This window comes from Streptomyces sp. NPDC002499, assembly GCF_053595415.1.
This window is the reverse complement of sequence record NZ_JBSFXO010000013.1, coordinates 344,742-402,412: the sequence shown is the minus strand read 5'-3', so window position 1 is coordinate 402,412 and position 57,671 is coordinate 344,742. Positions and strand designations below refer to the sequence as shown.

General features: G+C 70.5%; 46 protein-coding genes and 2 pseudogenes (1 of these 48 only partly in view). 13 read left to right on the top strand and 35 right to left on the bottom strand.

Going from position 1 to position 57,671, the window contains the following annotated elements:
• Positions 1–544 precede the first annotated feature (544 nt).
• The 4 genes and pseudogenes from ACWD5F_RS35095 to ACWD5F_RS35080 form a co-directional block, all read right to left on the bottom strand.
• Positions 545–2,230 (bottom strand): ribonuclease J, encoded by a 1,686-nt coding sequence (locus ACWD5F_RS35095; protein WP_451260345.1) that lies wholly within the window; start codon positions 2,228–2,230, stop codon positions 545–547.
• Positions 2,231–2,358: 128 nt separating this feature from the next.
• Positions 2,359–3,258 (bottom strand): 4-hydroxy-tetrahydrodipicolinate synthase, encoded by a 900-nt coding sequence (gene dapA, locus ACWD5F_RS35090; RefSeq protein ID WP_401723087.1) that lies wholly within the window; start codon positions 3,256–3,258, stop codon positions 2,359–2,361.
• A 193-nt stretch (positions 3,259–3,451) separates the two neighbouring features.
• Complete coding sequence (gene thyX, locus ACWD5F_RS35085; RefSeq protein WP_451260357.1) at positions 3,452–4,651, bottom strand: FAD-dependent thymidylate synthase; 1,200 nt, start codon at positions 4,649–4,651, stop codon at positions 3,452–3,454.
• Between the two features lie 159 nt (positions 4,652–4,810).
• A pseudogene (locus tag ACWD5F_RS35080) lies at positions 4,811–5,101 on the bottom strand (FAD-dependent thymidylate synthase); the annotation flags it as partial.
• 198 nt (positions 5,102–5,299) lie between these two features.
• Here ACWD5F_RS35080 and ACWD5F_RS35075 point away from each other — a divergent pair.
• The gene (locus ACWD5F_RS35075; RefSeq protein WP_451260344.1) at positions 5,300–5,536 is read left to right on the top strand and encodes a hypothetical protein; all 237 of its coding nucleotides are present in this window, start codon (positions 5,300–5,302) and stop codon (positions 5,534–5,536) included.
• Between the two features lie 90 nt (positions 5,537–5,626).
• Positions 5,627–6,181: a PH domain-containing protein gene (locus ACWD5F_RS35070; protein WP_451260343.1), complete on the top strand. Its 555-nt coding sequence runs from the start codon at positions 5,627–5,629 to the stop codon at positions 6,179–6,181.
• Between the two features lie 112 nt (positions 6,182–6,293).
• Here the strand turns inward: ACWD5F_RS35070 and ACWD5F_RS35065 are convergent, their stop codons facing one another.
• The 5 genes from ACWD5F_RS35065 to rpsO all read right to left on the bottom strand — a co-directional run bounded on the left by ACWD5F_RS35065 (position 6,294) and on the right by rpsO (position 11,727).
• A complete protein-coding gene (locus ACWD5F_RS35065; RefSeq protein WP_401723076.1) occupies positions 6,294–6,746 on the bottom strand; it encodes a tetratricopeptide repeat protein in 453 nt (150 codons plus the stop codon).
• Between the two features lie 8 nt (positions 6,747–6,754).
• The gene (gene dapB, locus ACWD5F_RS35060; RefSeq protein ID WP_123997344.1) at positions 6,755–7,507 is read right to left on the bottom strand and encodes a 4-hydroxy-tetrahydrodipicolinate reductase; all 753 of its coding nucleotides are present in this window, start codon (positions 7,505–7,507) and stop codon (positions 6,755–6,757) included.
• A 26-nt stretch (positions 7,508–7,533) separates the two neighbouring features.
• On the bottom strand, positions 7,534–8,913 hold the full coding sequence (locus ACWD5F_RS35055; RefSeq protein WP_401723071.1) for a M16 family metallopeptidase: 1,380 nt from the start codon (positions 8,911–8,913) through the stop codon (positions 7,534–7,536).
• A complete protein-coding gene (locus ACWD5F_RS35050) occupies positions 8,910–11,126 on the bottom strand; it encodes a polyribonucleotide nucleotidyltransferase (RefSeq protein ID WP_401723069.1) in 2,217 nt (738 codons plus the stop codon). Before ACWD5F_RS35050 ends, ACWD5F_RS35055 begins: the two co-directional genes overlap by 4 nt.
• Positions 11,127–11,439: 313 nt before the next feature.
• A complete protein-coding gene (rpsO, locus tag ACWD5F_RS35045; RefSeq protein WP_073494901.1) occupies positions 11,440–11,727 on the bottom strand; it encodes a 30S ribosomal protein S15 in 288 nt (95 codons plus the stop codon).
• A gap of 218 nt (positions 11,728–11,945) precedes the next feature.
• Between rpsO and ACWD5F_RS35040 the strand changes: the two genes are divergently transcribed.
• A complete protein-coding gene (locus ACWD5F_RS35040) occupies positions 11,946–12,239 on the top strand; it encodes a DUF397 domain-containing protein (RefSeq protein ID WP_401723067.1) in 294 nt (97 codons plus the stop codon).
• A gap of 81 nt (positions 12,240–12,320) precedes the next feature.
• Here ACWD5F_RS35040 and ACWD5F_RS35035 read toward each other — a convergent pair whose 3' ends face one another.
• Positions 12,321–13,817: an outer membrane protein assembly factor BamB family protein gene (locus ACWD5F_RS35035; RefSeq protein ID WP_451260342.1), complete on the bottom strand. Its 1,497-nt coding sequence runs from the start codon at positions 13,815–13,817 to the stop codon at positions 12,321–12,323.
• A 459-nt stretch (positions 13,818–14,276) separates the two neighbouring features.
• Here ACWD5F_RS35035 and ACWD5F_RS35030 point away from each other — a divergent pair.
• A pseudogene (locus ACWD5F_RS35030) lies at positions 14,277–14,357 on the top strand (hypothetical protein); the annotation flags it as partial.
• 804 nt (positions 14,358–15,161) lie between these two features.
• Positions 15,162–18,206, top strand: a complete 3,045-nt coding sequence (locus tag ACWD5F_RS35025; RefSeq protein WP_451260356.1) for a nucleotide-binding protein — start codon at positions 15,162–15,164, stop codon at positions 18,204–18,206.
• A gap of 85 nt (positions 18,207–18,291) precedes the next feature.
• On the opposite strand, the gene ACWD5F_RS35020 is transcribed toward ACWD5F_RS35025, so the two are convergent.
• From ACWD5F_RS35020 to rimP, 9 genes are all read right to left on the bottom strand, one after another.
• On the bottom strand, positions 18,292–19,239 hold the full coding sequence (locus tag ACWD5F_RS35020) for a bifunctional riboflavin kinase/FAD synthetase (protein ID WP_451260341.1): 948 nt from the start codon (positions 19,237–19,239) through the stop codon (positions 18,292–18,294).
• A 139-nt stretch (positions 19,240–19,378) separates the two neighbouring features.
• Positions 19,379–23,008 (bottom strand): trypsin-like peptidase domain-containing protein, encoded by a 3,630-nt coding sequence (locus ACWD5F_RS35015; protein ID WP_451260340.1) that lies wholly within the window; start codon positions 23,006–23,008, stop codon positions 19,379–19,381.
• 272 nt (positions 23,009–23,280) lie between these two features.
• Positions 23,281–24,186 carry a tRNA pseudouridine(55) synthase TruB gene (truB, locus tag ACWD5F_RS35010; protein WP_451260339.1) on the bottom strand — a complete coding sequence of 302 codons (906 nt, stop codon included), beginning with the start codon at positions 24,184–24,186 and terminating at the stop codon, positions 23,281–23,283.
• Positions 24,183–24,632 (bottom strand): 30S ribosome-binding factor RbfA, encoded by a 450-nt coding sequence (gene rbfA / locus ACWD5F_RS35005; protein ID WP_123997352.1) that lies wholly within the window; start codon positions 24,630–24,632, stop codon positions 24,183–24,185. The genes truB and rbfA overlap by 4 nt, the downstream gene beginning before the upstream one ends.
• Positions 24,633–24,670: 38 nt before the next feature.
• Positions 24,671–24,964, bottom strand: coding sequence for a DUF503 domain-containing protein (locus ACWD5F_RS35000; protein WP_019074817.1), 294 nt, complete (start codon positions 24,962–24,964; stop codon positions 24,671–24,673).
• Between the two features lie 137 nt (positions 24,965–25,101).
• Positions 25,102–28,263, bottom strand: coding sequence for a translation initiation factor IF-2 (gene infB, locus ACWD5F_RS34995; RefSeq protein WP_451260338.1), 3,162 nt, complete (start codon positions 28,261–28,263; stop codon positions 25,102–25,104).
• Between the two features lie 146 nt (positions 28,264–28,409).
• Positions 28,410–28,688: a YlxR family protein gene (locus ACWD5F_RS34990; protein WP_123997354.1), complete on the bottom strand. Its 279-nt coding sequence runs from the start codon at positions 28,686–28,688 to the stop codon at positions 28,410–28,412.
• 90 nt (positions 28,689–28,778) lie between these two features.
• A complete protein-coding gene (gene nusA / locus ACWD5F_RS34985; protein ID WP_451260337.1) occupies positions 28,779–29,765 on the bottom strand; it encodes a transcription termination factor NusA in 987 nt (328 codons plus the stop codon).
• Between the two features lie 2 nt (positions 29,766–29,767).
• The gene (gene rimP / locus ACWD5F_RS34980) at positions 29,768–30,304 is read right to left on the bottom strand and encodes a ribosome maturation factor RimP (RefSeq protein ID WP_451260336.1); all 537 of its coding nucleotides are present in this window, start codon (positions 30,302–30,304) and stop codon (positions 29,768–29,770) included.
• A 224-nt stretch (positions 30,305–30,528) separates the two neighbouring features.
• Between rimP and ACWD5F_RS34975 the strand changes: the two genes are divergently transcribed.
• The 3 genes from ACWD5F_RS34975 to ACWD5F_RS34965 are packed head-to-tail and all read left to right on the top strand — an operon-like array spanning position 30,529 to position 32,510.
• On the top strand, positions 30,529–31,104 hold the full coding sequence (locus ACWD5F_RS34975) for a hypothetical protein (RefSeq protein WP_451260335.1): 576 nt from the start codon (positions 30,529–30,531) through the stop codon (positions 31,102–31,104).
• The gene (locus ACWD5F_RS34970) at positions 31,101–31,589 is read left to right on the top strand and encodes a ferritin-like domain-containing protein (protein WP_451260334.1); all 489 of its coding nucleotides are present in this window, start codon (positions 31,101–31,103) and stop codon (positions 31,587–31,589) included. The genes ACWD5F_RS34975 and ACWD5F_RS34970 overlap by 4 nt, the downstream gene beginning before the upstream one ends.
• A gap of 27 nt (positions 31,590–31,616) precedes the next feature.
• Complete coding sequence (locus ACWD5F_RS34965) at positions 31,617–32,510, top strand: aminoglycoside phosphotransferase family protein (RefSeq protein WP_451260333.1); 894 nt, start codon at positions 31,617–31,619, stop codon at positions 32,508–32,510.
• A gap of 64 nt (positions 32,511–32,574) precedes the next feature.
• Here ACWD5F_RS34965 and ACWD5F_RS34960 read toward each other — a convergent pair whose 3' ends face one another.
• The 4 genes from ACWD5F_RS34960 to ACWD5F_RS34945 are packed head-to-tail and all read right to left on the bottom strand — an operon-like array spanning position 32,575 to position 35,558.
• A complete protein-coding gene (locus ACWD5F_RS34960; protein ID WP_451260332.1) occupies positions 32,575–32,775 on the bottom strand; it encodes a ferredoxin in 201 nt (66 codons plus the stop codon).
• A gap of 1 nt (position 32,776) precedes the next feature.
• On the bottom strand, positions 32,777–33,994 hold the full coding sequence (locus ACWD5F_RS34955) for an NADH-ubiquinone oxidoreductase-F iron-sulfur binding region domain-containing protein (protein WP_451260331.1): 1,218 nt from the start codon (positions 33,992–33,994) through the stop codon (positions 32,777–32,779).
• Complete coding sequence (locus tag ACWD5F_RS34950; RefSeq protein ID WP_451260330.1) at positions 33,991–34,572, bottom strand: ferric reductase-like transmembrane domain-containing protein; 582 nt, start codon at positions 34,570–34,572, stop codon at positions 33,991–33,993. The genes ACWD5F_RS34955 and ACWD5F_RS34950 overlap by 4 nt, the downstream gene beginning before the upstream one ends.
• Positions 34,569–35,558 (bottom strand): FAD:protein FMN transferase, encoded by a 990-nt coding sequence (locus ACWD5F_RS34945; protein WP_451260329.1) that lies wholly within the window; start codon positions 35,556–35,558, stop codon positions 34,569–34,571. Before ACWD5F_RS34945 ends, ACWD5F_RS34950 begins: the two co-directional genes overlap by 4 nt.
• A 15-nt stretch (positions 35,559–35,573) precedes the next feature.
• Between ACWD5F_RS34945 and ACWD5F_RS34940 the strand changes: the two genes are divergently transcribed.
• Positions 35,574–35,984 (top strand): hypothetical protein, encoded by a 411-nt coding sequence (locus tag ACWD5F_RS34940; protein WP_451260328.1) that lies wholly within the window; start codon positions 35,574–35,576, stop codon positions 35,982–35,984.
• Between the two features lie 52 nt (positions 35,985–36,036).
• Here the strand turns inward: ACWD5F_RS34940 and ACWD5F_RS34935 are convergent, their stop codons facing one another.
• From ACWD5F_RS34935 to ACWD5F_RS34920, 4 genes are all read right to left on the bottom strand, one after another.
• Entirely contained in the window at positions 36,037–37,740 is a 1,704-nt protein-coding gene (locus ACWD5F_RS34935) for a proline--tRNA ligase (protein ID WP_451260327.1), read from the bottom strand.
• A gap of 73 nt (positions 37,741–37,813) precedes the next feature.
• Entirely contained in the window at positions 37,814–38,344 is a 531-nt protein-coding gene (locus tag ACWD5F_RS34930) for a GNAT family N-acetyltransferase (protein WP_401723025.1), read from the bottom strand.
• Positions 38,345–38,408: 64 nt separating this feature from the next.
• Complete coding sequence (locus ACWD5F_RS34925) at positions 38,409–39,257, bottom strand: GNAT family N-acetyltransferase (protein ID WP_401723023.1); 849 nt, start codon at positions 39,255–39,257, stop codon at positions 38,409–38,411.
• 225 nt (positions 39,258–39,482) lie between these two features.
• A complete protein-coding gene (locus tag ACWD5F_RS34920) occupies positions 39,483–41,441 on the bottom strand; it encodes a tail fiber domain-containing protein (RefSeq protein WP_451260326.1) in 1,959 nt (652 codons plus the stop codon).
• Between the two features lie 324 nt (positions 41,442–41,765).
• Here ACWD5F_RS34920 and ACWD5F_RS34915 point away from each other — a divergent pair, with 324 nt between their 5' ends.
• Complete coding sequence (locus ACWD5F_RS34915) at positions 41,766–42,008, top strand: hypothetical protein (RefSeq protein WP_451260325.1); 243 nt, start codon at positions 41,766–41,768, stop codon at positions 42,006–42,008.
• A 46-nt stretch (positions 42,009–42,054) separates the two neighbouring features.
• Here ACWD5F_RS34915 and ispG read toward each other — a convergent pair whose 3' ends face one another.
• The 3 genes from ispG to dxr form a co-directional block, all read right to left on the bottom strand.
• On the bottom strand, positions 42,055–43,212 hold the full coding sequence (gene ispG / locus ACWD5F_RS34910) for a flavodoxin-dependent (E)-4-hydroxy-3-methylbut-2-enyl-diphosphate synthase (protein WP_123997368.1): 1,158 nt from the start codon (positions 43,210–43,212) through the stop codon (positions 42,055–42,057).
• Positions 43,213–43,380: 168 nt separating this feature from the next.
• The gene (locus ACWD5F_RS34905; RefSeq protein ID WP_451260355.1) at positions 43,381–44,673 is read right to left on the bottom strand and encodes a M50 family metallopeptidase; all 1,293 of its coding nucleotides are present in this window, start codon (positions 44,671–44,673) and stop codon (positions 43,381–43,383) included.
• Between the two features lie 8 nt (positions 44,674–44,681).
• Positions 44,682–45,944 carry a 1-deoxy-D-xylulose-5-phosphate reductoisomerase gene (gene dxr / locus ACWD5F_RS34900; RefSeq protein ID WP_401723020.1) on the bottom strand — a complete coding sequence of 421 codons (1,263 nt, stop codon included), beginning with the start codon at positions 45,942–45,944 and terminating at the stop codon, positions 44,682–44,684.
• A 196-nt stretch (positions 45,945–46,140) separates the two neighbouring features.
• Here dxr and ACWD5F_RS34895 point away from each other — a divergent pair, with 196 nt between their 5' ends.
• The gene (locus ACWD5F_RS34895; protein WP_451260324.1) at positions 46,141–46,590 is read left to right on the top strand and encodes a lamin tail domain-containing protein; all 450 of its coding nucleotides are present in this window, start codon (positions 46,141–46,143) and stop codon (positions 46,588–46,590) included.
• 5 nt (positions 46,591–46,595) lie between these two features.
• Here the strand turns inward: ACWD5F_RS34895 and ACWD5F_RS34890 are convergent, their stop codons facing one another.
• Entirely contained in the window at positions 46,596–48,539 is a 1,944-nt protein-coding gene (locus ACWD5F_RS34890; RefSeq protein ID WP_451260323.1) for an acyl-CoA dehydrogenase family protein, read from the bottom strand.
• Between the two features lie 379 nt (positions 48,540–48,918).
• Here ACWD5F_RS34890 and ACWD5F_RS34885 point away from each other — a divergent pair, with 379 nt between their 5' ends.
• Positions 48,919–49,932 (top strand): LacI family DNA-binding transcriptional regulator, encoded by a 1,014-nt coding sequence (locus ACWD5F_RS34885; protein WP_451260322.1) that lies wholly within the window; start codon positions 48,919–48,921, stop codon positions 49,930–49,932.
• Positions 49,933–50,030: 98 nt separating this feature from the next.
• Positions 50,031–52,088, top strand: a complete 2,058-nt coding sequence (locus tag ACWD5F_RS34880; protein WP_451260321.1) for a glycoside hydrolase family 31 protein — start codon at positions 50,031–50,033, stop codon at positions 52,086–52,088.
• A 61-nt stretch (positions 52,089–52,149) separates the two neighbouring features.
• Here ACWD5F_RS34880 and ACWD5F_RS34875 read toward each other — a convergent pair whose 3' ends face one another.
• The 4 genes in view from ACWD5F_RS34875 to ACWD5F_RS34860 are tightly spaced (at most 35 nt apart) and all read right to left on the bottom strand, a layout consistent with a single transcriptional unit that may run on beyond the window.
• A complete protein-coding gene (locus ACWD5F_RS34875; RefSeq protein WP_451260320.1) occupies positions 52,150–52,863 on the bottom strand; it encodes a glycoside hydrolase family 12 protein in 714 nt (237 codons plus the stop codon).
• A 35-nt stretch (positions 52,864–52,898) separates the two neighbouring features.
• Positions 52,899–55,208, bottom strand: a complete 2,310-nt coding sequence (locus ACWD5F_RS34870; protein WP_451260319.1) for a glycosyl hydrolase family 95 catalytic domain-containing protein — start codon at positions 55,206–55,208, stop codon at positions 52,899–52,901.
• The gene (locus ACWD5F_RS34865; protein WP_451260318.1) at positions 55,205–57,172 is read right to left on the bottom strand and encodes a beta-galactosidase; all 1,968 of its coding nucleotides are present in this window, start codon (positions 57,170–57,172) and stop codon (positions 55,205–55,207) included. The genes ACWD5F_RS34870 and ACWD5F_RS34865 overlap by 4 nt, the downstream gene beginning before the upstream one ends.
• Positions 57,172–57,671 carry the 3' end of a 1,4-beta-glucanase gene (locus tag ACWD5F_RS34860; RefSeq protein WP_451260317.1) on the bottom strand. 1,693 nt of this gene lie beyond the right edge of the window, so 500 of the gene's 2,193 nt are visible here — the last part of the coding sequence; its start codon lies off the right edge, out of view — the gene reads right to left on this strand; its stop codon occupies positions 57,172–57,174. Before ACWD5F_RS34860 ends, ACWD5F_RS34865 begins: the two co-directional genes overlap by 1 nt.

The window sequence follows — 57,671 nt, the reverse complement described above, 5'->3', positions numbered from 1 at the left end:
AGCGTTCGTCCTGAGCCAGGATCAAACTCTCCGTGAATGTTCTCCCGTAATCGGGATGACACCACGAGAGCGGAACAGTCAGGCGGAATAAGCCCGACCGTTCACAGCGTCCTCGCTGTGTTTTGTTCTTCAAAGGAACCACGCCCCAACCGTAATGACTGGAGACGGGGTATCAACATATCTGGCGTTGACTTTTGGCACGCTGTTGAGTTCTCAAGAAACGGCCGCTTCCTTTGTACTCACCCTCTCGGGCTTTCCTCCGGGCGCTTCCCTTCGGTCTTGCGTTTCCGACTCTATCAGATCGTTTTCCGATCCGATTTCCTCGGTGCTTTCCAGGTTCTCGCTTTCGCGTTTCCCTTTCCGGCGACTCCGACTTTATCAGAGACTCTGAGTCGGAATTCCCACCCGCTTCGGAGACCGGTTCGGACACACGAAGCGTCCGGGTTCCCGTTCAGGCGGAGACGTAAACGTACTGGAGCGGGCCGCCTCGATGCAAATCGAGGCGGCCCGCTCCAAGGTCACGCGTACGAGGGGTCGTACGTGATCAGACCTCCACCACCACCGGGAGGATCATCGGCCTGCGCCGATAGGTGTCGGAGACCCACTTGCCGAGGGTGCGGCGGATGAGTTGCTGCATCTGGTGCGGCTCCACCACGCCGTCCTGGGCCGACCGCTCCAGCACCTCTGTGATCTTCGGAGTGACCGCACCGAAGACGGAGTCGTCGATGCCCGAACCGCGGGCCTGGATGTGCGGGCCCGCCGTGATCTTGCCGGTCGAGGAGTCGATGACCACGAAGACCGAGATGATGCCCTCGTCGCCGAGGATCTTTCGGTCCTTCAGGGCCGGCTCGCCGACATCGCCGACGGACAGGCCGTCGACGTAGACGTAACCCGCCTGGACCTTGCCCGAGATCTTCGCCTTGCCTTCGATGAGGTCGACGACCACGCCGTCCTCGGCGATGACGATCCGGTCGTGCGGGACGCCGGTGAGGGCGCCCAGCTCGGCGTTGGCCCGTAGGTGGCGCCATTCGCCGTGGACCGGCATCAGGTTCTTCGGCCGGCAGATGTTGTAGAAGTACAGGAGCTCGCCGGCGGACGCGTGGCCCGAGACGTGCACCTTGGCGTTGCCCTTGTGGATGACGTTGGCGCCCCAGCGGGTGAGGCCGTTGATCACGCGGTAGACCGCGTTCTCGTTGCCGGGGATCAGGGAGGACGCCAGGATCACGGTGTCGCCCTCGACGATCCGGATCTGGTGGTCCCGGTTGGCCATGCGGGACAGGGCCGCCATCGGTTCGCCCTGGGAGCCTGTGCAGACCAGGACCACCTGGCTGTCCGGGAGGTCGTCGAGCGTCTTGACGTCGACGACCAGGCCCGGTGGGACCTTGAGGTAGCCCAGGTCACGGGCGATGCCCATGTTGCGGACCATCGAGCGGCCGACGAAGGCGACCCTGCGGCCGTGCTCGTGGGCCGCGTCCAGGATCTGCTGGATGCGGTGGACGTGGCTGGCGAAGCTCGCCACGATGATCCGCTTGCGGGCGCTGCCGAAGACCTGGCGCAGCACGTTCGAGATCTCGCGCTCGGGCGGGACGAAGCCCGGGACCTCGGCGTTCGTCGAGTCGGCGAGGAGCAGGTCGATGCCCTCCTCGCTGAGCCGTGCGAACGCGTGCAGGTCCGTGAGGCGGTTGTCCAGCGGGAGCTGGTCCATCTTGAAGTCGCCCGTGTGGACGACCATGCCGGCCGGCGTGCGGATGGCGACCGCCAGGGCGTCCGGGATGGAGTGGTTGACCGCGACGAACTCGCAGTCGAAGGGGCCCACACGTTCGCGGTTCCCCTCCGCCACCTCAAGGGTGTACGGGCGGATGCGGTGCTCCTGGAGCTTCGCCTCAATGAGGGCGAGGGTCAGCTTGGAGCCGATCAGCGGGATGTCCGGCTTCTCCCGCAGGAGGAAGGGGACACCGCCGATGTGGTCTTCGTGTCCATGGGTCAGGACGATGCCCTCGATGTCGTCGAGGCGGTCCCGGATGGACGTGAAGTCCGGCAGGATCAGGTCGATTCCGGGCTGCTCCTCCTCAGGGAAGAGCACGCCGCAGTCGACGATCAGCAGGCGGCCTCCGTACTCGAAGACCGTCATGTTTCGGCCGATCTCGCCGAGGCCGCCCAGTGGGGTGACCCGTAGGCCGCCTTCGGGGAGCGGCGGGGGCGGGCCGAGTTCAGGATGCGGATGACTCAAAAGACTCTCCTCACCACACACGCCACGTACCGATGGGCACGTGGCGTGCGTGACGTTCGTGCGTGTAGCAGTTGTCATTGTGGATTGCAGGCATCGGTGGCCCGCTTATTCAGTTGTGAAGTCTGGTGTCAGAGCTGTACCCCGCCGGCGGCAAGATCGATCTTGAGCTGCTCGATCTCTTCGGAAGTGCACTCGACCATCGGTGCGCGCAGCGGTCCGGCGGGCAGTCCCTGGAGGGTGAGCGCGGCCTTCGTGGTCATGACGCCCTGGGTGCGGAACATGCCCGTGTAGATGGGGAGCAGCTTCTGGTGGATCTCGGTGGCCTTCTGTACGTCGCCCGAGACGAAGGCGTCGACGAGGGCGCGCAGGTCGGGTGTGACGACATGGCCGACGACCGAGACGAAGCCGACCGCGCCCACGGAGAGCAGCGGCAGGTTGAGCATGTCATCGCCGGAGTACCAGGCGAGGTCCGCGCGGGAGATGGCCCAGCTCGCGCGGCCGAGGTCGCCCTTGGCGTCCTTGTTGGCGACGATCCTGGGGTGCTCGGCCAGTCGGACCAGGGTCTCGGTGGCGATGGGGACGCCACTGCGGCCGGGGATGTCGTAGAGCATGACCGGCAGCTCGGCGGCGTCGGCGACGGCCGTGAAGTGTCGGTACAGGCCCTCCTGCGGGGGCTTGTTGTAGTACGGGGTGACGACGAGGAGGCCGTGCGCGCCGGTCTTCTCGGCGGTGCGGGCCAGCTCGATGCTGTGGTGGGTGTTGTTGGTGCCGACGCCGGCCACCACGTGGGCCCGGTCGCCGACCGCCTCCAGTACGGCTCGTACGAGATCCGCTTTCTCCGCGTCGCTGGTGGTCGGGGACTCACCGGTGGTGCCGTTGATGATCAGGCCGTCGTTGCCTGCGTCCACCAGGTGGGTGGCGAGCCGCTGTGCGCCGTCGAGGTCGAGCGCGCCGTCCGCCGTGAAGGGCGTGACCATGGCGGTGAGGACCCTCCCGAAGGGGGTCTGCGGAGTGGAGGTCGGAGCCATGGGTAACACGCTACTCGCTGCTCAATGCGGGGTCTGCCCTTGGGGTGCGGGATAAGTCCGGACAAAGGAGGAGCCCGGTACTGCCTGCTCGGGGGTTCAAGCAGTACCGGGTCCGTTTGATCAGGCTAGATGAACTTCTCTAAATGCCGCAATACGGACACTTCGCTCGGCTGATCCGTACATGTGTGCCGGGTTACGGGGCGACACGGCCGTTGGTGTTGAAGGCGGCATGGGTGAGCGGCATGAGCTTGGCCCACTCCTCCTCCATCTTCTCGCCGACCATCTCGATCTCCCGCTGCGGGAAGGACGGCACCTTGGCCAGCTCGTGCTGGGTGCGCAGGCCGAGGAAGTGCATCAGCGAGCGGGCGTTGCAGGTGGCGTACATCGAGGAGAAGAGCCCGACGGGGAGGACGGCCCGGGCGACCTCTCGTGCGACTCCGGCGGCGAGCATCTCCTGGTAGCGCTCGTACGCCTGGACGTACGAGTCCTGCATCGAGCGCTCCACGATCGCCTGCTGCTCCTCGGAGCCCGCCACGAACTCGTACTTGCCCGGACGGCCCTGCTGGACGAGCTTGCGGTCTTCTCCGGGGACGTAGAAGACGGGCTGGAGCTCCCGGTAGCGGCCGGACTCCTCGTTGTAGGAGTTGTGGACGACGATGTCGTTCGCGAGGAAGTTGTGCCACGGCCCTTCCACGGTCAGGTCGTACGTCATCTCCTCGCCGTCGTCCTCGATCGAGACGATCGGATCCGGAAGGGCCACGGCGATCTTTCCGCCGCGTCGGGCGAGGTTCTGTTCCGATGCGCTCTTGGCCGCATGGCAGGGCTCACAGGCGGGCGCCAGGTTCCGCTCGTCGAGCGCACGGGTCAGGTCCGCGGCGACGGGAACGACATGATCGAGCGCGAGCTGCTCGCGCGGAAAGGACTCCTCGCAGAGATGACAGCGGTCGGTGTCGCCGATCAGCCGGTCGCGCTGCATCGAGGTCCAGACCCCGACACCACGACGGAGGCTCGGCGGGACGAGCCGCTCCGAAGGCCGAGGTGCCGTGCCGGCGGCCATGACCGCGTCTCCGACCTCGAGTTCACCGGCCTTCCGCCATCCGTCCGGGGTGAGCACCGCGTGATCGACCGTGGAACGCAGGACTCTGCCGCCTGCGGTGGTGATCTTGATCAGCGGCTTGATACCCGACTGGATGACGTCGACGATCGGAGCCCGTTGCGCGGTCAGGGTCTCTTCGTCGTAGCAGCGGACGTGGTTGCGCCGCACCGATTCGAGCGTGCGCAGACGGGTGGACGGGTGCTGCTCGCGGAATTCCGCGACGGCGGAGTCCGCCGCGTCACGGTTGTCGTACAGCCCGAGGTAGTGGTTGGTCTCGCCTCGACGGACCTGCGCCATCCACTTCTGCGCGCGGGCGTGCCAGGTGACACCCCCCGCCGAATGCGGCAGCCGGTCCTCCACCCCGAGGTGCCACAGCTTGTAGAGCTCCTCGATCGAGCGACGCCGCAGATTTCCTGCCTCGCTCACCAGCGTGATCTCCGTGTCGCCGGCGACACACCACCCCACCCGGTGCCTCATGAACTCGCGGAAGACGAAGATCGGGGCGCTCACGAAGAAGGTCATCGAGTTGTGTTCGAAGGGGCTGCCGTGGCGGTCTCGCATCAGGTAGTTGATCAGGCCCTTGGAGCGCTCCGGGTCCTTGCCCATCTCGTCCAGGGACTGCTCGCCGATGGTCGAGACGCGGGCGGCGAACAGGACGTCGGCGTCGGACGCGGTGTGCTTGACCAACTCGACGGTGACGTCGCTGCGGAAGCTGGGCTTGTGGTCGTCGGTGGGGGTGTCGGTCACGGCTCGCGGGGTCCTTCCGTCTCTGCTCTCGGGCGGCGCCCACTCTACGGGCCGGGACCGACAACGGGCGTTCGGTGGCGGGTCGCGACATACTGCGGCGAAATTCTGTGAATTCGGCGAAACCGGGCACCTCTTGGGGCATTCGCTCGTCTGACCTGATGAGAGTGATTCGTTCGACCCGAAGGGAGAAGCACCCCGATGTTCAGTCGGCGCGAACCCGTCCCGTTCGCCTTCCTCGCCGAAGCCGACAGGTTCCGCAGCAATGTCGCTCCGCCGCCCCGGGAGCGGGCGTCCTTCGGCCAGACGGCCGGGCGTTGGCTGCTGGGGCTCACCATCGTCGCCGGGATAGCGGGTTCGCTGATCCTCGGCATGCCGGCGCTGTCCACCCCGACGTCCACACCGGCCCAGCAATCACAGGCATCCCAGGGGCGTTGACTCCATCCGGACCCCACAGGTGGTGAGCACGGACACAGCCGGATAACCTCACCGGGCACAGCCCATGCATGGATTGAGTGAGGACCAGCCGTGCCCCTGCCCTTCCTGACGGCCGACCGAACCTTCGAGACGGCGGACGACATCGCGCTGCCGTTCGACGACCGCGACCGCTGGCGGCGGCCCTACCGTCCCGGCCCCTGGCGCGTCGGCATGGCGGCCCTTTGGCTGCTGCTCGCCTCGTTCGTGCTGTTCTCCGCGGTCATCCTGGCGCTCACCACCTCGGCGTCCGAAGCCGGCGTGATCCTCGCGATCGCGTTCGCCGTCATCCTCTGCTCGCTGCGCCTGCTGCGCGTGGGCGTGTGGGTCAGCGCGCACGGGCTGCGCCGGGTGAGCTTCTTCGGCACGCGGACCACGCCCTGGGACCGGGTCGTCGCCGTGCGGACGGTCCAACAGCCGGTGCGCTGGCTGGGGTTGCCCCGGACCGTGCAGGGACAGGCGCTGGTCCTCGTACGCAACGACCGCAGCCCGGAGGACGCGCCGGTGCTGTTGACGACGCACAACGCCGACTTCCTTGCGCGCACGGGGTCGTTCGACCGTGCGGCGGACACCATCGAGGCCTGGGCCGCGGAGAATCGGCGGAGCTGACGCCGACGGTCGTACGCAAGTCGCCTGTACTCAAGTCGAAGGGGCCGGCCCGCAGTTGGTGCGGGGCGGCCCCTTCGGCGTATTGCGGCGCGGGCATCCTTCGAGGATGCGGTCAGGCCTCGATGGTCCGGCCGTCGTGCAGGGCGATCGCCCGTTGCATCGCCTTGCGGGCGCGCGGGGTGTCGCGGGCGTCGTGGTAGGCGACGGCCAGCCGGAACCAGCTGCGCCAGTCGTCGGGGGCAGCCTCCGTCTCGGCCCTGCGCTTGGCGAAGACCTCGTCGGCCGAGTCGCGGTCGATACGGCCGCCGGGCGTGCGCGCCAGTTCGTCGACGGGCAGGCCGCCCTCGGCGTCGAGTTCGGCGGCCAGCGCGTTGGCCCTGCGGACGAACTGGGTGTTCTTCCACAGGAACCACAGGCCGATCACCGGCAGGATCAGCACCGCCACGCCGAAGGTGACGGTCAGGAGCGTGCCGGACTGGATCAGCATGACGCCGCGGCTGCCGACCAGGACGAAGTAGAAGACCAGGACGGCGGCCGTGACGGCGTAGGTGAGCTTGGCTCGCATGGCAGGTGTCAGCCCAGGTCCAGGAAGTGTTCCAGGCCGAAGGTGAGGCCCGGTGTGGTCACCACGCGGCGCGCGCCGAGCAGGATGCCCGGCATGAAGCTGCTGTGGTGCAGGGAGTCGTGGCGGATCGTCAGCGTCTCGCCCTCGCCGCCGAGCAGGACCTCCTGGTGGGCGAGGAGGCCGCGCAGGCGGATCGAGTGCACCGGGACGCCGTCCACGCTGGCGCCGCGCGCGCCGTCCAGGGCCGTCACCGTGGCGTCCGGCGCGGGCGCCGAGCCCGCCGTCGCCCGGGCCTCGGCGATGAGCTGGGCGGTCCGGGCGGCGGTGCCGCTGGGCGCGTCGACCTTGTTCGGGTGGTGGAGTTCGATGACCTCCACCGACTCGAAGTAGGGCGCGGCGATCTGCGCGAACTTCATGGTGAGGACGGCGCCGATGGAGAAGTTCGGCGCGATGAGCACGCCGGTCTCCGGGGACTGGGCGAGCAGGTCCTTGAGGTGCGCGAGGCGGTCGTCGGTCCAGCCGGTGGTGCCGACGACCGCGTGGATGCCGTGCCGGACGCAGAAGTCGAGGTTGCCCATCACCGAGGCGGGGGTGGTCAGTTCGACCGCGACCTGGGCGCCGGTGTCCGCCAGCGTCTCCAGCTTGTCGCCCCGGCCGAGGGCGGCGACCAGCTCCATGTCCTCGGCGGCCTCGACGGCCCGTACCGCCTCCGCACCGATCCGGCCCTTGGCACCGAGGACGGCCACGCGCAGCTTGCTCATGTTCTTGCTTCCTTACCGGAGGGGTGTCAGGCGACGGCTTCCTGGAGACGGGACGCCTGTTTGTCCTTCAGCGGCCCGATGACCGACAGCGAGGGCCGCTGTCCCAGGATGTCGCGGGCGACCGCGCGGACGTCGTCCGGGGTGACCGACGCTATCCGGGCCAGCATGTCGTCGACGGACATCTGCTCGCCCCAGCACAGCTCGCTCTTGCCGATGCGGTTCATCAGCGCGCCCGTGTCCTCGAGACCCAGGACCGTGGAACCCCGGAGCTGGCCGATCGCGCGGTCGATCTCGTCGTCGGACAGACCGTGCTCGGCGACCTGGTCGAGCTCGTCACGGCAGATCTTCAGTACGTCGTGGACCTGCGAGGGCCGGCAGCCGGCGTAGACGCCGAAGAGACCGCAGTCGGCGAAGCCGGACGTGTACGAGTACACGCTGTAGGCCAGGCCGCGCTTCTCCCGGACCTCCTGGAACAGGCGGGAGGACATGCCGCCGCCCAGGGCCGTGTTGAGGACCCCGAGCGCCCAGCGGCGGTCGTCCGTGCGGGCCAGGCCGGGCATGCCGAGGACGACGTGCGCCTGTTCGGTCTTGCGGCCGATCAGTTCGACGCGGCCCGCGGTGCGCAGGGCGCGGCGCCCGTCGCGCGGGGCGATGGGCGCGGCGTCGGCGCTCTTGAAGGCGCCCGACTTCTCGAAGGCGGCGCGGACCTGGCGTACGACCCTGTTGTGGTCGATGTTGCCGGCAGCCGCCACCACCAGGTGGGTCGGGTCGTAGTGCTTCTTGTAGAAGCGGCGGATGCGGTCGGCGGTGAGGGCGTTGACCGTGTCGACCGTGCCGAGGACCGGGCGGCCGAGGGGGTTGTCGCCGAACATCGTGTGCGCGAACAGGTCGTGCACGCAGTCGCCCGGGTCGTCCTCGGTCATGGCGATCTCTTCGAGGATCGCGCCGCGCTCGACGTTCACGTCGTCCTCGCGGATCAGCGAGCCCGTGAGCATGTCGCAGACGACGTCGATGGCGAGGGGGAGGTCGGTGTCGAGCACGCGCGCGTAGTAGCACGTGTACTCCTTGGCGGTGAACGCGTTCATCTCGCCGCCGACCGCGTCGATGGCGGAGGAGATGTCCAGCGCGCTGCGCTTGGAGGTGCCCTTGAAGAGCAGGTGCTCCAGGTAGTGCGTGGCGCCGTTCAGGGACGGCGTCTCGTCACGGGAGCCGACGTGCGCCCAGATGCCGAACGTGGCGGAGCGCACCGAGGGCAGCGTCTCGGTGACGATGCGCAGGCCGCCCGGGAGGGTGGTCTTGCGGACCGTGCCGATGCCGTTGGTGCCCTCGATGACGGTTTGGGTACGGGCGACGGCCCGCGCCTCCGAAGAGGTGCGGGCCGTCGCCGTGGAGCCGCTCGACGTCACTGGTCGGTGTCGTCCTTCTTCTCGTCGTCGCTCTCGCCCTCGATCACGGGGATCAGGGAGAGCTTGCCGCGGGAGTCGATCTCGGCGATCTCGACCTGGACCTTGGCGCCCACGCCCAGCACGTCCTCGACGTTCTCCACGCGCTTGCCGCCGGCGAGCTTGCGGATCTGCGAGATGTGCAGCAGACCGTCCTTGCCCGGGAGCAGCGACACGAACGCACCGAAGGTGGTGGTCTTGACGACCGTACCCAGGTAGCGCTCGCCGACCTCCGGCATGGTCGGGTTGGCGATGCCGTTGATCGTGGCGCGGGCGGCCTCGGCCTGCGAGCCGACCTGGGCACCGATGTAGATGGTGCCGTCGTCCTCGATCGTGATCTCGGCGCCGGTGTCCTCCTGGATCTGGTTGATCATCTTGCCCTTCGGGCCGATGACCTCGCCGATCTTGTCCACGGGGATCTTGACGGTGATGATCCGCGGGGCGTTGGGGGACATCTCGTCCGGCGTGTCGATCGCTTCCATCATCACGTCGAGGATGTGGAGGCGGGCGTCACGGGCCTGCTTGAGGGCCGCGGCCAGGACGGAGGCCGGGATGCCGTCCAGCTTGGTGTCCAGCTGGAGGGCGGTCACGAACTCCTTGGTGCCGGCGACCTTGAAGTCCATGTCACCGAAGGCGTCCTCCGCACCGAGGATGTCGGTGAGGGCGACGTAGTGCGTCTCGCCCTTGATCTCCTGGGAGATCAGGCCCATGGCGATACCGGCGACCGGGGCCTTCAGGGGCACACCGGCGTTCAGCAGCGACATGGTGGAGGCGCAGACCGAGCCCATGGACGTCGAACCGTTGGAGCCGAGGGCCTCGGACACCTGACGGATCGCGTAGGGGAACTCCTCGCGGGTCGGCAGGACCGGGACCAGGGCGCGCTCGGCGAGCGCTCCGTGGCCGATCTCGCGACGCTTCGGGGAGCCGACGCGGCCGGTCTCGCCGACGGAGTACGGCGGGAAGTTGTAGTTGTGCATGTAGCGCTTGCGGGTCACCGGGGAGAGGGTGTCCAGCTGCTGCTCCATCCGGAGCATGTTCAGGGTGGTGACGCCCAGGATCTGGGTCTCGCCACGCTCGAACAGCGCCGAGCCGTGCACGCGCGGGATGGCCTCGACCTCGGCGGCGAGCGTACGGATGTCCGTGACGCCGCGGCCGTCGATGCGGACCTTGTCCTTGATGACGCGCTCACGGACCAGGGACTTGGTCAGCGAGCGGTACGCGGCGGAGATCTCCTTCTCGCGGCCCTCGAACTGCGGGAGCAGCTTCTCGGCGGCGAGACCCTTGACGCGGTCCAGCTCGGCCTCGCGGTCCTGCTTGCCCGCGATGGTGAGCGCCTGGGACAGCTCGTCCTTGACGGCGGCGGTGAGCGCCTCCAGGACGTCGTCCTGGTAGTCGAGGAAGACCGGGAACTCGCCGGTGGGCTTGGCGGCCTTGGCGGCGAGGTCGGCCTGGGCCTTGCAGAGCACCTTGATGAAGGGCTTCGCGGCGTCCAGACCGGAGGCGACGACCTCCTCGGTGGGCGCCTCGGCGCCGCCCGCGACCAGCTGGATGGTCTTCTCGGTGGCCTCGGCCTCGACCATCATGATGGCGACGTCGCCGTCCTCCAGGACGCGACCGGCGACGACCATGTCGAAGACGGCGTCCTCGAGCTCGGTGTGCGTCGGGAAGGCGACCCACTGGCCGTTGATCAGCGCGACACGGACGCCGCCGATCGGGCCGGAGAAGGGCAGACCGGCCAGCTGCGTGGACGCGGAGGCCGCGTTGATCGCGACGACGTCGTACAGGTGGTCGGGGTTGAGCGCCATGATCGTGGCGACGACCTGGATCTCGTTGCGAAGGCCCTTCTTGAAGGACGGGCGCAGCGGGCGGTCGATCAGGCGACAGGTGAGGATGGCGTCCTCGGAGGGACGGCCCTCGCGGCGGAAGAAGCTGCCGGGGATCTTGCCGGCGGCGTACATCCGCTCCTCGACGTCCACCGTGAGGGGGAAGAAGTCGAGCTGGTCCTTGGGGTTCTTGGAGGCGGTGGTGGCCGACAGCACCATGGTGTCGTCGTCCAGGTACGCCACGGCGGAGCCGGCGGCCTGCTTGGCCAGGCGGCCCGTCTCGAAGCGGATGGTGCGGGTACCGAAGGTGCCATTGTCGATGACGGCCTCGGCGTAGTGGGTCTCGTTCTCCACTAGCGTGTTCTCCGTTACTTTTCGTCTGCTTTTCGTCTTTTGTCCCGATCCGCCCGTATGGCGGGGGGACATGAGCGGAGAAGCGCTCCACCTGTTGCGGGCCGGTCTTCGATCGAAGCACCCGGGTTCGCATTGCCCGGGAGCCACTACCGAGGACCGGCGGCGGCGAGGTGCACTTCTCCTCGTGCTGTTGCGTTGTGCTACCACACTACAAAGCGGGTGTGACACTCCGCACGTTTCCGCACGTACGGCGGCACAAACGGCGAAGGGAGCGGCCCCCGATCGCTTCGGGAACCGCCCCCTTCACGGCGTACTACTTGGCGCCCGCCGCACCGCGACGGATGCCCAGGCGGTCGACCAGCGCACGGAAGCGCTGGATGTCCTTCTTGGCCAGGTACTGGAGCAGCCGGCGGCGCTGACCGACCAGGATCAGCAGACCACGACGGGAGTGGTGGTCGTGCTTGTGGGTCTTGAGGTGCTCGGTCAGGTCCGAGATGCGGCGCGAGAGCATGGCGACCTGGACCTCGGGGGAGCCGGTGTCGCCCTCCTTCTGGCCGAACTCGCCGATGATCTGCTTCTTCGTGGCGGCGTCGAGCGACACGCGTACTCCTCATGGTCTGTGTGCCTTCGAGTGCCCCCGGTCTAATTCTCGGGGGAGCTTCGGTGACTCGTCAGGCGGAAAGCCGTAACACAAACGGCCGTCACTCAGGGTACCAGGAGCCGGTGGGCGCCCTTACCAGCTCCGCGAACCCCGGAAGGCGGGCGTACCAGGTCACTAAGGTTGGCACACGGATCACGTCGGGAAGGGGTCGCTGCGGCATGGCGGAGACGGAAGAGCAGATCAAGGCGCGCAAGGAGCGCGAGCGCGACGAGCTGTACGCGCTCGACATCTCCGGCGTCGAGTGGCGCAGCGCGCCCGGTACCGAGGAGCACGAGGAGCGGGTCGAGATCGCCGACCTTCCCGACGGGGCGGTCGCCATGCGGTCCTCGCTCGACCCGGACACCGTGCTGCGCTACACCGAGGCGGAGTGGCGGGCCTTCGTGCTCGGCGCGCGGGACGGCGAGTTCGACCTGGAGCCGACGACGCGCAACGGGGGCCTGTCGGCGGAGTGAGCACGCGCGCGTAGGCGATCGCGAGAAGGAGTAAGGGGCGGCACGTATACGTGCCGCCCCTTACTCCTTCTCCTACGGCCCTCAGTGCTTCAGCCCCGCGGTGCCGTAGCCGACGGTCACCAGGACCGGGTCCTTCGGGGACTTGTCGTCGCGGGACAGTTCGCGCTTGGCGAAGAAGACGCGGCCCTGTTCGTAGACCATGTCCGACTGCTCCGGGTCGCCGAGTTCGGAGTCGTCATCCTCCGGCAGGCTGAACAGCAGCAGCGGGGTCTCCCGGTCCGTACGGGCGTTCCAGCTCACCACGGCCGCCGACTGGAAGCCGGTGCGGCCCTGGCGGAAGATCAGCAGCTCGTCGCCGTTCATCCGGAGTGGGAAGACCTGCTGGAACGGGCGTCCGTCGAACTTCCCCTGCCCCCGCCCGGTCTTGAGGTCGAACGCCACGATCCAGTCCGCGGCCTGGGCGGGGTCGGTGGACTCCTTGCTGGTGACGTACGCCCGGGTCGGGCCCACGACCACGCCGTCGCAGTTCTCGACGGTGCCGAAGTACGAGCTGCCGAAGTACCGGTCGTCGCACTTCGCGTCGTAGCCGCCCAGCGAGATGGTGGCCAGGTGCTTGCCGTCGCCGTCCAGCGTGATCAGGTCGGTGACCAGGCTGTCGCCGGCCGCCACCGCGAGGACGGGCGGGTCGGACGAGGGCAGGTACACGTCCTGCACACCGCTCGCGAGTCGGTACGTCCACTGCGCCTTGCCTGTGCGCGGGTCGAGCCGCTGCACCTCGTACCGCGTGTCGGGCAGCGCGCCGCAGGCTTCCAGCGCGAGGAGTTCGCGCCCGCCGGCGAAGCCCTTGTCCTCGCACTCGGAGGTGGAGGTGCCGTTCCAGAGCTGCTTGCCGCTCTTCATGTCGTACGCGACCGAGCCGTGCCCCCAGCCCACCGCGACGACGCCCTTGGCCAGGGTGATGTTCGTGTTGGTCACGAACGCGGCGCGAGCCGACGGCATCGTCTTCTGCCAGAGCTTCTTGCCGGTGTCCAGGTCGACGAGGACGACCTGGTCGCACACGCCCTCCGACTTCGCGCCCTCCGGCTGCGGGGGCTGGACGACGACCGCGGTACGGCCGTCGGCGGTGACGTGGTCCGTGACCGCGCAGAGGTGGCCGCCCAGGTCGAGGGTCCAGGCCTTGTCGCCGCTCTCGTCGCCGATGCGGTAGCCGTCGACACGGGTGGCGATGCCCTTGGCGAGGATCGTGCCGGTGGCCCAAGTGCCGGGCGCGTAGCGGGGGTCGGTGTCGGGGCGAGCGGCGAGACCCTCCTCGCTGAACTCCAGCACGTTCTGCCCCTCGGGCGATACGGGTCGCTTCTCGACCGTTTCCCTGACGTCGTCCGGGGCCTGAGCGACCACGGCCGTCTTCTGGTCTCCGGGCTCGTCGTCGCCCGACATCAGGAGCCAGCCGCCGACACCTCCGACGGCGACTACGGCGGCCGTCACGGCGCCCAGCAGACGGAAACGGCGACGCCTGCGGGACCGGTCGGCCGCCAGTGTGGACTGGGTGTAGATCGAGGGAGGTGGGCCGAAGCTCACGCGAAGAAGTCCTTTTCGGTCAGATTCCGTCGGGGGGTGGTCGGAGCGGCCCCCACTATGCCCGCCGCCTGGTGGAACGCATGGCGTGGGGTGGGACGCCGTTTCCCCAACACCCTTGCAGGGAACGCCTCTTCGGGTGTAAGCGCAGGCACCGCGGTGTCGATTCCTGTCCGGCACGTTCACGGATCGTGCCCGGTTTGTTCACCGATGGGGCAGCTGACTACGGCACTTCTGGGCTGGTTGTGACGCACCGGGAAGGCGCTCAGGGGTGGACGGGCCTGCCGAGGTGGGGCCCCTGGTGATTAGGCTGGGAGGGGGCGCGTCGCCAGAACCCGTGGACCGGGCGGTGGTGTCCCAGGGGGAGAGCCGGTGGATCGGACTACCTCGGACAACGTAAGGACGACAAGCGATGGTCGCCCCGACACGGCATGAGGGTTCTCGACCACACCAGGAGGAATTGTGAGCAGCGATCGGGACGGGAACCGCGGGGGCTGGGCCACACCCGGCGATGACCAGCCCGACGCGGAGGCCTCCGTCGAGACGACCGGCGAGTTCACCATCGATTACGCGCCGCCCGCCTGGTACACGCAGAACGCGTCCGGGGGGTCGGGTTCGGGATCGGGTTCGGGATCAGGGCCGGGTTCGCAAGAGGCGCAGGGGGCTGCTCCGGGTCAGGGGCAAGGTCCTGGCCAGTCGCAGGATTCCGGTCATGGGCCGGGGCAGGTGCCTGGGCAAGTACCCGGACATGGGGTGAACTCCGGTGCGCCGGCAGTTGGGCTCTCTCCTGCGGACTTCTCCGCGCTTCCTGGGCTGACTCCGCCTGCTCATTCGCTTCCGCAGCCGCCCAGGCCGGGTGCCTCCGGCGGTCCTGCCTCCATTCCTGCTCCAGCTCCGGCTCCCGGGGCGCCTTTCACTCCGCCCGCGCCGCCCGCGCCTGCGCCCGGGGCTCCGTTCACGCCGCCGGCGCCTCCCGCGCCCGCGCCTGGGGGTGCCTTCACTCCCCCAGCTGCTCCCCCTGCGCCGCCCGCGCCTGTGCCGGGGGCGCCTTTCGCACCGCCTGTCACGCCGGGTGCGCCGGTGGTTGGCGGGCCGGGGGCGGTACCCAGTCTTCCGACGGGGAGTGGATTCGAGCCGCAGGGGGCGCAGCCGACGCCGCCCGCGCCTGCCCCAACTCCCGCGACAGCTCCGGCGGCTCCGACTCCGGCTCCGGTCGCGGACGTCTCTTCTCCGACCGCCGTGCCGAACGTTCCCGTCGTCGGGGTCCAGCCGCTCGTGGGTCCTTCCGACGCCGCATCGGATTCCGGGGACGAGTCCGGGAACGGTGATCTGGAGAGCGGCGCGACCATGCGCATCTCTCCCGTCGCCCTGAAGCGGGACTTCGCGGAGCGCACGGCTGCCGCTGCTGCTGCCGCCGCCGAGGAGGCGGAGGGCGCCGGCGAGGTCGTTGCGACCGACGGCCAGGACGAGCACGAGGCCACGGAGCCTTCGGCGGTCGAGCCGGAGGAAGCCGAGGAACCGGAGGAAGCGGAAGCGGTTGACGCCGGGGGCCAGCCCGAGACTGAGGCCGCCGCCGAGCCCGACGCGAACGGGGAGGCAACTCCGGACGCCGAGGCCGAGGTCGAGGTCGAGGTCGAGCCCGAAGTCGCGCCGGAGACCGAGACTGAGGCCGCTGCGGAGACCGAGGCCGAGCCGGAAGACGCCGAAGCTCAGGACTCCGCGCCTGCCGACCCCGAGCTTGCGGGCTCGGTGACTGGCGATGCGGAGACCGAGGACGCGGTGGCCGAGGACGCCGTTGCCGAAGACTCGGTGGCCGAGGACGCCGTAAACGAAGACGTCGTGCACGAAGACCTCGTAGACGAGAACGTCGTAACCGAGAACGCCGTAGCCGAAGAAGCCGCACCCGCAGACGCCGTGCCCCAACACAACGAGCCGCAGGACAACGCCCCGGACGAGGAGCCGCAAAGCGACGCTCCCCAGGCCGCCGCCGAGCCGCAGGACGCTCCGCCGGTCGGGCCGCCCGTCTGGACTCCCCCGCCGGCGCCGCAGAGCGGGTTGCCGCCGTTGCCGCCGTCGTACCAACTCGCCGCGCCCGCAGCGGCGGCCGAGTGGCCCGCGCAGCCTCAGCCGCAGCATGCGGAGCCGGTCGCGCCCGCGCAGCCGGAACCGGCAGCCGCTCAGGCCCAGCCGCCCGTGCCGCCGTTCCAGCCGCAGGCCCCGCAGCCCGCCCCCGCGGCCTGGCACCAGCCGCCGCAGCAGCCCCCGACCCCACAGCCGGTCGGCCAGGGCCACCCGCAGCCGGCCCCGCCCGCCCCCAACACCCCCGGCGCCTACGGCTTCCCGCACCCCGGGGCACCCACGGCACCGCAGGCGCCGACCGACGCCCCGCCGCCGAACGGCTACGGCTTCCCTCAACCGCCGGCGCCCAACACCCCCAACGCACCGAGCGGTTACGGCTTCCCGCAGCCCCCGGTCGCCCCCAACACCCCACCCGCCCCCGCGACTCCGCAGGCACAGACCGACGCGCCCCCGCCGAACGGGTACGGCTTCCCGCACCCCGGAGCGCCCGCGCAGACGCCCGCAGCACCGCAAGCCCCCGCCGACGTACCCCCGAGCGGCTACGGCTTCCCCCAACCGCCAGTTCCCAACACGGCGGCCACCCCGCCCGCACCCGCCCCGACCCCCGCAGCGCCGCAGGCCCCCGCCGACGCACCCCCGAGCGGCTACGGATTCCCGCAGTCCCCGGCGCCCAACACCCCCGACGCGCCCGGCGGTTACGGCTTCCCGCAGCAGCCCGCGCCTCAGGCGCAGCCCCACCCGGGCGTCCCCCCGCAGCCCCAGCCGCAGGCTCACCCGCAGCCCAACCCCCAAGCCGCGCAAGCCCCTCAGCCTCCGCAGAACCCCCAGTTCCCGCAGGCCCCTCACGCGCCTGCACCCGCGCCCGCACCACAGCACCCGCAGGATCCCCAACACCCGCAAGCCGCCCAGCCCGCTCCCCAGGACCCGCACGCGCCGCATCCCCAGCAGCCCCCCGTCGACCCCCGCACCGGTACCTCCTGGCCGCAGCCCATGCAGCACGATCAGCGGCAGATGACCAACCCCGGGGCCGCGCCGCTGGGTTACACCGCCGCCGTGGAGCTGTCGTCCGATCGGCTGCTCAACAACAAGAAGCAGAAGGCGAAGAGCGGTCGGCCAGGAGCCGCGCCCTCGCGGTTCAAGATCGGCGGGAAGAAGGAAGAGGCCGAGCGGCAGCGGAAGTTGGAGCTGATCCGGACGCCCGTGCTGTCCTGCTACCGGATCGCCGTCATCAGCCTCAAGGGCGGGGTCGGCAAGACCACGACCACCACGGCGCTCGGTTCGACGCTCGCCACCGAGCGGCAGGACAAGATCCTCGCGATCGACGCCAACCCGGACGCCGGTACGCTCGGCCGCCGGGTGCGGCGGGAGACCGGGGCCACCATCCGTGACCTCGTCCAGGCGATCCCGTACCTCAACTCCTACATGGACATCCGGCGGTTCACGTCCCAGGCCTCGTCCGGTCTGGAGATCATCGCCAACGACGTCGACCCGGCCGTGTCGACCACGTTCAACGACGAGGACTACCGGCGCGCGATCGACGTGCTGGGCAGGCAGTACCCGGTCATCCTCACCGACTCGGGCACGGGTCTGCTCTACAGCGCCATGCGCGGTGTGCTCGACCTCGCCGACCAGCTCATCATCATCTCGACGCCGTCGGTGGACGGGGCGAGCAGCGCCAGTACGACGCTGGACTGGCTGTCCGCGCACGGGTACGCGGACCTTGTCTCGCGCTCCCTCACCGTCATCTCCGGTGTGCGCGAGACCGGCAAGATGATCAATGTCGACGACATCGTCCGGCACTTCGAGACGCGCTGCCGCGGTGTCGTGGTCGTGCCCTTCGACGAGCATCTCGCCGCCGGTGCCGAGGTCGACCTCGACATGATGCGGCCGAAGGTGCGCGAGTCGTACTTCAACCTCGCGGCGATGGTCGCCGAGGACTTCGTACGCCACCAGCAGGCGCACGGCCTGTGGACGAGCGACGGGAACCCGCCGCCGGTCGCGGCCCCGCCGCTGCCGGGACAGCAGTACCAACAGGTTCCGGGGCAGCCGTACCCGCAGCAAGGCCAGCCGTATCCGCAACAGGGCCAGCCGCCCTACCCGGGGCAGCAGCAGCAGCCTCCCGCGCAGCCGGGCCCGTACCCGCCGCAGCAGCCCCAGCCGCCTCAGCCCGGTCAGCCCCAGCCGGGTCAGCCGTACGCACAGCCGGGGCAGCCCCATCCGCCGCAGCCCGGACAGCCGTATCCGCCGGCCGGTTACGGCTACCCGCAGCAGCCGGACGGGCAGGGTCCGCCCCCGCCGCCCCAGCAGCAGTAGGCAGCCGCAGACAGACGAAGGGCGGCCGGTGTCTCGATGACACCGGCCGCCCTTCGGCGTTCGTTCCGTTCCGCTGCGCGGACTGTTACTCCGCCGCCGAGATCAGCTCCCGGCACCGCTTCACGTCCTCCGCCATCTGCACGAGCAGCGCGTCCAGGGACGCGAACTTCGCCTGGCCGCGGACGAAGGCGAGGAAGTCCACGGCGACGTGCAGGCCGTACAGGTCGAGGCCGACGCGGTCGATCGCGTACGCCTCCACCGTGCGCTCGGTGCCGTCGAACTGCGGGTTCGTGCCGACGGAGATCGCCGCCGGCATCGCCTCGCCCTGGACGTGCAGCCAGCCGGCGTAGACGCCGTCGGCGGGGATGGCGGTGTGGGGCAGGGTCTCGACGTTGGCCGTCGGGAAGCCGAGCTCGCGGCCGCGCTGGGCGCCGCGTACGACCACGCCCTCCACGCGGTGCGGGCGGCCCAGGATCTCGGCGGCGCCCTCGACCTCGCCCTCGGACACCAGGCGCCGGGTCAGGGTGGAGGAGAAGGGTTCGCCGCCGCCCGCCTCACCGGTCACGAACAGGTCGACGACCTCGACCTCGAAGTCGTAGACCTTGCCCTGCTCGATCAGGAACTCGACGTTTCCGGCGGCCTTGTGGCCGAAGCGGAAGTTCGGGCCCTCGACGACCGCCTTGGCGTGCAGCTTGTCGACCAGGACCTTGACGACGAAGTCGGCGGGCGTGAGCTTCGAGAACTCGGTGGTGAAGGGGAGGATCAGCAGCTCGTCCACGCCCAGCTCGGCCATGAGTTCGGCGCGGCGGTGGTGCGGGGCGAGCAGCGGCGGGTGACTGCCGGGGCGGACGACCTCGCTGGGGTGCGGGTCGAAGGTGACGACGACGGAGGGGACGCCCAGCTCACGGGCGCGCTCCACGGCGTGCCGGATGATCAGCTGGTGCCCGCGGTGGACTCCGTCGTAGGAACCGATGGTGACGACGCTGCGCCCCCAGTCCTCGGGGATGTCCTCCAAGCCACGCCAGCGCTGCACTGTGACCGCTCTCCTCGAACCCGTGTCCGTATCTACCGACCTGTTACGCAGGTCTAAGGGTGCCATGCCGGGCGGCCCCCGCCCGCATCGGCATAGGGGCTGTGACCCGATGCACGTGGGCGCGCGCGTGGCGGCGCGCTCAGGCGGGCACGCGGACGCCGGACAGGTTCTCGATCATGCGGCGCGTGCTCGGGCCCACCACGGCGGCCCAGGCCTGCGGGGTGTCGGTCAGCCAGCCCGCCATCCGGGCCGCGAAGCCGGGCACGTGCCGGCCCAGGTCGACCAGGCCGCGGTCGAATCGGGCCGCGCCGTCCGGGGTGCGGACCAGCAGGAGACCGGTGCGGTGGACGAGGTCGCGGACGTCCTCGCCGTCCTGGCGGGCGGTGGCGTGCAGCAGGGCGTCCAGGACGGCCGGGGCGTGTTCGTGGGTCAGGAGAAACTCCAGCAGTTCTTGCCGGAGGGGACGGGAGACCGGAGTGCCGGGGGCGGCGAGTACGGCGGCCAGCGCGGCCCGCACCCCTTCCTGACCGCCGTCCAGCAGGCCGGTGACCAGCGGCTTCAGCACGGACCGGGCGGCCGGCCCCTGGTCCAGGCACCGGTCGACGTACGCGGCCACGTCGGCGGCCGTCTCCGGGCGCCGCTCGACGGCCTCGCGGACGAGGTCGGCGACTCGGCGGGCCAGCGGGGGCGTGGTGACGTCGGCGAGGGTGCGCAGCGCGTGTCCGCCGTCGGCGCGGCGCAGCCGTTCCCGGAAGGCGTCCAGGACCGGCTCGGGGTGGGTGGTGAGGGCGGCGATCAGCGCGCTCGGCGGGAGGTGCGGGTCACCGGCCGCGAAGTGCCGCAGCGCCTGCGGGAGATGACGGGCACGCGTGTGTGGATCGCGGACCAGGAGGGCGAGGGCGCCGCCGTGCAGGGTGCAGTCGGCGGGGCGGGCGAGGAGGAACTGGGCCGCGTAGCGCAGGAGTTCACGGTCGGCCTCGGTCCGTACGTGCGGGGCGGCGCGCAGCCCGTAGGCGATCGCCGCCACCCGCCGGGAGGGCCGCTCGTCGTGCGCCCACCGGTCCACGGCCCGGCACACCGCCGACGGTTCGTCCTCCGCCAGTACGGCCAGCAGCTCGTCCGCCCGCCGATGCGCGCTCTCGACGAGCACCTCCGTCAGGTCGTCGAGTGCGAGATGCCGGTGCGTGTGCAACAACGCCTGCGCGGCCTTGGCGACGCTCGCGTGCGGGGTCGCGGGCAACGGCCGGTCGTCGTCGAACCAGCGGGTGAGCAGCGGTTGTACGGCGGTGGGGTCGGCGGCGAGCAGCCGGGAGGTCTCGTCGAGGAACCGGGGCGCAAGGTCCGTGCCGTCGCGTGTGCCGGTGCCCGAACTGCCGTCCTGCGGTGGGCCGTCGGCGAGCACGAGCCGTCGGAGGAGGTCGAAGCGATCGGCGTCCGCGAGGCGCAGGCCGGTCCAGAAGGCGGGCGTCAGGGCCCGGCTGCCGCCCTCCCCCCGCATCCTCACCACCAGTTCCGCCAGCGACCGCAACGGCTCCAGGTACGGCGTCGCGTCCGGTACCCGCGTCAGGGTCTCGGTGAGGATTGCGGTGGCCCACCAGGAGTGCGGGTCCGCCTCCAGAGCGTGCGTCAACTCGTCGAGCCGGAGGGCGAGTCGGGGCGTGCCCTGCTGGCGGGCCAGGAGGAGCAGGGACTGGACGACGGGGCCGATGCGGTGGTGCGGCACGGGCAGGGGGCGGGTGTTCCGTGGGGTGGGGCGGCGGTGGACCAGGGCGCGCAGGGCTTCGTCGAGGTCGAGGTGGACGCCCTGGATCCAGTCGGCGAGTTCCTCGTGGGCGAACCGGTAGCCGCCGCCGGCCGGCACGAGGAGGCCCTCGGTGAGGACGGCCGACGCCCAGCCGGTACCGCCACCGAGCCGCGCCGGGGCCTGGCCCCAGGGGAACACCGCCTCGAACGACCGTCGGTCCAACTCCCCCTGCCCCGGTCCGAGACTGCGCCGGGCCGCCTCGTGCACCTGCCCGGAGACCCTGGCGGCGAGCCGACGTACGGCGGTCCCGCGCAGGCCGTTCTCGGCGGCCAGGCGGACGGCGATCCGCAGGCACATCAGGTCCAGGTAGGCCGAGCAGACCTCGTCGCGGTCCACGCGTGCGTGCGGGGCGTCGGGGAGGGCGGCGCGGACCTCGGAGAGCAGGCGGAGGGTGAGGGGGTGCCGGTCGTCGGGCTCGTCCAGTACTCCTTCCGGGATGCCGTGACGGGCGCGGGCGCGCTCGGCTTCGTCGGGGGTGAGGTCGTCGAGGCGGACGCAGGGCGGGAGGCGCGGATCGGCACGCTCTCCGTCCCGACCGTCCTCACCGGGCAGTGATCCCCGGTGCAGCGCCTCCCCCGGAAACTCCGCCCCCGCCGCCTCCCAGTACTCCGCCCGGCACGCCACCACCAGCCGCGCCCCGGTCTCCCCCAGCCACTCCGCCGTCCCGGTCGTCCACTCCCGCAGCCGGTGCGCCAGGACCGACGGCATCTCCTCGGGGCCGTCGAGGAGCAGCAGCAGGGGGCGTCCCGCCGCGCGGGCGACGTGGGCCAGGCGGTGCGGTGTGATGTCGCCGAGGTCTCCTCCCGCGATGCGTCCGAGATCCCCTCCCGTGATGCCTCCGAGGTCCCCTCCTCTGCTGTCACCGAGGTCTCCTCCCCTGAGGTCACCGGGGTCCCCTCCCGCACCCCTGAAGGTCCTCTCCCCCGCCGCCACGATCCGCCCCGCCCGGGCCAGCGCCCGCGTCACCGCGTCCGCGAGCGACACGTCCTCGTCGTGCAGGTCGGCCCCGCGCAGCCACAGCGTGGGGGCCGGTTCGGAGGCCCGGTGGCGGCGGGCGGCGAGGGTCGCGAGTTCTGTCGTACGGCCGCTGCCCGGTGCTCCGACGAGGGCGAGGACCGCGGCCGGGCTCTGCGCGAAGGCGGCGAACTCCCTTGCCGTGGCCGCCCGTTCGACCGGTTGCACCGAGCCGGGGGCGTCGGCGTCCGCGCGGCCGACGTAGCCGGCGAGGGTGCCCGGCGGGCCGTCCTGGCCGACCGAGGTGGCCGTCAGTTCGAGGACGCCGGCGAGGTTGAGGTCGGCGCCGTAGGCGGGCACGGTGGCCGCGTTCTCGGTGAGCAGGTCGGCGAGCGGGCCGGGGACGGGGTGCAGCGGCACGGCGAAGCCGGCGTCCCGGTGGCCGTTGTGCAGAGCGGTGCCCAGGACGCCGATCACGGCGCCGGTCGCGGGGTCGAGGACCGGCCCCCCGGCCGCCCCGCCGCCCAGCCGCAGCGCGTCCCGGCCCGCGGTGCCGATGGCCAACTCCAGGGCGTCGTCGAGGAGATGGAAGCGGTCGGTCGCGGTGTACGTCACGGACGTCGTGCCCAGCACCCGCGCCTCGCGCCAGCAGCCGGCGGCGATCCGGACGTACGCGCCCGTCTCGATGTCGTCCCGCACGCTGATCGGCAGTGGGTCCACGCCGAGGCCCTCGGTGCGGACCAGGGCCAGGTTCAGGTCGGGCAGCACGGTCACCGCGTCCGCGCTCACCAGGCAGCTGCGGTCGCCGGCGGCGTACAGGATCAGCCGGGACAGGCCGTCGACGGCTTCGTGGCTGGTGATCACCGTGCCGTGGTGGTCGGCCAGGAAGCCGGTGCCGCGGGGGCGTCCGGCGAGATCGCGGACGCGGATCAGGGAGTCGTCGCCGCCGGGCGCCGACTCCTCGTCGTGGGCCCTGTCGCGTGCTGCCGGCCGCGGGCCCCGTCCCGCCATGATCGACCTCCCCGCCGTACACCTGTGCCCTGTCCTCGACGGTAGGCGCGGGGTGATCGGCGGGACAGATCGCGTGGCGAAAGCGCCCCCTTCCGCTCCCTCGGTTCACTCCGAGCGCCTGCCCGGACGGGTGAATAGGACGGGAGCGATGGATACACCCTAGGGGTGGGGGAACCGAGGGGGACCGTGGAGCGGCGACACATCTTGACCCCGTGATCGCCGCTCCACGGGCGGGTACCGGGCGGGGTGACCGCCCGGTGCTCCGAGTGCTGTCAGCCGAAGACGGCCAGGCTCTTCGCCTTGCCGTTCTGCGCCTCCACCAGCGCGAGGAAGGTGCCCGCGGGGTCGAAGACGGCGACCGCGCCCCGGCCCGCGTACTCCTCGGGCACCTCGAGCCGTACGCCGTTGGTGAGCAGCCGGGCCCTTCTCGTGTCCACGTCCCAGCGCGGGAACGCGGCCGCGGCCGCGTCGGCGAGCGGCAGCACGGTCAGCTCCTGCTGGAGCTGGTCCAGCGTCTTCGCGGTGTCCAGCTTGTAGGGGCCGACGCGGGTGCGGCGCAGGGCGGTCAGATGGCCGCCGACGCCGAGCCCGGCGCCCAGGTCGCGGGCGAGGGCGCGGATGTAGGTGCCGGAGGAGCAGACGACGGAGACGACCAGGTCGAGAACGGGGGTGCCGTCCTCGGCGACGGCCTCCCGGACGTCGTACACCGCGAAGGACGAGATGGTCACCGGGCGGGCCGGGATCTCGAAGTCCTCGCCGTCACGGGCCCGCTTGTAGGAGCGCACGCCGTCGATCTTGATGGCGCTGACCTTGGACGGCACCTGCATGATCTCGCCGCTCAGCTCGGCGATCCCGGCGTCGACGGCCTCGCGGGTGACCTTCGAGGCGTCGACCGACCCCGTGATCTCGCCCTCGGCGTCGTCCGTGACCGTCGTCTGCCCGAGCCGGATCGTGCCCAGGTACTCCTTCTCCGTCAGCGCCAGATGTCCGAGGAGCTTGGTCGCCTTCTCGACGCCGAGGACGAGCACGCCCGTCGCCATGGGGTCGAGCGTTCCCGCGTGCCCGACGCGGCGGGTGCGGGCGATGCCGCGCATCTTGGCGACCACGTCGTGCGAGGTGAAGCCCGACGGCTTGTCCACGATGACAAGGCCGTCGGGCGTCCGGATCTTCTCGGTCATTCGGCGGCGTCGTCCTCGTCGTCCTCGCCCGGCTTCTTGTACGGGTCGGCGTCACCGGCGTACGCGGCGCCCGCCGAGACCTCGCGGACCTTCTCGTCGGACTGCCGGGCCCGGTCGAGGAGGTCCTCGATGGTCTTGGCGTTGTCCGGCAGTGCGTCCGCGACGAAGGCGAGCGTCGGCGTGAACTTCACGCCGGCCGCCGCGCCGACGGCCGAGCGGAGCACGCCCTTGGCGCTCTCCAGCCCTGCGGCCGCTGCCGCGCGGTCCTCGTCGTCCCCGTACACGGTGTAGAAGACGGTCGCCTCCCTCAGGTCCCCGGTGACCCGGGTGTCCGTGATGGTGACGTGCGAGCCGAGCCGCGGGTCCTTGATCCCGCGCTGCAGCTTCTGGGCCACCACCTCTCGGATGAGGTCCGCCAGCCTCTTGGCACGCGCGTTGTCGGCCACTGGTCCGTCTCCTTAGTAACTACGTCGTGCTGCTTGCTTCAGTCTTCGTCGCTGTGGAGCCTGCGTCGAACCGAGAGCAGTTCCACCTCGGGCCGCCCGGCGACCAGCCGTTCACACCGGTCCAGTACGTCGGTGAGGTGTCCCGTGTCCCCGGAGACCACCGCGAGCCCGATCTCGGCCCTGCGGTGGAGGTCCTGGCTGCCCGTCTCCGCCGCGCTCACCGCGTACTTGCGCTGGAGCTCGGCCACGATCGGACGGACGAGAGAGCGTTTCTCCTTCAGCGAGTGGACGTCGCCGAGGAGCAGATCGAAGGACAGAGTCCCCACATACATGTGTGCCCGGATGTCCCGCCGGTTCGGGGTATGGGCGCCTTCCTGGGCGCCGATACCGGAACCGTACACGCAACGGCCGGGGCCGATCGACGGAAATATTCTCTCCGCCGATCGGCCCCGATCGCGTGCTGCACCGGTCAGACGCGAGGCTTCTCGCGCATCTCGTACGTCGCGATGACGTCGTCGACCTTGATGTCGTTGAAGTTGCCGAGGTTGATACCGCCCTCGAACCCTTCGCGGATCTCGGTGACGTCGTCCTTGAAGCGACGCAGCCCGGAGATGTTGAGGCTCTCCGCGATGACCTTGCCGTCGCGGACGAGGCGCGCCTTGGTGTTGCGCTTGACCTCGCCCGAGCGGACCAGGACACCGGCGATGTTGCCCAGCTTGGACGACTTGAAGACCTCGCGGATCTCCGCCGTGCCGAGCTCGACCTCCTCGTACTCCGGCTTGAGCATGCCCTTCAGGGCCGCCTCGATCTCCTCGATGGCCTGGTAGATCACCGAGTAGTACCGGACGTCGACGCCCTCGCGCTCCGCCATCTGCGCCGCGCGGCCCGCAGCGCGGACGTTGAAGCCGATGACGATCGCGTCGGAGCCGGTCGCCAGGTCGATGTCCGACTCGGTGACCGCACCCACGCCGCGGTGCAGGACGCGGATGTCGACCTCTTCGCCGACGTCGAGCTGGAGCAGCGAGGACTCGAGAGCCTCCACCGAACCGGACGCGTCGCCCTTGATGATGAGGTTGAGTTCCTGCACCAGACCGGCCTTGAGGGCCTCGTCCAGGTTCTCCAGGGAGAACCGGACTCCGCGCCGGGCGAAGTTGGCGTTGCGCTCACGCGCCGCGCGCTTCTCGGCGATCTGACGTGCCGTGCGGTCCTCGTCGACGACGAGGAAGTTGTCGCCGGCGCCCGGGACGTTAGTGAGACCCAGGACCAGGACGGGGGTCGACGGAGTCGCTTCCTCGACGTTGTTGCCGTTGTCGTCGAGCATCGCCCGGACTCGGCCGTACGCGTCGCCGACCACCATCGTGTCGCCGATGCGCAGCGTGCCGCGCTGGACCAGGACCGTCGAGACGGCACCGCGGCCACGGTCGAGGTGGGACTCGATCGCGATGCCCTGCGCGTCCTGCTCAGGGTTGGCCCGCAGGTCGAGCGAGGCGTCCGCGGTCAGGACCACGGCCTCCAGCAGGGAGTCGATGTTCAGACCCTGCTTGGCGGAGATGTCGACGAACATCGTGTCGCCGCCGTACTCCTCGGCCACCAGACCGAACTCGGTGAGCTGACCGCGCACCTTGGTCGGGTCGGCGCCCTCGACGTCGATCTTGTTGACCGCGACCACGATCGGCACGTCGGCCGCCTTGGCGTGGTTCAACGCCTCAATCGTCTGGGGCATCACACCGTCGTTGGCCGCCACCACGAGGATCGCGATGTCGGTCGACTTGGCACCACGGGCACGCATGGCGGTGAACGCCTCGTGACCCGGGGTGTCGATGAAGGTGATGCGACGCTCTTCGCCGTTGACCTCGGTCGCGACCTGGTACGCACCGATGTGCTGCGTGATACCGCCGGCCTCGCCCGCGACGACGTTCGTCTTGCGGATGGTGTCCAGCAGTCGGGTCTTACCGTGGTCGACGTGACCCATGACGGTCACGACCGGCGGACGCGCGACGAGGAACTCCTCGCCACCCTCGTCCTCGCCGAACTCGATGTCGAAGGACTCGAGCAGCTCGCGGTCCTCCTCCTCGGGGCTGACGATCTCGAGGACGAAGTTCATCTCGTCCGCGAGGAGCTTCAGCGTCTCGTCGGAGACGGACTGCGTGGCAGTGACCATCTCGCCGAGGTTCATCATCACGCCGACGAGCGACGCCGGGTTGGCGTTGATCTTCTCGGCGAAGTCGGTGAGCGAGGCACCGCGCGACAGACGGACGGACTGTCCGTTGCCACGAGGCAGCATCACACCGCCGACCGACGGGGCCTGCATGGCCTCGTACTCCTGGCGCCTCTGCCGCTTCGACTTGCGACCGCGACGCGCGGGACCACCGGGACGGCCGAAGGCGCCCTGTGTGCCACCACGGCCACCCGGACCACCGGGACGACCGCCGAAGCCGGGACGGCCACCGCCGCCACCGGCGGGAGCACCCGGACGGCCGGCGAAACCGCCGCCACCGCCACCGGGACCCGCGGGACGACCGGCGAAACCGCCACCGCCGCCACCCGGACGACCGGCGAAACCGCCGCCACCGGGACGACCGCCGCCGCCACCGGGACCGCCGGGACGACCGCCGCCGCCACCGCCGGGACCACGGCCACCGGGGCCGCCGCCGGGACGAGGGTTACCCGCAGCGGGACGCTGCGGCATCATGCCAGGGTTGGGACGGTTGCCACCGGGGCCACCGCCCGGACGCGGAGCGCCGCCCTGCGGGCGAGGCATGCCGCCCGGGGTGGGACGCGAGCCGCCCGGAGCGCCGGGACGGGGACCGCCCGAAGCACCCTGGGGACGGGGACCGCCCTGGCCGGCACCCTGCGGACGCGGGGCGCCGCCGGGAGCACCACCCGGGCGGTCCTGGCCGCCGGGACGCGGGGCGCCACCGGGACGAGGAGCGCCGGGGCGCGCCATGCCGGTGGAACCACCGGAGGTGAAGGGGTTGTTGCCCGGACGGGGACCGGCCGGACGAGCACCGGGACGCGCGCCCTGACCTGCCGGACGCGGAGCACCGGGACGGGCACCCTGGCCGCGGTCGCCGCCGCGCTCGCCACGGTCCTGGCCGGGACCGCTCGGACGGGAACCCGGACGCGGCGCCTGGCCGGCCGGACGCGGAGCACCCGGACGCGGACCCGCGGCGGATGCGGGGGCGGCCGAAGCGGCGGGCGCGACCGGAGCGGCCGGAGCCGCCGGAGGCGCGGTGAACTCGGGCGCCGTCGGCGCCGGAGAGGCCGGAGCCGGTCGCGGCGCGGGCTTCGGGCCCGGGGTGGGACGGGTGCCGGAGGTGGCCGGCGCGGCGGGAGCCGCGGGCCGCTCGGCGACGGCCGGCTTCGGGGCCGGCGGGCGCGGGGCGGCCGGACGGGCAGCCTGCGCCGGAGAGGGGGCGCCCGGCTTGGCCGGGGCAGCCTTACGCGCGGAGGCGGGCTTGCCGCCTCCGTTGCCTTGATTGAGGGCGTCCGTCAACTTACGGACGACGGGCGCTTCGATGGTCGAAGACGCCGAACGGACGAATTCACCGAGTTCCTGGAGCTTGGCCATGACGACCTTGCTCTCGACCCCGAACTCCTTGGCGAGTTCGTATACCCGGACCTTAGCCACTTCGCTCCTTTTAGGTCCGGGTGCGTCCGGACCGTCGCTACTTCATGGGCGTACTCATCGCGTGCTCATCGAGTGCTCATCGCAATCTCGACCTACTTCCAACTCGCGGAATACCGGGCCGCACGGAGGTTCCGTACGACTCGCTCTTACGGTGTTGCCTGCTCGACATAGAAGCGCAACGCCTTTGTGTCGAGCGCTCCCGGGGCGCGCAGCGCCCGTGTGAACGCCCGGCGACGTACCGCCAGGTCGAGACAGACCAGGGCGGGGTGCACATAAGCACCCCGGCCGGGCAGCGTACCGCGATGATCGGGGACGCACTCGCCCTCGACCGCCACGATGCGCAGCAAGTCCTTCTTGGCCGCTCGCTCCCGGCACCCCACACAGGTGCGCTCAGGGCATGCGCGGGCTCGCGTCCGGCCAGACACTCTTAAGTCTACCTCCCCGCACCGACCTCACCCCTTTGGGGCAAGAATCGAACGGTTGTTGTCGTGATCTCAGCCAGTGACGGCTCAGATCTATTCCTCGGGCTGCTCCGTGTCGGGCCGGATGTCGATCCGCCAGCCGGTCAGCCGGGCCGCGAGGCGGGCGTTCTGGCCCTCCTTGCCGATGGCCAGCGACAGCTGGTAGTCCGGCACCGTCACGCGCGCGGAGCGGGCCGCGAGGTCCACCACCTCGACCTTGGAGACCCGGGCCGGGGAGAGCGCGTTGGCGACCATCTCGGCCGGGTCGTCCGACCAGTCGACGATGTCGATCTTCTCGCCGTTCAGTTCGCCCATCACATTGCGGACCCGGCCGCCCATGGGGCCGATGCACGCGCCCTTGGCGTTGAGCCCGGAGCGGGTGGAGCGGACGGCGATCTTGGTGCGGTGGCCGGCCTCGCGGGCGATCGCGGAGATCTCGACGGACCCGTCGGCGATCTCCGGCACCTCCAGCGCGAACAGCTTCTTCACCAGGTTCGGGTGCGTACGGGAAAGCGTCACGGACGGACCGCGGACACCCTTCGCCACGCGGACCACGTACGACCGCAGCCGCATGCCGTGCTGGTACGTCTCGCCGGGCACCTGCTCCTGCACCGGCAGGATGGCCTCCAGCTTGCCGATGTCCACGAGCACGTTCTTCGGGTCGCGGCCCTGCTGGACCACGCCCGTGACGATGTCGCCCTCGCGCCCGGCGTACTCACCGAGCGTCGCGTCGTCCTCGGCGTCGCGCAGCCGCTGCAGGATGACCTGCTTGGCGGTGGTGGCGGCGATACGGCCGAAGTCGGACGGGGTGTCGTCGAACTCGCGCGCCTCCTGCCCCTCCTCCAGGTCCTCGGGGTCCTCCTTCGCCCACACCGTGACGTGACCCGTCTCGCGGTTGAGCTCCACGCGTGCGTGGCGGCGGCTTCCGTCGGTTCGGTGGTAGGCGATGAGGAGGGCCGACTCGATCGCCTCGACCAGCAGGGGGAAGGAGATCTCCTTCTCCCGTACCAAGCCCCGCAGGGCACTCATGTCGATGTCCATGGCTACGCCTCCTCTTCCTTCTCGTCGGACACGTCGTCGGACTTGTCGTCGGACTTGTCGCTGTCCTTGCGGTTGAACTCGACCTGCACGCGCGCCTTCTCGATGCCGGCGAAGGCGAGTCTGCGGCTGGTGGCCTTGCGGCCCTTCACGCCGGGCACTTCGAGGTCGAGGCCCTCGTCGTCGACCGCCAGGATCCTGGCGACCAGCTCGTCGCCCTCGACCGGCTGGAACTTCACCAGCCGCCCCACGGCACGCAGGTAGTGCCGGTGTTCCTTGAGGAGGCGCTCCGCGCCCGGGGTCCCGACTTCGAGCGTGTACTCGCCCGCGCCCATCGCGTCCGTCTCGTCGAGCTTCGCCGAGAGCGCGCGGCTCACATCGGCGATCTGGTCCAGGTCCGCCCCGGTGTCGGAGTCGACGACGACACTCAGCACACGCTTGCGTCCGACGGAGTCCACCGCGATCTCTTCGAGATCCAGTCCCTGGGAGTTGACGAGCGGCTCCAGGAGCTCTCGCAGCCTCTCGCTCTGGGTGGTGCTCATCCGGGTGACTCCTCGGCCGCGTGTGCTGTTGTGGGAAGGTCGCGTGTCTGGTCAAAGGGTATCCGGTCGCGGGGTGTGTTGCCGTCCACGTACGGACCATCGACGGCCCTCGCACACATGGGCGGTGCCGGTGAGGGGTACCGGGCGGGGGCGCGGGTACGGTGATCACCTGCGGGCCGCCCTTCCCGCCCGCGGATTCGTACGAGCCTTCGAGGACGACTGCCGTGCCGTACCCCCCGCCACCGCGCACCCCCTCGGGTCCGCGCAGAAGAACCCTCCTCGCCACGGCCGCCGGCGCCGCCCTACTCGCGGGCTGCTCCTCCGGGTCCGGCGGGGACGAGGAGAACACCAGCGGCAGCATGTCCGCGACCGCACGCGTACGCGCGCGTGCGGCCCGGGACAGCTCCGGTCTCGTGGAGCGCTACGACGCCGTGATCGCCATGTATCCGGCCCTCGCGGAGCGGCTGGCGCCGCTGCGGGCGGAGGTCGTGCGGCACACGGTGGCGTTCGGGGGTTCGGTGGCCGGGCCGAAGACAGGGAGTGCGGGGAGCATGGAGAGCGCGGGTACGGGCGCGGCCACCGATGCGGGTGCGGCGTCCGCGTCGGCCTCGCCGTCCGGTACTCCCGTCCCCGGGACCCCGCAGGACGCCCTCGTCGACCTGGCCGCCGCCGAGCGGGCGCTCGCCGACCGGCGCACGACGGCGCTCCTCGACGTACCCGGAGAACCCGCCCGGCTGCTGGCCTCGGTGGCGGCGGCCGGGGCGGCCCACGCGTATCTGCTGACGGAAGGTGCCCGGTGAGCGACGGCGAGAAGAAGGCGGCCAAGACGGAGCTGGCGGCCTTCCAGGCGGCGCTCGCGGCGGAGCACGCGGCCGTCTACGGGTACGGGGTCGTCGGCGGCCGGATCCGTGAGGGGCGTCGGACCGAGGCCCGGTCGGCGTACGACGCCCATCGGGCCCGGCGGGACGCGCTCGCGCGGGAGGTGCGGGACCTGGGCGGTACGCCGGTCGCGGCCTCGGCCGCGTACGCCCTGCCCTTCCCGGTGACGGACTCGCCCTCGGCCGTGCGGCTCGCCGCGGAGCTGGAGGACCGGGTGGCCGGGGTGTACTCCGACCTGGTGCGGGCGACCGATGGTGAGCGGCGGCGGACGGCCGCCGGAGCGGTGCGGGAGGCGGCGGTGCGGGCGGTGCGCTGGCGCGGCGAGAGCGTAGCCTTCCCAGGGCTTGCCGAACGGGCTTCCGACGCCTCGGCCTCAGTGACGCCCACGGCAACGCCCGCTGGGTGACACGTAGGGGAAAGGAACTGCTCGCGTATGGCTTTCGAACCGCCGCAGCGTCTGGTGAGGGCGCTCGGTGAGACGGCACCGGACGGTGACGGCTGGTTGGAGAAGCTGCCCGCGGCGGCGCAACAGGCCGTCGCTCTACGCGAGTTGACCGTGGAGCGGGTGCAGGTGCCCGGTGGGCGCAGCAGCCTGGTGGTGCTGGTGCGGCGGGCCGACGGGACGCCGGCCGTGCTCAAGCTGGCGCCGGGCCGTGCCCGGCCGGAGAGCGAGCGGGTCGCGCTGGCGCACTGGGGTGGGCGGGGGGCTGTGCAGCTGCTGGAGGGGGCTGGGGGTGAAGGGGTGCTGTTGCTGGAGCGGCTGCATCCCGATGTTTCCGTGCGGTCGTTGCCGGAGGCGAAGGCGTTGCTCGAGGCGGCGGGAGCGTTGCGGCGGCTTTGGGTCGAGCCGCCCGGTGGGCATGTGTTCGAGACCGTCGCCGAGCGGACCGGGCGACAGGCCGAGGCCATGAGGGCGGGGGCCGGCGGGGAGGTTGTTTCGCTGGTCGATGCGGCGCTGGTGGCTCGGGAGGAGTTGTTGGCCGCGCCGCCGGAGGTGCGGTTGCTGCACGGGACGTTTCGGCAGAGCAAGGTGTTGGCGGGTGAGCGGTCTCCTTGGTTGGCGGTGGGGCCGGATCCGGTGGTGGGTGAGTGTGCGTTTGATCTTGCGCGGTTGGTTCGGGATCGGGTGGAGGATCTGATTGCTTCGCCGTCGGGGGCGGCGACCACTCGGCGGCGCGTTAAGCGGCTTGCTGAGTCGTTGGAGGTTGATCAGGAGCGGTTGCGGGGGTGGACGTTGTTTCGGGCTGTGGAGTCGGGGCTGCGGGCGCTTCGGGTGGGGCGGTTGAGGGATGCTGAGTTGTTGCTGGAGTTTGCGGGCTGGCTATAGAGGTTGTTCGTTGGCTGCGGGTTTGTGGGGGCTGGTCGCGCAGTTCCCCGCGCCCCTAAAAGAATCATGCCGACGTCAGTTTCAGAGCTAGGACGGGACAGTCGGCCGCTGCTCTCCGCGCTCGCTTTGCCGTGCGGGCCGGCACAGGGGACCCCTCCACCAACGGGTAGCCCCATTCGTCCAGGGTGATGTGGTCCGGGAGCAACTCGGCGCACAAGCCGTGCCCTTGGCACGCCGTCCAGTCGACCGTGATGTGTTGGTCCATGTCAGTTCTCCTGAGGGACTGGCAGCAAAGGTGTGTGGATGGTTGCCGTGCACAAACCCCTTGCGTGGGCGTCCAGTTCGGCCGTGAACGTGGTGAGCGCGCTGCGGGCCAGGCGGGTCGTGCCGTCGGGGTGGTGGCAGGCGCCTCTGCCCTCGACCAGGCCCGACCAGCGGGCTATGTCGGTGCGGGCGGTGCCTTGGGGGCCGGGGGTGGCCAGGGTCTGGAACGCGGCGGCCATGCGGGGCAGGCCGTTGAGGCAGGGGCCGCACTGGCCCGCCGACTGGAGGGCCAAGTAGCGCAGGACGCGGGCGGTTTCGGCGAGGCCGCAGTGGGTGGCGGGGAGGGCGGCCAGGACGCCGGCGCCCATGGTGGTTGCGTCCAGGGGGAGTTGGGCTGCTTCGGGGGCCGGGATCCAGGTGCCGTGGTAGCCGCCGAGGAGGATGGCCGATGTGGTGGCGTCCATCGGGATGATGCGGCTGAGCGGCATGCCGAACGGGGCTTCCACGACCCGGACTTGACGGCCGGGGACGTGAACCGTGCACAGGGCGCTGCCGGGTTGGGCCGGGGTGCCCGCGGTGCGGAACCAGTCGGCGCCGTAGCGGGCGACCAGGGCCAGGTGGGCCAGGGTCTCGACGTTCTGGACGAGGGTGGGCGCCCGGCGCACCCCGCGTTCGCGCACCGGCGGGTCCTGGTGGGCCGGCAGTGCGGCGGCCCCGGAGAGGTACTGGGCCAGCGCCGAGGACTGCCCGGACAGGAACCGCTTCGGCACCCGTACGACGGTGACGCGGAGCGGGTCGGCGCGCCGGGCCAGCGCGGCCTCCAGGTAGGAGGCGCCGTCCTCGACCGCGAGGTGGGCCTCGTCCGCGCCGACCGCCTGGGCGGCGATCTGCAGTCCGTCCAGGACCAGGTGGGGCGAGAGGCGCAGCAGCGTCTTGTCCTTGTGGCTGGCGGGCTCGCCCTCGGCGCCGTTGGCGACGACCACCGGGGCACGGCCGGTGCGGCGGCCCGCGTCGGCGACCGCCACGAGCTTGCGGTACACCGCGAACGCCGCTCCCCCGCGCCCGGTCAGCCCGGACTCCGCGACCGCGCGCAGGACGCCGTCCGGATCGCCGTACGCCAGGGGCCCGTACCGCTGGTGGTGCGTGGCGAGGTCGGCCGGGGTGCTGCCGGGGGCGAGGAGCCGCGGGGACATGTGCAGGTCGGGGAAGGTCGCGGTCATGAGCGGGCTCCTTCGGCGGTGCGCAGCAGGGCGGCGGGGGTCCGCCGGGCGGCGCGGGCGGCGTGCGCCAGGCGGATGCCGACGGCGGCGACGACCGCGGCCACGCAGGAGACGGTCAGCCAGGTCATCCAGTCGGCGCCGGTGTCCGTGCCGATGCCGATGCCGTGGATCAGGGCGACGGGCCAGGAGGCGTACGCGAGCCAGTGCACCGCGCGCCAGGCGCGGTGACCCATCCGGGCGCGGAGCAGGCTGGTGACCACGACCGCGAGCATCAGGTCGAGGGCGACCGTGCCCAGGCCCAGCCACAGCGGCCGGTAGTTCGAGGCGAACGGGACGACGACGTCCACGACCGTGATGTCCACGTAGCTGTCGATCACCGCGAACGCGATGTGCAGGGCCAGGAAGACCATCGCGGAGAGGGAGAGGCTGCGGTGGAGGGAGACCGTGCCGAAGCGGGGCAGGCCGGGGAGCCGGGTCCGCAGACGGACCGCGATGCCGAGCAGGATGACGACCGTGAAGAGGACCAGGCAGACGGCGCCGGTCGCGCGGTTGGCGTACCAGAGGATCTCGGAGCTCACGCGGCGGCCTCCAGGTCGGCGGCTTCCGTGGGCCAGCCGGGTGTCGTGACGACCGCCCCGCTGTGTGCCACCAGCCGTGCGGGCAGGCCCAGTCGGGTCAGCCAGCGCTCCGCCCCCGCGCCCTTCACCAGGGCCGCCGTGGTCGCCGCGTTCGCGTCCGCGCACCTGTCCGCGGCGACCGAGACCGTACGCCACGGGGAGCGGACCGGGAGGCCGGTGCGCGGGTCGACGATGTGGTGGAGGTCGTGGCCGCTCCGGCGCCAGTTGCGGGCGGCCGTGCCCGAGGTGGCGAGGCCGCCGGAGTGCAGGCCGACCGTGGCGTACGGCCCTTGCGCGGGCGTTTCGTCGACCGCTCCGGTCACGTCCTGGACGCGGATCTGCCAGCCGCCCGCCGGAGCCCGGCCCGCGACGGCCGTGTCGCCGCCGAGGCTCACCAGCACTCCGCAGCCGGCCGCCCGCGCGAGCATCGTTGCGGCCCGGTCGGCGGCCCAGGCCTTGGCGGTCGCACCCAGGTCGAGGCGGACGCCCGCCGGGACGGTGACCGTGTCCGTGGCGCGGTCCAGGCTCACCGTGCGCCAGCCCGGGGCCCGCTTGACGGTGAGCCGGAGGGGCCGGTCGTCCTCCTGGACGAGGGTGAAGTCGCGGTCGTAGCCGATCGCGTCCATCGCCGAGCCGACCGTGGGGTCGACGGTTCCGTCGGTCGACTCGGCGGCGCGCAGGGCGACTTCGAGGGCCTGGGCGAGCAGCGGGCTGACCCGGACCGGGCGGCCGTCGGTGGTGTCGAGGGCGGCGAGTTCGGAGTCGGCGCGGAAGCGGCTGCAGGCCGCGTCCACCTCGGCGAGATGCCGGGCGAGCAGCAGGTTGCAGGAGTCGAGCAGGGCGGGTTCGGTGACGACCAGACGGACGCGGGTGCCGAGGGCACGCCATTCGGTGGCGGCCGTGGTGCGCGGGGCGGTGTCCGGGGTGATACGCGGGGCGGTGGTCATCACGACGCCCCCGACGTGGAGTCGGTGGAGCCGCCGCTGGAGGAGGTGAGGCCCCCGCTGGAGGACGAGCTGCTCGACGAGGAGTTGTCGGTCGAGGACGAGCTGTCGCTCGACGAACTGTCCGTCGACGAGCCGCCGTTGGACGAACTGCTCGACGTCGACGAGTCCGTCGTACTGCTACTGCTGTCGCTGCTCGTGGTCGTGTTCGTCGAGGACGCGCTCGTGTCCGTGTCCATCGTGCCGATGAGCGCGAACATCCCGGCGGCGGCCGCCAAAGTGACCGCCGCCGCTGTCGCCGCCGTGCGCCGGGTCCCTCTGCGGACCGCGGCCGCGGCACCTCGTTCCCTGCTGTTCATGTCCGTTCCCCTCCCTGGTGACTCTGTGTCACCCACTACGGTCGGGGAACTGCCTGAGAGAAGTCTGTGAGGCGCCCATACGCCCCGGAAGAACTCCCTGAGAGGTGTCTTAAATCAGGGCGTCAGACGGTGAGACGGGCGATCGCCTCGTCCACCGTCAACTCCTCGCGCTCACCGGACTTGCGGTCCTTGAGCTCCAGGACACCCTCGGCGGACCGGCGGCCCGCCACCAAAATCTGCGGTACGCCGATGAGTTCGGCGTCCGTGAACTTCACACCCGGGGAGACGCCGGCCCGGTCGTCGACCAGGACGCGCAGTCCGGCCGCGCGCAGCTTCTCGGAGACGTCGAGGGCGAGTTCGATCTGGAGGGCCTTGCCGGCCGCGACGACGTGCACGTCGGCCGGGGCGACCTCGCGGGGCCAGACCAGGCCGTGCTCGTCGGCGGTCTGCTCGGCGAGGGCCGCGACCGCGCGGGAGACGCCGATGCCGTAGGAGCCCATCGTGACGCGGACCGGCTTGCCGTGCTGGCCCAGGACGTCGAGCTTGAGGGCGTCGGCGTACTTGCGGCCCAGCTGGAAGATGTGGCCGATCTCGATGGCGCGGTCGAGCTTGAGGCCGGTGCCGCACTTCGGGCAGGGGTCGCCCTCCTGCACGACCACGACGTCGACGTACGCGTCGACCTCGAAGTCCCGCCCGGCGACGACGTTCTTGGCGTGCGTGTGCTCCTTGTTGGCGCCCGTGATCCAGGACGTGCCGGGGGCCACGCGCGGGTCGGCGATGTACGTGACCTTCTCGCCCCGGCCCTGCGGACCGACGTAGCCGCGCACCAGGTCGGGACGGCCGGTGAAGTCCTCCGCCGTCACCAACTCGACGGTGGCGGGGGCGAAGTGGGCCTCGACCTTGCCCAGGTCGACCTCGCGGTCACCGGGCACACCGACGGCGACGATCTCGCCGTCGACCTTCACCAGGAGGTTCTTCAGGGTGGCGGAGGCCGGGACGCCGAGGGAGGCGGCGAGGGTCTCGATGGTGGGGGTGTCGGGGGTGGGGATCTCTTCGAGGGCGGGCACGCCGGTCGCGTCCACGGACGTCAACTCATACGTGATCGCTTCGGTGTTGGCCGCGAAGTCGCAGTTGGGGCAGTCCGCGAAGGTGTCCTCGCCGGCCTCGGCGGGAGCGAGGAACTCCTCCGACTTGGAGCCGCCCATCGCGCCGGCGGTGGCGGCGCAGATGCGGTAGTCGAGGCCGAGGCGCTCGAAGACGCGCTGGTAGGCCTCGCGGTGCAGGGCGTAGGACTTGGCGAGGCCCTCGTCCTCCGTGTCGAAGGAGTAGGAGTCCTTCATCAGGAACTCGCGGCCGCGCAGGATGCCGGCCCGCGGGCGGGCCTCGTCGCGGTACTTGTTCTGGATCTGGTAGAGGATGACCGGCAGGTCCTTGTAGGAGGACGCCTGGTCCTTCACCAGCAGGGTGAAGATCTCCTCGTGGGTCGGGCCGAGCAGGTAGTCGCCGCCCTTGCGGTCCTGGAGGCGGAACAGCTCGGGGCCGTACTCGTCCCAGCGGCCGGTCGCCTCGTACGGCTCGCGGGGCAGGATCGCGGGGAGCAGCACCTCCTGGGCGCCGATCGCGTCCATCTCCTCACGGACGATCCGCTCGACGTTGGACAGCACCTTCTTGCCGAGCGGCAGCCAGGACCAGATGCCGGCCGCGGTGCGGCGGACGTAGCCGGCCCGGACGAGGAGCTTGTGACTGAGGACCTCGGCGTCCGCCGGGTCGTCGCGCAGCGTCTTCGCCATCAACTGGGACATGCGCTGGACCGGTGCGTTCGCCATGGTTCTCGTACTCCTGCCGGAAAAGGGTGATGGCTAGGAGGTTAGCCGGGCGCGCTGTGGGGGTGGAAATCGGTTAGCGGCGGAGGAGCGGGAGGGGGGCGCCCATCACCGCGTACGGCTTGGGGGCGCTCGGGAACAGGACGCGGCGGGCCAGGTCCTGGTAGCCGAGGGAGTGGTAGAGGCCGCGGGCCGGGCTGTCGGTGTCGATCGCGGAGAGGATCGAGCGGGGCTCGGCGGCGGTGTCCGTGATCGTCGTGATCAGGGAGCGGCCGATGCCGCGGTTCTGGTGGCCCGGGTGGACGTGCAGCTCGGTGATCACGAAGGAGTCGTCGAGCCAGTTGTCGTGGCCCTGTTCGTGGAGATAGGGCTCGACGACGGTGGACCACCAGTGGCCGCGGTTGTTGGGCATGCCGTACACGAACCCGACGAGGTGTCGTCCGACGGTCGCGCCTAGGGCCCTTGCGCCGGGGTGGGTCATGTGGCGGAGGACGATCTGGCGGCGTACGGCTACCTCGTCCGCGCCGAGTCCGAAGGCGACGGCCTGGACGGCTAGGGCCTCGTCGACGTGGGCTGAGAGGTCGAGGGGGCCGATGACGAGGTCCATGCGGGGAGGGTACAGGGGGGCGTCGGTCATCTGCCTGGTGCGGGTTGCAAGTGGCTGACGGTGACTAGAACAGGACGCTCATGAAGGCGCCGATCTCCTGGAAGCCCACGCGGTGGTACGTCCGCCTCGCCGGGGTGTTGAAGTCGTTCACGTACAGGCTCACCAAGGGGGCCACGTCCGCGAGGGCGTAGCGCAGGACCGCTGCCATGCCCGGTGCCGCCACGCCTCTCCCCCGGTACTCCGGGGCCACCCATACGCCCTGGATCTGGCACGCCTGCGAGGTCGCCGCGCCGATCTCGGCCTTGAAGACGACCTTGCCGTGTTCGTCGACACGGGCGAACGAGCGGCCCGCGCCTACGAGTTCGGCGACCCGGGCCTGGTAGAGGAGGCCGCCGTCGCCGGCCAGCGGGGACACGCCGACCTCCTCGGTGAACATCGCCACGCAGGCCGGCATGATCGTGTCCATCTCGTCCTTGCGGATGCGGCGGACGTAGGGATCCGGGGCGATGTCCGTGGGCATGCGGTCGGCGACCATGAGGGGCTGGCGTGAGCGGACCTCACGGGCCGGGCCCCAGCTCGGTTCGAGGAGCCGCCACAACTGGGAGACGGCCTCGGCGGGGCCGACGACCGAGGAGCAGCGGCGGCCGGCCCGGCGGGCGCGGTCCGCGAAGGACCGTACGGCCTTGGGGGTCGCACAGATCGGGACCAGGTTGGCGCCCGCGTAGCAGAGGGACGTCAGCATGCCGTCCTCGTAGAAGCCCCACATCTCGCCGCCGAGTCGCCAGGGGTCGAGGCCTGCGATCTGGACGCGTGACGTCACGAAGGCGTTCGCGACGGGCTCGCGGTCCAGAACTGCGAGCGCCGCTTCCAGGTCACTCGGTTCGAGCACTCGGGAGGTGGTCTGGGTCAACACGTGCGGGGCCTCACCCTGAGGGTTCTGCTGATCTGCGCACTGTACCTGCGGAAGCTGAGCAGTGCCGCCCCTGTTTTTGTGCGGGTGCCTTTCCGCGGCTTGCGTCGGTGTCCTCGGCGTCCTCTGGGGGCTGCCGCCCCCAGACCCCCGCTTTCGGCCTGAACGGCCTCGTCCTCAAACGCCGGACGGGCTGAGAATGCCTGAGCGACGGTAAGGCGTCAAAGCTCAGTCTTCGGATCCTGCCTCGAGCCGGGCACGGAGAGCGTTCACCTCGGCCTCCAGGTCACGCATCAGACGGTGCAGGGCCTGGACCGCGACGAGGGAGACTCCATTGACGTCGACCAGGTGAATGCTGCGGTCATCCGGTCCCAGGCCGAATGCCGCGTTCCAGTCCTGGGCCATGGGACCGAGATGCCATACGTCCTCCTCGCCCTGGTAGCTCCATGTGCTGACCGGAAGCGAGGCGACCGCCGCCAAGATCTCGAACCCATCCCTCTGGTGGTCGAGGTGATCCTCTCCCTCATTCCGTTCAGTGGACCAGCGGATCGGACTGACACGGGTTTTGAGAGCACGATCACTAGGCTCTCCGCCACCTCCTCCACCTCCGCCGCTACCCGTGAATCCCCTGAAATACGGCTGACTCGGCGGTGTGGGGAGATTCCTTTCACTCTCCGCTCGTACCTCGATCTCCTCCAGAAGTTCCATGGCCGCAAGAGTGTCCGGGTGATCTTCTCCCAGCAGCATCTTGAAGGTGGTGGCCACCTCGGCGCAGGGCGACTGGGCCGCCTGGGGACCACTGGTGCCAAGGACGGCGACGACAAGGTTTAGACGGACGCGGAGGGTGTCGGGATGTTCGACTCCCAGTGCCCGGCCCAGCTGGTCGGCAAGGTCCGAAAAGATCCCCACGTATGGCGCTGGTCCTTTGATGCTGGCGCGGACGGCTGTGTAGTTCGACATCGCCTGCAAGGTGAAGGGATGCGAGCGGCCGTAGCAACGCTCCATACGCTCCAGTACGTCGGAGAGGGCAGCCTGAGCCGCCTCCTGATCGGCGTCGACGAGAAGCAACGCCGCGACCTCCGCGGCCTGAATACTGAGGGGATGGTCCCTCCCCAGGAGTGACTCACACTGTTCGCGTGCCGTGGCCACGATGGAGAGCGATTGCGTGTCCCTGGCGCACTGCTGGGTCCAGTATGCCAGGGAGATGCGAAGCCACAGGGCGCTGGGATGAGCGGGGCGAAGGGTGTTCTCGGCTCGCTCGGCGAGCCGTTCCAGAAGGTGTCGTGCCTTCTCGGAATCACCAGCCCGTCCGACGGCCCAGGCATGTGCTCCTCCCGCCTGGAGCGCCACGGGGTGGCCCGCTCCGAAGAGGTCGGTCACAAACGGCAGTAGGTCGTTCAGTTCAGCGTAGGCATGCGTCCACTGGCCCGTGCGGCCTCCCGTGCGGGCCATGCCCCAGCGGGCGAGAAGCCGGATGTGGGGTTCTGGGTCCGAGCAAGTGTCTTCGAACCGGACTACCGCGGCGTAGAGCCGGTTGGCTTCGTGCCATCGCCCCATGTGCCCCGTCCACAGGGCCTCACGGAGCGCGGCCAGCCGGCTGAGGATGTGATCGTCGCCCAGCCCATGACGGCAGTCGGCGCGCAACTCGGTGGTGAGCGTCCACGCGCGCCGGAGGTAACCAGCCTGGCCGGTCCAGAAGGCGAGCGAGTGCCGAGCCGCGAGGGTTCTCGGGTCGTCCCCTCCCAGTTCTCCCGTCGCTCCGGCGACCAGCCGCTCGGCCGCTTCCTTCGCCAGTTCCGGTTCGTCGGCGATGCCCAGCCCCGCGACGGCCTGGGCCAGCGCCTCCAACCGTTCCTGCCCTGGCGGCCAGGCAGTGAACTCTCGGACGGACTCATGTGCGAAAACGGCGTCGGCCGCGCCGTCCCAGCCGCCGAACCAGCTGTCCGGCGACAGCCGCGGCTCGATCTCCTCGCCCAGCCGTTTCTCGTACCACCGTGAGGCTTTCCGGTCCTCGCAGCGCTGCCAGCGCCTCTGCCAGTAGCGGTGATCGACGGCAACGGGGCGGCCGTTCGCCTCGGCCAAATGCGCAATGCACCGGAGCAGGTTGTCGATGGATTCCCAGGAGCCGTTGCCGACCCTCCTGTCGACGTCCCTCAGGTAGCCGTAGAGCGTTTCGCGTTTGATCAACTCGAAAGACGGTGATGGCCCCGCACCAGGCCTCGAGGGCGGAGGGTCACCCGCCGTCTTCAGTAACTGTCCGGCGGTGACGCCCCCTTCGTCCATGAGCCGACGGATTGTCGCCCGGAACTGCTGCCATGTCTCCACTGTGCCCCCGCCGTAGTCGTCCGGGACAAGTATCCGAGCAGTCCGGGCACTCCGGACAGTGTCTGGCAAATACCCAGCGGTCGACGGCAATTCCCGGACGTCCGAGAATCCGCCGTTCTCCGTCCTCCCCCGTTGCACTGGACTCAGCAGCCCGGGAACGGGCTTGACAGGATCTCAGGAGGTCACGTGTTCTCCGCTTTGCTGAGTTCAATGGAAGGTTCGCCGCAGTTCGGTGCCCTTGCACTCGTGGCGTTCGTTGGTTCGACGCCGCTCAGGCACCTGCTGCTGTTCATCGGCTTCAACCGAGCCCTCCACCGGGCCCATGACGATGCTTCACGGGTCTCGCTTTTCGCGGCGTTTTCGGCGGCCCTCACCCCGAACTCAAAGCACCGCACCCGGCAGGAGAGTCAAGACGAGCAACGCCAGTGAATGGTGGAAACGGCCAGGGGCCCGGGAGACAGGCCCCGCCATCGCCTCAGCCCGCCACCGAAACCGACGGCTCGCCCGAGGCGATTCCGTCTGCCTCCATCTGTTCGGCCAGCTTCATGGCCTCCTCGATGAGGGTCTCGACGATCTTGGACTCGGGGACGGTCTTGATGACCTCGCCCTTGACGAAGATCTGGCCCTTGCCGTTGCCGGAGGCGACGCCGAGGTCGGCCTCGCGGGCCTCGCCGGGGCCGTTCACCACGCAGCCCATGACGGCGACGCGGAGGGGGACCTCCATGCCGGTGAGGCCGGCGGTGACTTCCTCGGCGAGCTTGTAGACGTCGACCTGGGCGCGGCCGCAGGACGGGCAGGAGACGATCTCCAGGCCGCGCTGCCTGAGGTTGAGGGACTCCAGGATCTGGTTGCCGACCTTGACCTCCTCCACCGGCGGCGCGGAGAGGGAGACGCGGATCGTGTCGCCGATGCCCTGGCTGAGCAGGGCGCCGAAGGCGACGGCCGACTTGATCGTGCCCTGGAACGCCGGGCCCGCCTCCGTCACGCCGAGGTGCAGCGGGTAGTCGCACTGGGCGGCGAGCTGGCGGTAGGCCTCGACCATGATGACCGGGTCGTTGTGCTTGACCGAGATCTTGATGTCCCGGAAGTCGTGCTCCTCGAAGAGGGACGCCTCCCAGAGGGCGGACTCGGCGAGCGCCTCGGGGGTCGCCTTGCCGTACTTCTTCAGCAGTCGAGCGTCCAGCGATCCCGCGTTCACGCCGATGCGGATCGGAGTGCCGTGGTCCTTCGCGGCCCGCGCGATCTCCTTGACCTTGTCGTCGAACTGCTTGATGTTGCCGGGGTTCACCCGGACCGCGGCGCAGCCCGCCTCGATCGCCGCGAACACGTACTTCGGCTGGAAGTGGATGTCCGCGATCACCGGGATCTGCGACTTGCGGGCGATCGTCGACAGGGCGTCGGCGTCGTCCTGCGTCGGGCAGGCCACCCGGACGATCTGGCAACCGGACGCGGTGAGCTCGGCGATCTGCTGGAGGGTCGCGCCGATGTCGGACGTACGCGTGGTCGTCATCGACTGCACCGACACGGGGGCGTCGCCGCCCACCGCCACGGTACCGACCTGGATCTGCCGGCTCTTGCGGCGCTCGGCGAGCCTGGTCGGAACGGACGGCATGCCGAGAGAAATCGCAGTCATCTGCTGTGCAACCCCAAGTCGTGGATCAAGGCCCCGGTCCCGGAACAACGGGCTCCAGGCTTTGAGATTACGTCACCCACAGAGGGCCAGGCACATCCCGCTGGTAAACCCACTCAATGGAGAACGGCCCGGCAGAAAGGATGCCGGGCCGTTGCGAACCAGTGGTGGCTACGAGATTTTCACCGGGTTAACCACGTCCGCCACCAGCACGAGCAGCGTGAAGCAGACGAAGATGCCCGCCACCACGTACGCCACCGGCATCAGCTTCGCCACGTCGAACGGACCGGGGTCCGGGCGGCGCAGCAGCCTGGCCGTGTGGCGGCGCAGGGACTCCCACAGGGCACCCGCGACATGGCCGCCGTCCAGGGGCAGCAGCGGGAGCATGTTGAACAGGAACAGGGAGAGGTTGAAGCCCGCCACCAGCATGACGAACATCGCCAGCTGCTGGCTGGCCGGGATGTCCAGGGTGAAGATCTCGCCGCCCACCCGGGCCGCGCCGACCACGCCCATCGGGGAGTCGTCGGCACGCTCGCCGCCGCCGAAGGCCGCGTCCCACAGGGCGGGGATCTTGCCGGGCAGCGCGACGATGGAGTCGACGGCGTCACCGACCCGGTCGCCCATCCAGGTCACCGAGTCGCCGAAGTCCTGCTTGACGACGCCGGTGGCCGCGCTGAAGCCGAGGAAGCCGGCGCTGACGTACTTGCCCTGGACGATCTGGCCGCTGGAGTCCTTCTGGGCGACCTGGTTGGTGGCGATCGTCGCGTGGAGGGTGACCTCCTTGCCGTCGCGCGAGACCACGATCGCGACGTCCTTGCCGGGGTTGGCGCGGATCAGGTCGGAGAGCCTGTTCCAGTCGTCCGTGCGCACTCCGGCGAAGGAGACGATCTTGTCGCCGGGCTTGAGGCCCGCCGCCGCGGCCGGCGAGGCCGGGTCGCCCGACGTGCAGTTGTCGCGGTTCTCGCTCTGCGAGATCACGCACTGGGAGACCGAGCTGACCGTGGTGGTCTGCTGGGCGATGCCGAAGCCCATCAGGACGGTGAGGAAGAGCGTCACCGCCAGGATCAGGTTCATGAACGGGCCTGCGAACATGACGATGACGCGCTTCCAGGGGGCGCGCGTGTAGAACAGGCGGCTCTCGTCGCCGGGCCGCAGCTCCTCGAAGGCGGCCGAGCGGGCGTCCTCGATCATGCCGCGCCAGGGCGAGGTGGAGCGGGCCTCCAGGCGGCCGTCGGGTCCGGGCGGGAACATGCCGATCATGCGGATGTAGCCGCCGAACGGGATGGCCTTGAACCCGTACTCGGTGTCGCCCTTCTTGCGTGACCACAGCGTCGGCCCGAAGCCGACCATGTACTGCGGCACCCTGATGCCGAAGAGCTTGGCCGTGGACAGGTGCCCCAGTTCGTGCCACGCGATCGAGACCAACAGGCCGAACGCGAAGACGACTATGCCGAGGATCATCATCAAGCTCGTCATGCACGCGCCTCCGCGGTCGCCGTCTGCGCTGTCAGTTCCCGGGCCCGGGCCCGTGCCCAGGTCTCCGCTTCGAGGACGTCCGACACGGTGAGTGAAGTTCCCGCGCCGGGGGTGCCGTGTTCCTCGACCACTCTTGTCACGGTCCCAATGATTGCGTTGAACGGCAGTGCGCCGCCGCGGAACGCCTCCACGCACTCCTCGTTGGCCGCATTGAACACCGCCGGGGCGGTGCCCGCGAGCTCACCCACGTGCCGGGCGAGGTTCACCGAGGGGAACGCCTCATTGTCCAGGGGGAAGAACTCCCACGTCGAGGCCTTGCTCCAGTCGAAGGCGGGGGCCGCGTCCGGAACCCGCTCCGGCCAGCCGAGCCCGATGGCGATCGGCCCGCGCATGTCGGGGGGCGTCGCCTGGGCGATCGTCGATCCGTCCGTGAACTCAATCATCGAGTGGACATACGACTGGGGGTGCACGACGACCTCAATGCGGTCGAAGGGAATGTCGTAGAGGAGGTGCGCCTCGATGACCTCGAGGCCCTTGTTGACCAGGGTCGCCGAGTTGATCGTGATCACCGGGCCCATCGCCCAGGTGGGGTGGGCGAGGGCGTCCTCGACGGTGACGTCCGCCAGTTCGGACTTCGTACGGCCGCGGAAGGGGCCGCCGGACGCGGTGACGACGAGCTTGCGTACGTCGGAGCGGGTGCCGGCGGCCAGCGCCTGGAACAGGGCCGCGTGCTCGGAGTCGACCGGGATGATCTGTCCGGGCTTGGCCAGCGCCTTGACGAGCGGGCCGCCGACGATGAGCGACTCCTTGTTGGCGAGCGCGAGGGTGCGGCCCGCCTCCAGGGCGGCGAGGGTCGGGGCGAGGCCGATGGAGCCCGTGATGCCGTTGAGGACCGTGTGGCAGTCGGAGGCGGCGAGGTGGGTGGCCGCCTCCGGTCCCGCGAGGATCTCGGGGAGCGGCTCGCCCGCGCCGTACAGGCCGGTCAGCGCCTCGCGCAGGGACGGTACGACGTCCTCGCGGGCCACCGCGACGGTCCGTACCCGCAGCCGGTGCGCCTGTTCGGCGAGGAGGGCGACCCGGCCGCCGTTGGCGGAGAGGCCGGTGACCCGGAACCGGTCGGGATTGCGCAGTACTAGGTCGATGGCCTGGGTGCCGATCGACCCCGTGGATCCGAGGATCACCACGTCCTTCGGTCCGCCGCCCGCGACCGGGTCGTAGACGAGGTGCGGATCGGCGAGGGGGGCTGGACTGTCGCTCATCCCCCCATTGTGGCCGCATCGCACCGCCAGGAGGACAGCGCGTCCCTCGCGCGGGTGGCTTGTCGCTTCCTGTGCCGAATGAAGCAGAAACCCCCTTTGTGAAGCCCGAGTGAAGATCGTGTGATAGCACTGCTCTACCGACCGGGGGTGAAATCGGTCGGGGGGACGAATTTCTTGGGATTCTTGGGGGATTTCCATGCGGATACGCGCCGCTCTGCCCGCGATCGCGGGCGCCGCCGTACTCACCGGCACCCTGCTCAGCTCACCCGCCGAAGCCGCCGGCGGAGTGATCGTCTACCACGTCTGGTTCGACAGCCCGGGCTCGGACAACCGCTCGAACACGAGCCTGAACGGCGAATGGGTGCAGATCAAGAACACCAGCCGCTCGGCGATCTCGCTCAAGGGCTGGATCCTGAAGGACACGTCGAGCCACAAGTACGTCTTCAAGAACATCAAGATCGGCGCCGGCAAGTACATGAAGGTGCACACCGGCAAGGGCACGGACACCGCGTCGAACAAGTACCAGGGCCGCGGCGCGTACGTCTGGAACAACACCAGCGACACCGCCACGCTGACCAAGTCGACCGGCTCGAAGGTCGACTCCTGCTCCTGGACGACGCGGGATCCGAGCGACAAGTACTGCTAGACCGACTACGTCACCGGTCGGTGCACGTTCTCGGTCTTCGAGGGTCCGGGGGTCGCGTCCGCGATCCACGGGCCCTCGCCCGACGGGTCGACGATGCCGTGTTCCAGCCACTCGTACGTGCCCGCCATGACGCCCTTGACCACCTTGCGGTCGACGGTGTCGGAGTTGCTCCACAGGCGGCCGAAGAGTTCCTCGACGCGCAGCCGGGACTGGCGGCAGAAGGCGTCGGCGAGTTGGTAGGCCTCGCGGCCGTTCTCGCCCTGGCTGCGCAGGAGTTCGGCCCGTACGCAGGCCGCGCTCATCGCGAAGAGTTCCGCGCCGATGTCGACGATCCGGCCCAGGAAGCTCTGCTTGGTCTCCATCCGGCCCTGCCAGCGGGACATGGCGTAGAAGGTGGAGCGGGCGAGTTTGCGGGCGGTGCGCTCGACGTAGCGAAGGTGCGCGGAGAGGTCGACCTCACGTTTGAACTCGCCGTAGGAGTTGGGGAGTTGGCCCGGTCCCGCGACCAGCTTCGGCAGCCACTTGGCGTAGAAGACGCCCGCGTTCGCGCCCGCCTTCGCCTTGTCCGCAAGGGACTTGTCGGGATCGATGAGGTCGCCGGCCACGGAGAGGTGGGCGTCGACCGCCTCGCGCGCGATCAGCAGATGCATGATCTCGGTCGAGCCCTCGAAGATGCGGTTGATACGAAGGTCGCGCAGCACCTGTTCGGCCGGCACCGCCCGCTCGCCGCGGGCCGCGAGGGAGGCCGCCGTCTCGAAGCCGCGGCCGCCGCGGATCTGGACGAGTTCGTCGGCGATGAGCCAGCCCATCTCGGAGGCGTAGAGCTTGGCGAGCGCGCCTTCGATGCGGATGTCGTTGCGGTCCTCGTCGGCCATCTGCGAGGACAGGTCCAGGACCGCCTCCAGGGCGAAGGTGGTGGCCGCGATGAAGGAGATCTTCGCGCCGACGGCCTCGTGGTCGGCGATCGGCTTGCCCCACTGCTCGCGGGCCGCGGACCACTCGCGGGCGATCTTCAGGCACCACTTGCCGGCCGCCACGCAGGAGGCGGGCAGCGAGAGGCGGCCGGTGTTGAGGGTGGTGAGGGCGATCTTGAGGCCGGCGCCCTCGGGGCCGATGCGGTTGGCGGCCGGCACCCGGACCTGGTGGAAGCGGGTGACGCCGTTCTCGATGCCACGCAGGCCCATGAAGGCGTTGCGGTTCTCGACGGTGATGCCGGGCGAGTTGGTCTCCACGACGAAGGCGGTGATGCCGCCCTTACCGCCCTCGGTCCTCGGCACCCGGGCCATCACCACCAGCAGGTCGGCGACGACGCCGTTGGTGGTCCACAGCTTCACGCCGTCCAGGACGTAGTCGTCCCCGTCGCGCACCGCGCTGGTGGCCAGGCGCGCCGGGTCGGAGCCGACGTCGGGCTCGGTCAGCAGGAAGGCGCTGATGTCGGTGCGGGCGCAGCGCGGGAGGAAGGCCTCCTTCTGCTCGGCCGTGCCGAACATCTTCAGCGGCTGCGGTACGCCGATGGACTGATGCGCCGACAGCAGCACACCGATCGCCGGGCACGCGGAGCCGGCCAGCGCGAGCGCCTTGTTGTAGTACACCTGGGTGAGACCGAGCCCGCCGTACTTGGTGTCGATCTTCATCCCGAGGGCGCCGAGTTCCTTGAGCCCGCCGATGACCTCGTCGGGGATTCTGGCCTCGCGCTCGATGAGTGCCGCGTCCACCTTCGTCTCGCAGAAGTCGCGGAGCTTGGCGAGGAACTCCTCGCCGCGCTGGGCGTCCTCGGCGGCGGGCGTGGGGTGCGGGTGGACCAGGTCGAGCCGGAAGCGGCCGAGGAAGAGCTCCTTGGCGAAACTGGGCTTGCGCCACTCCTGCTCCCGGGCGGCCTCCGCCACCTGGCGGGCCTCGCGTTCGGAGACGGTGGCCTTGACGGGGGAATCGCTGGATGGTGCGGACATGAGGGTCACCTCGCCGCGAATCGGGACCTCGGACCAGTTGGTTACCGACGGGTGCTACCCGATCGTTAGTACCCGATTCCGGGCGACCCCACCACCCTTCGCGCAGCCGTCCGACGGATTGAAGTGTTGCGCCGCTGGTCCGTCCGGGGGACGGTTCGGGTACGGGTCGAGGCCCGGTTCGGCTAGGCGTCGGGGCACGGGTCGGGTACGCGTCGGGGCACGGCCCCCGAGTCGCGGAGCATCGGTTCGAGAAAAGCAGTCGAAGCGCTTCGACAACCTATGGACACCCACCCGCGCCGAAGCTAATGTCGAACCATCCTCACCCGCCCCTGTTCGTAATGCGCACTGTCGAAGCGCTTCACACCGCTTGGAGAGCTGGATGGTCACCCTCGCCGAGGTCGCCCAGCACGCCGGAGTCTCGGCGAGCACGGTGAGCTATGTCCTCAGCGGGAAGCGGTCCATCTCCGTGACCACCCGGCTGCGGGTCGAGCAGAGCATCCGCGAGCTGGGGTACCACCCGAACGCGGGCGCGCGCGCCCTGGCCAGCAGCAAGTCGAACATCATCGCGCTGATGATCCCGCTGCGCACCGACATGTACGTGCCGGTGATGATGGAGATCGCCATCGCGGTCGCCACCACGGCCCGGACACACGGTTACGACGTCCTGCTGCTGACCGGCGAGGAGGGTCCGGACGCGGTGCGCCGGGTCACCGGCAGCGGGCTCGCCGACGGCATGATCCTGATGGACGTCGAACTCGACGACGAGCGGCTGCCGTTGCTGCGCGGCACCGACCAGCCGGCCGTGCTGATCGGGCTGCCCGCCGACACCACCGAACTGACCTGCGTGGACCTCGACTTCAAGGCGACGGGCGCGCTGTGCGTCGAGCATCTGGCGACGCTCGGCCACCGCGACATCGCTGTCATCGGCGAGGCCCCCGCGGTCTACGAGCGGCACACCGGCTTCGCCGAGCGCACCCTCGACGGACTGCGGTCGCGGGCCCAGGAGTTGGGCGTACGACTGCTGCACCGGCCGTGCGGGGGCGGGTACGACGCGATGGCACTCACCCTCGCCCGCATCCTCGACGAGCGCCCGGGCACCACGGGCTTCGTCGTGCAGAACGAGTCGGCGGTGGAGCCACTGCTCGCCCTGCTGCGCGGACAGGGCCGGGCCGTGCCGGAGGACGTGTCGGTGGTCGCGATCTGCCCGGAACAGGTCGCCGTGCAGGCCTCGGTGCGGCTGTCGTCGGTCGCCATCCCCGCGCAGGAGATGGGCCGGCACGCGGTGGAGCACCTGGTCGCCAAGCTGGACAGCCGCGGCAAGGACGAAGTCGTGCTGATCGCACCGGAGTTGACGGTGCGCTCCAGTACGGGTCCGGCCCCGTCGACGTCCTGACACGCCCCGTTCCAGGTCGCACACTCCAGGTTCCACGTCCCAGTTTCCCGGTGCCGGTGCGGGTCACCCCTGTCCGCTTTCCTCCAGGAGCACTCCTCGTGAATCAGCCTGCCGAAAACCAGCCCCCGACCGGCGCGGTGAGCCTCGCGCAGTCGTCCCCCACCGTCGGCACCTTCCGCGAGCGGGACGGTGCGCTGGAGTGGAGCGGCCGCCAGGAGACGCTGCGCATCGAGCCGTGGGGGCCGGATGCCGTCCGGGTCCGGGCCCGGCTCGGCGGTCCCGTCCTGGACGGACTGCCGGGCGCGCTGCTCGCGGACGCGCCGCCGGCGTCGTACACCGTCAAAATAGAAGGCGGGCAGGGGCAGTTGACCGTCGGCGCGCTCACCGTGGAGGTGGATGCCGAGGGGCTGATCCGCTTCCTGCGCACGGACGACCGCGTGGAGATCCTCGCCGAGGAGCGGGCGCACTTCTGGTGGCCGGGCTCGCGCCTGTACACGGCCGTCGGCAACGGGCACCACCGTCTGGAGCAGCGGTTCGCGGCCTACGACGACGAGAAGCTGTTCGGTCTGGGGCAGCACCAGCACGGGCAGTTGGACCAGAAGGGCCTGGTGCTCGACCTGGTGCAGCGCAACGCCGAGGTCTCCATACCTGTGCTCTCCTCCAGCCGCGGCTACACCCTGTTGTGGAACAACCCGGCGATCGGCCGGGTGGAGCTGGCCCGCAACGGCACGCGCTGGGTGGCCGATTCGGCGCGGCAGATCGACTACTGGATCACCGCGGGCGCCCCGGCGGACGGTCAGCGCCGCTACAGCGCGGCGACGGGCCGTACGCCGATGCTGCCGGAGTGGGCGGCCGGCTTCTGGCAGTGCAAGCTGCGCTACCGCACCCAGGACGAACTCCTCGCCGTGGCACGGGAGTACAAGCGGCGCGGGCTGCCGATCTCGGCGATCGTCTGCGACTTCTTCCACTGGACGCACCTGGGCGACTGGAAGTTCGACCTGGCCGAGTGGCCCGACCCGGGCGCGATGGTCCGTGAACTGGCCGACCTGGGCATCAAGTTGGTGGTCAGCTTCTGGCCGTCGGTGTCACCGCTGTCGGAGAACCACCCGGTGCTGGAGCAGCGCGGCTACCTCATCGGCACGCAGTACGGCCCGATGGCGCACGCGGACTGGCCCGACAAGGGCGTCGCCTCCACCGTCCAGGTCGCCTTCTACGACGCCACGAACCCGGAGGCCAGGGAGTTCGTGTGGGCGAGGGTGAAGGAGAACTACCTCGACCCGTACGGCATCACGGCCTTCTGGCTGGACGCCTGCGAGCCGGAGCTGAAGCCCGGGTTCCAGGAGAACCTGCGGTACTGGACGGGCCCGGGCCTGGAGGTCGGCAACAGCTACCCCGCCGAGAACTCCCGCACGTTCCACGAGGGTCTGCTGGCCGCCGGCACTCCGGACGACGAGATCATCACCCTCAACCGCTCGGCCTGGGCGGGCAGTCAGCGCTACGGCGCCGCCCTGTGGTCCGGCGACATCGGCACCGACTTCGCGACCCTGCGCCGCCAGATCGCGGCCGGTCTCAACACGGCCCTGTCCGGCATCCCTTGGTGGAACACGGACATCGGCGGCTTCCACGGCGGCGACCCGGACGACCCCGCGTACCGCGAAGTGATGGTCCGCTGGTTCCAGTTCGGCGCCCTGTCCCCGCTGATGCGCCTGCACGGCTTCCGCGACCCCGGCATGGAGCTGGGCCCCGACATGACCGGCGGCCCCAACGAGGTCTGGTCGTACGGCGAGGAGACCACTCCGATCCTGGCGAAGTACCTGCGCCTGCGCGAACGCCTGAAGCCGTACGTCCTGGACGTGATGCGGGAGGCCCACGAGGAGGGGCTGCCGACGATGCGCCCGCTCTTCCTGGAGTTCCCGGACGACCGGGCGACCTGGACGGTCGACGACGCCTATCTCTTCGGCCGGGACCTGCTGGTCGCCCCGGTCCTGACCGCCGGCGCCACGGCCCGCACGACGTACCTCCCGGCGGGCGCGACCTGGACGGACGCGTGGACCGGTGAGACGTACGAGGGCGGCGCGGCCGTGACGGTCGAGGCCCCGCTCGACCGCATCCCGCTGTTCCTGCGGGACGGGGCGCGGCTGCCGGTGGCGGAGTAGACGCGGGAATGGCCGGTCCCGTGGGGAAGGGACCGGCCACCCGGCGATCAACAACTGCGGATCAACTACTGGTGACGCTCTCGCTGTTGACGGTGAAGTTCAGGCCGCCGGAGGAGGACGTGATCTCGAAGCCGAACTGCACGTCCCCGATGGTCACGTTGCCGAACCAGCCCTTGGTGTCCTTGATCCACTTCAGGATCGGCAGGACGTTGACCGTGCCGGAGCTGGAGTTGGAGGTGCGGATGAAGGAGAACACCTCGTTGGCGCCGTTGTTGCCCTTGTAGACGGTCCAGGTGTGGCCGCCCAGCGTGAGGGTGCCCTGCGAGGTGCCGAGCGGTCCGACGGCACCCGTCTTGTTCATCCAGAGCATGATCTCGTAGTCGTAGTTGGTGTCCCAGATGTCGTACGACGTGTTGTACGCGCCGGACGACGGGACGGAGACGTTGTAGCTGCTGGACAGCGAACCGAGGGAGGTGATCGACTTGTTGATCACCTTCTTGGCGTTGGGATAGGACTTGATGCCGCCGGTGTTGGGGTGGTTGGCGTTGACGCCCCAGTTGGTACCGGAGTTGGCCCAGATGCACTGGCTGCCTGCGCCCGAACCCCAGATGTTGTTGTAGAGCGTGTAACCGTTCAGCGAGGTGTTGCCCCACTGGTCGCAGGAGCTCCAGACGGCGGCCGAGGCGGGGGCGGAGGCCAGTCCGACGGTGGCGCCGAGCGCGAGGGCCGGGGCCAGCAGCGCCATGGTGATCCTGCCGAGCGTGCGTGTTGCCATGGTGTCCCTTCCATGGGTGGGGGGAACTGCGCGGATCACCACGCCCTCAGGGTGAGGACGCGGTCTTCGCCGGCGACGAGATCGAGCGGCTCCGCGCCGGCGGAAGTCCGGAGTTCGACGCGGCGGCTGCGGGTGGGGCGCAGCCGCACGGTCGCTTCGTGCGGGCTCCAGGTCAGATCGAGCACGGCCCCGAACCGGGTACGGACGCCCAGGAGTTCACCCGCCGGGTACGTCGCCGGGAGCGCGGGCAGCAGGACCAGCCGGTCCGGCGTCGACTGCACGAGCGTCTCGACGAGCACCGCGGGCAGGGTGTGAGCCGCGTCCGCGTTGTAGACGTCCCGGTTCGGGTAGTGCGCGCTCATCAGGGAGTTGTGGAAGAAGTCGCCCTTGAGGACCTGCCCGAGCGCGTGGGCGACCCGGTCGCCGTCGCGCAACCGGGCGGCGATCAGGGCGTGATGCAGATGCCCGTGCGCGGAGTCGTTCTCGGCGCCGCGCAGTTCAAGCGCGCGGTGGGCGGCGGCCGCGAGCTCGGGGGTGTCGTACGGGGTGATCTCGTCGAGCGGCCAGACACCGTAGAGGTGGCTGAGGTGCCGGTGGTCGTAGCTGTCGTCGAGGCCCGGGTGGGCCCATTCGGCGAGGGCGCCATCGGAGTTGACGCGGTGCGGCGGGAGACGGTCGGCGAGCGCCCGCCAGCGGTCGGCGTCGGGGCCCGGGTGGTAGTCGGCCGCGGTCAGCAGGGCATGCCGGGCGGCCGACAGGTCCATCGCCGCGTCGATCGCGCCCCAACTCCCGTTCGCGGGCCGGTTCTCGGGCGAGTAGGACGGCACGACGACCAACTGCCCCTCCCCGTCCGTCCGGCTGAGGAAGTCCTCGTAGAACCGGGCGACTTCGGCGAGCGCGGCGGCGGTACGCGGGTCGCAGGCGCCGCGTGTCTCGTCGTGGTCGACGAGCGGCTTCAGCAGCCAGTCGGCGCCGGCGGTCCACAGGTGGAGGGGGTATTCGCGGCTGAAGTGGTACGACAGCCCGGACTCGCCGTCGGTGTGGGCGGGGGCGACGACGCCTCGGGCGCCGAAGACCGTACGGGCGTTCTCGGCCCAGTCGTCGAGCTGACCGTGGATCAGGGAGGCGAGGGCCTCGGTCACTTCGGGCAGTGCGCCTGGTGCGGCGGAGGCGGTCTGGAGGTTGAGGTTGGCGTCGTTGGTGAAGGCGCCGGACCAGGCGGTGTCCCAGTCGCCGGTCCACAGCCCGGTCAGCCGGGGCGGGAGGAGGCCGCTCGCGGAGAGGAGGTGGTAGCGGCCGGCGGCGAAGAGGCGCTCAAGGAGGGCGGGGCTGTCCGGGTGGGTGAGCAACTCGGAGCCGGGCAGGGCACGTTCGGCGGGGTCCGCGTGGAGGTCGAGGGTGACGCGGGTGTAGGCGGTGCGGTGGAGGGTGGTGTGGCGGTTCAGGAGGTGGGTGTAGGGGTCGTCGGCGTGCGGGTCATTGGCACGTGGGTCGTCGGCATGCGGGTCGTCGGCATGCGGGTCGTCGGCATGCGGGTCGTTGGCGTCCGAATTCCCGGTGTCCGGGTCCTTGGCGTCCAGGAACAGGTCGCGCAGGGCGCGGGTGAAGGGCTCGGTGTCCGGCTCGCCGGTGTGCCGCGCCACGCGGGTCAGCAGCAGTACCGAGTCCGCGCCGGTGACCCGAACACCCGGCGGGGTGAGCTGGGTTCGCCCACCCGTGGCCACGATCAGGGTCGCTCCGGTGTACGCCGTCTCGCTCCCCGGGTAGCGGACGCGCAGGGTGAGCAGGGCGCCCTCGGGCACGAGCACCGCGCCGTTCCCGACGGCGAGCCCGGCGGGTGCGCCCGGGAGGCGGTGGTCAAGGGTGATGTCCAGGTCGCGCGCGACGACGTGCTGGACGATCACGTCGTCGGCGCGGGACACGAAGACGCGGCTGCGGTGGCCCTCGTACTCGGTCTCGGTGACGCCGGTGGTGAAGTCGACGGAGCGGCGGTAGCCGGGCGTACCCGGCCTGTTGAGCGCGTCGGGCGTGGTGCGCAGCCGAATCTGGAAGGCCGGATGGAAGGGCTGCACCCACTGCAACTCGCGCCCGTCAGTGAAGGACTCGGCCGCGTGCAGGTCGCCTGCGAGCAAGCTGTCCTGGAGGGCGGGGAGTCGGTCGGCGAGGCGGGGCGGGCGGGCGTGTTCGGCGCCGTTGGGGCGGACCAGGGTGTGATGGGTGACGACTACCCGCTCGTCGTTCGGGTCGCCGAACAGGAGGATGCCGTGGTGGCCGTTGCCGCTGAGGAAGCCGTCCTCCCAGCGGGTGGCGGGCCGGGGCTCCCAGGTTCCGTGCGTGAGGGTCATGAGCGCAACACCATCACGCCGTAGCGGCCGAGGGTGATTTCGTCCGTGAACGACGCGCCCGTGAGCAGGTCATGGTGGGTGCCCGGGAGCTCGACGGACACGGACTCGCGGCCGTGGTGGAGCAGGAAGAGCAGGTCACCGCGGCGCACGGCCTCGACCCGGTCGGGCAGTCCCTCGATGACGGGACGGGCGCCCGCGTCGGCCGCGATCCGGGCGAGGAGCCCGCGCAGCGCTTCGGGCTCGGGGAGCGTGGAGACGTACCAGGCACGGCCGTTGCGCAGAACCGCGGGAAGCCCGTCGAGTTCGCCGCCCTTGTACGCGGCCTCGATCTCGACGTTCCCGGCGGCCTCGATCTCCTCCGACCACAGGGTCCCGCGGAAGCGGTCGGTCTCCGCGAACTCCCCTTCGTCCAGAGGCCACCACTCGTGCAGGGTGCGGATGCCGAAAAGTTCGCGGAGCCGGGGGTCCATACCGCCGGGGCGTACGCGGTCATCCTGGTCGGCGACACCGGTGAGGAAGCCGGAGACGAGGGTGCCGCCGGCGCGGACGTAGGCGAGGAGGTTGTCGATCGCCGGGTCCGTGAGGGCGTAGAGCTGGGGGACGACGACCAGCTTGTACGGGCTCAGGTCGTGCTCGGGGTGGGCGAAGTCGGTGGTGAGGTGGGACTGCCAGAGGGCGCGGTGCCAGGAGGTGAGGACGTCGGTGTAGTCGACGCGGGTGGAGAGGCGGCCCTCGTGGGCGCCGGCCCACCAGGAGTGCCAGTCGTGCAGGACGGCGATGTCGGTGGTGAGATGACTGCCCGTCACTTCAGGGCCGATCGCGGCGAGTTCGGCGCCGAGCCGTTTGACCTCCTGGAAGGTACGGCCCTCCTCCCCCGCGTGACTGACCATCCCGGAGTGGAACTTCTCCGCGCCCTGCCGGGACTGGCGCCACTGGAAGTAGCAGACGGCGTCGGCGCCGCGGGCGACGGCCTGGAGGGACCAGAGGCGGTTGAGGCCGCGCGGTTTGGGGTGGTTGACGCCCCGCCAGTTGACCGGTCCGGCCGCCTGCTCCATCAGCATCCAGGGGCCGCGCGCCTGGGAGCGGGTCATGTCCTGGACCAGGGCCGCGTGTTGGGCGCCGAACGGGTCACGCGGGTCGGGATAGAGGTCGACGGAGACGACGTCCTCCTCCCCAGCCCACCGCCACGCGTCCTGCCCGGCCCACAGCGGCATGAAGTTGGTGGTGACGGGGATGTGCGGGGTGTGGCGCCGCACGATGTCCCGCTCGGCGGCGTAGCACTCCAGGAGCATGTCGGACGTGAACCGCTTGAAGTCCAGCACCTGGGTGGGGTTCTTGAGGTAGTGCGCGTGCCGGGGCGGCAGCACCTCGGCCCAGTCCCCGTAGCCCTGGCTCCAGAAGGCCGTTCCCCAGGCGGAGTTGAGGGCGTCGAGGCTGCCGTACCTCTCCCCCAGCCAGCCGCGGAAACGGGCGGCGGCCTCGTCGCCCCAATCGTAGGTGCAGTACTCGTTGTTGATGTGCCACAGGGTGAGGGCGGGGTGGTCGGCGTAACGGGCCGCGAGGTCCTCGGTGATGGCGGCGGCCCGGTCGCGGTAGGCGGCGCTGGAGTGCGAGAAGTGCTGGCGGCCACCCCACCATTCGGTCCGGCCGTCCTCGTCGCGCGGCAGCGTCTCGGGGTGGAGGCGGCCGAGCCAGGGCGGGGGCGAGGAGGTGGGAGTGGCGAGCACGACCCCGATCCCGCTGCCGTGCATCAGGTCCATCAGCCGGTCCAGCCAGCCGAAGTCCCGCTCCCCCGGCCGGGGTTCGAGCCTGGCCCACGAGAAGACGCCGAGGGTCACGGAGTTGACGCCGGCGTCCTTCATCAGGCGGACGTCCTCGTGCCAGGTCTCCTCGGGCCACTGCTCGGGGTTGTAGTCCCCGCCGAAGAGGATGCGCCCGCGGGTCGTGTCGCTGAGCCGGGGCATCAGATCCGCTCCCCGTACTGGATGCCGCGCCCGTTGGTGGCGAGGTAGACACGGCCGTACACGCGCGGGTCACCGGTGATGGCCTGCCCGGTCCAACCCCACTGGTGCTGGTCGTCATTGATCCGCACCCAGGTCTTCGCCTCGTCGTCGGAGCGATAGACGGCGGTGACGGTCTCGGTCGACCCGACCTGATAGATCGCCGGATAGTCCGCACCGTCGGCGGCCTTCCCGAAGCCGAGGGTGTACGAGGCCCAGCAGCTGGCGACCTTGGTGAAGCTCGCGCCACCGTCGACGGACCGGTACAGCCCGTTCCACTTGACGCTCAGCCACAGGTCACCGGACCGGCCCGGCGCCGCGACCAGCTGGAACTGACTGTCCCCGGCGGGCAGCCCACCCGCACGCTCGGTGAACGAGAGGCCACTGTCAGTGCTGGCACGTAGCGTTCCTGTATCGGTGTCGTACGCGTAGAAGAGCGTCGGGTCGGCCGGGTCGGCGACCG

What these genes read in the sequence shown, in the direction of transcription:
- ACWD5F_RS34905 (WP_451260355.1), bottom strand. Translation starts at nt 44,673, where the DNA reads ATGATGATCCTCGGCATAGTCGTCTTCGCGTTCGGCCTGTTGGTCTCG.
- ACWD5F_RS35075 (WP_451260344.1), top strand. Translation starts at nt 5,300, where the DNA reads ATGTTCAGTCGGCGCGAACCCGTCCCGTTCGCCTTCCTCGCCGAAGCC.
- ACWD5F_RS35015 (WP_451260340.1), bottom strand. Translation starts at nt 23,008, where the DNA reads ATGGCGGGACGGGGCCCGCGGCCGGCAGCACGCGACAGGGCCCACGAC.
- ACWD5F_RS34965 (WP_451260333.1), top strand. Translation starts at nt 31,617, where the DNA reads ATGGCTTTCGAACCGCCGCAGCGTCTGGTGAGGGCGCTCGGTGAGACG.
- ACWD5F_RS34870 (WP_451260319.1), bottom strand. Translation starts at nt 55,208, where the DNA reads ATGACCCTCACGCACGGAACCTGGGAGCCCCGGCCCGCCACCCGCTGG.
- ACWD5F_RS35040 (WP_401723067.1), top strand. Translation starts at nt 11,946, where the DNA reads ATGGCGGAGACGGAAGAGCAGATCAAGGCGCGCAAGGAGCGCGAGCGC.
- ACWD5F_RS34890 (WP_451260323.1), bottom strand. Translation starts at nt 48,539, where the DNA reads ATGTCCGCACCATCCAGCGATTCCCCCGTCAAGGCCACCGTCTCCGAA.
- rimP (WP_451260336.1), bottom strand. Translation starts at nt 30,304, where the DNA reads ATGAGCACCACCCAGAGCGAGAGGCTGCGAGAGCTCCTGGAGCCGCTC.
- ACWD5F_RS34945 (WP_451260329.1), bottom strand. Translation starts at nt 35,558, where the DNA reads ATGACCACCGCCCCGCGTATCACCCCGGACACCGCCCCGCGCACCACG.
- dapB (WP_123997344.1), bottom strand. Translation starts at nt 7,507, where the DNA reads ATGAGCAAGCTGCGCGTGGCCGTCCTCGGTGCCAAGGGCCGGATCGGT.
- ACWD5F_RS34875 (WP_451260320.1), bottom strand. Translation starts at nt 52,863, where the DNA reads ATGGCAACACGCACGCTCGGCAGGATCACCATGGCGCTGCTGGCCCCG.
- ACWD5F_RS35000 (WP_019074817.1), bottom strand. Translation starts at nt 24,964, where the DNA reads ATGTATGTGGGGACTCTGTCCTTCGATCTGCTCCTCGGCGACGTCCAC.
- ACWD5F_RS34885 (WP_451260322.1), top strand. Translation starts at nt 48,919, where the DNA reads ATGGTCACCCTCGCCGAGGTCGCCCAGCACGCCGGAGTCTCGGCGAGC.
- ACWD5F_RS34865 (WP_451260318.1), bottom strand. Translation starts at nt 57,172, where the DNA reads ATGCCCCGGCTCAGCGACACGACCCGCGGGCGCATCCTCTTCGGCGGG.
- ACWD5F_RS34935 (WP_451260327.1), bottom strand. Translation starts at nt 37,740, where the DNA reads ATGGCGAACGCACCGGTCCAGCGCATGTCCCAGTTGATGGCGAAGACG.
- dapA (WP_401723087.1), bottom strand. Translation starts at nt 3,258, where the DNA reads ATGGCTCCGACCTCCACTCCGCAGACCCCCTTCGGGAGGGTCCTCACC.
- ACWD5F_RS34960 (WP_451260332.1), bottom strand. Translation starts at nt 32,775, where the DNA reads ATGGACCAACACATCACGGTCGACTGGACGGCGTGCCAAGGGCACGGC.
- nusA (WP_451260337.1), bottom strand. Translation starts at nt 29,765, where the DNA reads ATGGACATCGACATGAGTGCCCTGCGGGGCTTGGTACGGGAGAAGGAG.
- ACWD5F_RS34895 (WP_451260324.1), top strand. Translation starts at nt 46,141, where the DNA reads ATGCGGATACGCGCCGCTCTGCCCGCGATCGCGGGCGCCGCCGTACTC.
- truB (WP_451260339.1), bottom strand. Translation starts at nt 24,186, where the DNA reads ATGACCGAGAAGATCCGGACGCCCGACGGCCTTGTCATCGTGGACAAG.
- ispG (WP_123997368.1), bottom strand. Translation starts at nt 43,212, where the DNA reads ATGACTGCGATTTCTCTCGGCATGCCGTCCGTTCCGACCAGGCTCGCC.
- ACWD5F_RS34955 (WP_451260331.1), bottom strand. Translation starts at nt 33,994, where the DNA reads ATGACCGCGACCTTCCCCGACCTGCACATGTCCCCGCGGCTCCTCGCC.
- ACWD5F_RS34930 (WP_401723025.1), bottom strand. Translation starts at nt 38,344, where the DNA reads ATGGACCTCGTCATCGGCCCCCTCGACCTCTCAGCCCACGTCGACGAG.
- thyX (WP_451260357.1), bottom strand. Translation starts at nt 4,651, where the DNA reads ATGGCGCAGGTCCGTCGAGGCGAGACCAACCACTACCTCGGGCTGTAC.
- ACWD5F_RS35025 (WP_451260356.1), top strand. Translation starts at nt 15,162, where the DNA reads ATGCGCATCTCTCCCGTCGCCCTGAAGCGGGACTTCGCGGAGCGCACG.
- ACWD5F_RS35065 (WP_401723076.1), bottom strand. Translation starts at nt 6,746, where the DNA reads ATGCGAGCCAAGCTCACCTACGCCGTCACGGCCGCCGTCCTGGTCTTC.
- dxr (WP_401723020.1), bottom strand. Translation starts at nt 45,944, where the DNA reads ATGAGCGACAGTCCAGCCCCCCTCGCCGATCCGCACCTCGTCTACGAC.